Source organism: Glutamicibacter soli (genome assembly GCF_003309065.1).
Lineage (GTDB): Bacteria > Actinomycetota > Actinomycetes > Actinomycetales > Micrococcaceae > Glutamicibacter > Glutamicibacter soli.
The window spans coordinates 287193-343637 of the sequence record NZ_POAF01000002.1 but is presented as its reverse complement, the minus strand read 5'-3'; the positions used below and the strand labels follow the sequence as shown (position 1 = coordinate 343637).

At 64.2% G+C, this 56445-nt stretch carries 55 protein-coding genes (2 of these 55 running past the window's edge); 35 read left to right on the top strand and 20 right to left on the bottom strand.

Annotated features, from left to right (window positions below; translation table 11 throughout):
• The 4 genes from C1H84_RS05170 to C1H84_RS05155 all read right to left on the bottom strand — a co-directional run.
• A protein-coding gene (locus tag C1H84_RS05170; protein ID WP_113606740.1) for an MMPL family transporter crosses the window boundary here: on the bottom strand, positions 1–153 show its 5' portion. Its footprint begins 3318 nt before the window's first position; only the first 153 of its 3471 coding nucleotides appear in the window; its start codon is at positions 151–153; its stop codon lies off the left edge, out of view.
• Positions 154–157: 4 nt separating this feature from the next.
• The gene (locus tag C1H84_RS05165) at positions 158–829 is read right to left on the bottom strand and encodes a TetR family transcriptional regulator (RefSeq protein WP_052772276.1); all 672 of its coding nucleotides are present in this window, start codon (positions 827–829) and stop codon (positions 158–160) included.
• 77 nt (positions 830–906) lie between these two features.
• Complete coding sequence (locus C1H84_RS05160; protein ID WP_146955888.1) at positions 907–2475, bottom strand: heparan-alpha-glucosaminide N-acetyltransferase domain-containing protein; 1569 nt, start codon at positions 2473–2475, stop codon at positions 907–909.
• A 21-nt stretch (positions 2476–2496) separates the two neighbouring features.
• Positions 2497–3825, bottom strand: coding sequence for a dicarboxylate/amino acid:cation symporter (locus C1H84_RS05155; protein ID WP_244910810.1), 1329 nt, complete (start codon positions 3823–3825; stop codon positions 2497–2499).
• A 350-nt stretch (positions 3826–4175) separates the two neighbouring features.
• Here C1H84_RS05155 and C1H84_RS05150 point away from each other — a divergent pair, with 350 nt between their 5' ends.
• Complete coding sequence (locus C1H84_RS05150; RefSeq protein ID WP_053797552.1) at positions 4176–4472, top strand: ArsR/SmtB family transcription factor; 297 nt, start codon at positions 4176–4178, stop codon at positions 4470–4472.
• Complete coding sequence (locus C1H84_RS05145; protein ID WP_053797553.1) at positions 4469–4858, top strand: VOC family protein; 390 nt, start codon at positions 4469–4471, stop codon at positions 4856–4858. Before C1H84_RS05150 ends, C1H84_RS05145 begins: the two co-directional genes overlap by 4 nt.
• 91 nt (positions 4859–4949) lie before the next feature.
• On the opposite strand, the gene C1H84_RS05140 is transcribed toward C1H84_RS05145, so the two are convergent.
• Positions 4950–6620, bottom strand: coding sequence for a DUF885 domain-containing protein (locus C1H84_RS05140; protein ID WP_113606737.1), 1671 nt, complete (start codon positions 6618–6620; stop codon positions 4950–4952).
• 182 nt (positions 6621–6802) lie between these two features.
• Between C1H84_RS05140 and C1H84_RS05135 the strand changes: the two genes are divergently transcribed.
• Together C1H84_RS05135 and C1H84_RS05130 are read left to right on the top strand one after the other, a co-directional pair.
• Positions 6803–8023, top strand: coding sequence for a multidrug effflux MFS transporter (locus C1H84_RS05135; RefSeq protein ID WP_113606736.1), 1221 nt, complete (start codon positions 6803–6805; stop codon positions 8021–8023).
• 39 nt (positions 8024–8062) lie between these two features.
• Positions 8063–8635: a TetR/AcrR family transcriptional regulator gene (locus tag C1H84_RS05130; RefSeq protein ID WP_113606735.1), complete on the top strand. Its 573-nt coding sequence runs from the start codon at positions 8063–8065 to the stop codon at positions 8633–8635.
• A gap of 101 nt (positions 8636–8736) precedes the next feature.
• On the opposite strand, the gene C1H84_RS05125 is transcribed toward C1H84_RS05130, so the two are convergent.
• Positions 8737–8958, bottom strand: a complete 222-nt coding sequence (locus C1H84_RS05125) for an acyl-CoA carboxylase subunit epsilon (protein WP_113606734.1) — start codon at positions 8956–8958, stop codon at positions 8737–8739.
• A gap of 49 nt (positions 8959–9007) precedes the next feature.
• Complete coding sequence (locus C1H84_RS05120) at positions 9008–10618, bottom strand: acyl-CoA carboxylase subunit beta (RefSeq protein WP_113606733.1); 1611 nt, start codon at positions 10616–10618, stop codon at positions 9008–9010.
• A 195-nt stretch (positions 10619–10813) separates the two neighbouring features.
• Here C1H84_RS05120 and C1H84_RS05115 point away from each other — a divergent pair, with 195 nt between their 5' ends.
• The 7 genes from C1H84_RS05115 to C1H84_RS05085 all read left to right on the top strand — a co-directional run bounded on the left by C1H84_RS05115 (position 10814) and on the right by C1H84_RS05085 (position 18656).
• Positions 10814–11671 carry an SDR family oxidoreductase gene (locus tag C1H84_RS05115; RefSeq protein ID WP_113606732.1) on the top strand — a complete coding sequence of 286 codons (858 nt, stop codon included), beginning with the start codon at positions 10814–10816 and terminating at the stop codon, positions 11669–11671.
• 42 nt (positions 11672–11713) lie between these two features.
• Positions 11714–12580: a biotin--[acetyl-CoA-carboxylase] ligase gene (locus C1H84_RS05110; protein WP_113606731.1), complete on the top strand. Its 867-nt coding sequence runs from the start codon at positions 11714–11716 to the stop codon at positions 12578–12580.
• A 147-nt stretch (positions 12581–12727) separates the two neighbouring features.
• Positions 12728–13216, top strand: a complete 489-nt coding sequence (locus C1H84_RS05105; RefSeq protein ID WP_146955887.1) for a hypothetical protein — start codon at positions 12728–12730, stop codon at positions 13214–13216.
• The gene (locus C1H84_RS05100; protein WP_047118516.1) at positions 13213–14421 is read left to right on the top strand and encodes an adenylate/guanylate cyclase domain-containing protein; all 1209 of its coding nucleotides are present in this window, start codon (positions 13213–13215) and stop codon (positions 14419–14421) included. The genes C1H84_RS05105 and C1H84_RS05100 overlap by 4 nt, the downstream gene beginning before the upstream one ends.
• On the top strand, positions 14421–15380 hold the full coding sequence (locus C1H84_RS05095; RefSeq protein ID WP_047118517.1) for a PP2C family protein-serine/threonine phosphatase: 960 nt from the start codon (positions 14421–14423) through the stop codon (positions 15378–15380). The genes C1H84_RS05100 and C1H84_RS05095 overlap by 1 nt, the downstream gene beginning before the upstream one ends.
• A gap of 203 nt (positions 15381–15583) precedes the next feature.
• The gene (gene ligA, locus C1H84_RS05090; RefSeq protein ID WP_244910809.1) at positions 15584–17854 is read left to right on the top strand and encodes an NAD-dependent DNA ligase LigA; all 2271 of its coding nucleotides are present in this window, start codon (positions 15584–15586) and stop codon (positions 17852–17854) included.
• A gap of 4 nt (positions 17855–17858) precedes the next feature.
• Positions 17859–18656, top strand: coding sequence for an inositol monophosphatase family protein (locus C1H84_RS05085; protein ID WP_047118519.1), 798 nt, complete (start codon positions 17859–17861; stop codon positions 18654–18656).
• A gap of 28 nt (positions 18657–18684) precedes the next feature.
• Here the strand turns inward: C1H84_RS05085 and C1H84_RS05080 are convergent, their stop codons facing one another.
• Entirely contained in the window at positions 18685–19251 is a 567-nt protein-coding gene (locus C1H84_RS05080) for a hypothetical protein (protein WP_146955885.1), read from the bottom strand.
• A 334-nt stretch (positions 19252–19585) separates the two neighbouring features.
• Here C1H84_RS05080 and C1H84_RS05075 point away from each other — a divergent pair, with 334 nt between their 5' ends.
• Positions 19586–19903, top strand: coding sequence for a hypothetical protein (locus C1H84_RS05075; RefSeq protein WP_113606729.1), 318 nt, complete (start codon positions 19586–19588; stop codon positions 19901–19903).
• Here C1H84_RS05075 and C1H84_RS05070 read toward each other — a convergent pair whose 3' ends face one another.
• The 3 genes from C1H84_RS05070 to C1H84_RS05060 form a co-directional block, all read right to left on the bottom strand.
• On the bottom strand, positions 19904–20353 hold the full coding sequence (locus C1H84_RS05070; protein ID WP_113606728.1) for an SRPBCC family protein: 450 nt from the start codon (positions 20351–20353) through the stop codon (positions 19904–19906). It lies immediately after the preceding gene.
• A gap of 9 nt (positions 20354–20362) precedes the next feature.
• Positions 20363–21169, bottom strand: a complete 807-nt coding sequence (locus C1H84_RS05065; RefSeq protein WP_113606727.1) for a glucosamine-6-phosphate deaminase — start codon at positions 21167–21169, stop codon at positions 20363–20365.
• A 114-nt stretch (positions 21170–21283) separates the two neighbouring features.
• Complete coding sequence (locus tag C1H84_RS05060; RefSeq protein ID WP_113606726.1) at positions 21284–22594, bottom strand: glycoside hydrolase family 3 protein; 1311 nt, start codon at positions 22592–22594, stop codon at positions 21284–21286.
• A 38-nt stretch (positions 22595–22632) separates the two neighbouring features.
• On the opposite strand from C1H84_RS05060, the gene C1H84_RS05055 reads away from it, so the two are divergent.
• A complete protein-coding gene (locus C1H84_RS05055) occupies positions 22633–23166 on the top strand; it encodes a GNAT family N-acetyltransferase (protein WP_113606725.1) in 534 nt (177 codons plus the stop codon).
• A gap of 47 nt (positions 23167–23213) precedes the next feature.
• A complete protein-coding gene (locus C1H84_RS05050; protein ID WP_113606724.1) occupies positions 23214–25124 on the top strand; it encodes a penicillin-binding transpeptidase domain-containing protein in 1911 nt (636 codons plus the stop codon).
• 56 nt (positions 25125–25180) lie between these two features.
• On the opposite strand, the gene C1H84_RS17930 is transcribed toward C1H84_RS05050, so the two are convergent.
• Positions 25181–25771, bottom strand: coding sequence for a hypothetical protein (locus C1H84_RS17930; RefSeq protein WP_146955883.1), 591 nt, complete (start codon positions 25769–25771; stop codon positions 25181–25183).
• Between the two features lie 407 nt (positions 25772–26178).
• A complete protein-coding gene (locus C1H84_RS05040; RefSeq protein WP_146955881.1) occupies positions 26179–26520 on the bottom strand; it encodes a GNAT family N-acetyltransferase in 342 nt (113 codons plus the stop codon).
• Between the two features lie 111 nt (positions 26521–26631).
• Between C1H84_RS05040 and C1H84_RS05035 the strand changes: the two genes are divergently transcribed.
• The 4 genes from C1H84_RS05035 (at position 26632) to gatB (ending at position 30600) form a co-directional block, all read left to right on the top strand.
• A complete protein-coding gene (locus C1H84_RS05035) occupies positions 26632–27159 on the top strand; it encodes a maltokinase N-terminal cap-like domain-containing protein (RefSeq protein ID WP_146955878.1) in 528 nt (175 codons plus the stop codon).
• Between the two features lie 85 nt (positions 27160–27244).
• Positions 27245–27541 carry an Asp-tRNA(Asn)/Glu-tRNA(Gln) amidotransferase subunit GatC gene (gene gatC, locus C1H84_RS05030; RefSeq protein WP_047118529.1) on the top strand — a complete coding sequence of 99 codons (297 nt, stop codon included), beginning with the start codon at positions 27245–27247 and terminating at the stop codon, positions 27539–27541.
• A 5-nt stretch (positions 27542–27546) separates the two neighbouring features.
• The gene (gene gatA, locus C1H84_RS05025; protein WP_424572527.1) at positions 27547–29085 is read left to right on the top strand and encodes an Asp-tRNA(Asn)/Glu-tRNA(Gln) amidotransferase subunit GatA; all 1539 of its coding nucleotides are present in this window, start codon (positions 27547–27549) and stop codon (positions 29083–29085) included.
• Positions 29086–29091: 6 nt separating this feature from the next.
• Positions 29092–30600 carry an Asp-tRNA(Asn)/Glu-tRNA(Gln) amidotransferase subunit GatB gene (gene gatB / locus C1H84_RS05020; protein WP_047118531.1) on the top strand — a complete coding sequence of 503 codons (1509 nt, stop codon included), beginning with the start codon at positions 29092–29094 and terminating at the stop codon, positions 30598–30600.
• Positions 30601–30674: 74 nt separating this feature from the next.
• Here gatB and C1H84_RS05015 read toward each other — a convergent pair whose 3' ends face one another.
• Positions 30675–31781 (bottom strand): hypothetical protein, encoded by a 1107-nt coding sequence (locus C1H84_RS05015; RefSeq protein ID WP_146955876.1) that lies wholly within the window; start codon positions 31779–31781, stop codon positions 30675–30677.
• Complete coding sequence (locus C1H84_RS05010; protein WP_113606720.1) at positions 31771–32310, bottom strand: RNA polymerase sigma factor; 540 nt, start codon at positions 32308–32310, stop codon at positions 31771–31773. The genes C1H84_RS05015 and C1H84_RS05010 overlap by 11 nt, the downstream gene beginning before the upstream one ends.
• A gap of 292 nt (positions 32311–32602) precedes the next feature.
• Between C1H84_RS05010 and C1H84_RS17925 the strand changes: the two genes are divergently transcribed.
• The 9 genes from C1H84_RS17925 (at position 32603) to C1H84_RS04965 (ending at position 42247) form a co-directional block, all read left to right on the top strand.
• Positions 32603–33094 carry a hypothetical protein gene (locus C1H84_RS17925; protein WP_146955874.1) on the top strand — a complete coding sequence of 164 codons (492 nt, stop codon included), beginning with the start codon at positions 32603–32605 and terminating at the stop codon, positions 33092–33094.
• Between the two features lie 68 nt (positions 33095–33162).
• Positions 33163–34071 (top strand): aminoglycoside phosphotransferase family protein, encoded by a 909-nt coding sequence (locus C1H84_RS05000; RefSeq protein WP_052772281.1) that lies wholly within the window; start codon positions 33163–33165, stop codon positions 34069–34071.
• A 101-nt stretch (positions 34072–34172) separates the two neighbouring features.
• Positions 34173–35360 (top strand): ROK family protein, encoded by a 1188-nt coding sequence (locus C1H84_RS04995; RefSeq protein WP_082123823.1) that lies wholly within the window; start codon positions 34173–34175, stop codon positions 35358–35360.
• A 123-nt stretch (positions 35361–35483) separates the two neighbouring features.
• On the top strand, positions 35484–37082 hold the full coding sequence (locus tag C1H84_RS04990) for a peptide ABC transporter substrate-binding protein (RefSeq protein WP_047118534.1): 1599 nt from the start codon (positions 35484–35486) through the stop codon (positions 37080–37082).
• 85 nt (positions 37083–37167) lie between these two features.
• The gene (locus C1H84_RS04985) at positions 37168–38091 is read left to right on the top strand and encodes an ABC transporter permease (protein ID WP_047118535.1); all 924 of its coding nucleotides are present in this window, start codon (positions 37168–37170) and stop codon (positions 38089–38091) included.
• The gene (locus tag C1H84_RS04980) at positions 38088–38993 is read left to right on the top strand and encodes an ABC transporter permease (RefSeq protein ID WP_052772282.1); all 906 of its coding nucleotides are present in this window, start codon (positions 38088–38090) and stop codon (positions 38991–38993) included. The genes C1H84_RS04985 and C1H84_RS04980 overlap by 4 nt, the downstream gene beginning before the upstream one ends.
• Positions 38993–39997 carry an ABC transporter ATP-binding protein gene (locus tag C1H84_RS04975; RefSeq protein ID WP_113606718.1) on the top strand — a complete coding sequence of 335 codons (1005 nt, stop codon included), beginning with the start codon at positions 38993–38995 and terminating at the stop codon, positions 39995–39997. Before C1H84_RS04980 ends, C1H84_RS04975 begins: the two co-directional genes overlap by 1 nt.
• Positions 39990–41027, top strand: a complete 1038-nt coding sequence (locus C1H84_RS04970; RefSeq protein WP_113606717.1) for an ABC transporter ATP-binding protein — start codon at positions 39990–39992, stop codon at positions 41025–41027. Before C1H84_RS04975 ends, C1H84_RS04970 begins: the two co-directional genes overlap by 8 nt.
• A gap of 38 nt (positions 41028–41065) precedes the next feature.
• On the top strand, positions 41066–42247 hold the full coding sequence (locus tag C1H84_RS04965; protein ID WP_047118539.1) for a Gfo/Idh/MocA family protein: 1182 nt from the start codon (positions 41066–41068) through the stop codon (positions 42245–42247).
• A 73-nt stretch (positions 42248–42320) separates the two neighbouring features.
• Here the strand turns inward: C1H84_RS04965 and C1H84_RS04960 are convergent, their stop codons facing one another.
• The 4 genes from C1H84_RS04960 to C1H84_RS04945 all read right to left on the bottom strand — a co-directional run bounded on the left by C1H84_RS04960 (position 42321) and on the right by C1H84_RS04945 (position 46224).
• Entirely contained in the window at positions 42321–42998 is a 678-nt protein-coding gene (locus tag C1H84_RS04960) for an HAD family hydrolase (RefSeq protein WP_047118540.1), read from the bottom strand.
• Positions 42999–43201: 203 nt separating this feature from the next.
• Positions 43202–43810, bottom strand: a complete 609-nt coding sequence (locus C1H84_RS04955; RefSeq protein ID WP_047118541.1) for a GNAT family N-acetyltransferase — start codon at positions 43808–43810, stop codon at positions 43202–43204.
• 91 nt (positions 43811–43901) lie between these two features.
• On the bottom strand, positions 43902–45089 hold the full coding sequence (locus C1H84_RS04950; protein WP_113606909.1) for an MFS transporter: 1188 nt from the start codon (positions 45087–45089) through the stop codon (positions 43902–43904).
• A 229-nt stretch (positions 45090–45318) separates the two neighbouring features.
• Positions 45319–46224 (bottom strand): LysR family transcriptional regulator, encoded by a 906-nt coding sequence (locus tag C1H84_RS04945; RefSeq protein WP_053797580.1) that lies wholly within the window; start codon positions 46222–46224, stop codon positions 45319–45321.
• Between the two features lie 134 nt (positions 46225–46358).
• Here C1H84_RS04945 and tdh point away from each other — a divergent pair, with 134 nt between their 5' ends.
• The 6 genes from tdh to C1H84_RS04915 all read left to right on the top strand — a co-directional run bounded on the left by tdh (position 46359) and on the right by C1H84_RS04915 (position 53375).
• Entirely contained in the window at positions 46359–47411 is a 1053-nt protein-coding gene (gene tdh / locus C1H84_RS04940) for an L-threonine 3-dehydrogenase (RefSeq protein WP_053797581.1), read from the top strand.
• 32 nt (positions 47412–47443) lie between these two features.
• Positions 47444–48643 (top strand): glycine C-acetyltransferase, encoded by a 1200-nt coding sequence (locus tag C1H84_RS04935; protein WP_113606716.1) that lies wholly within the window; start codon positions 47444–47446, stop codon positions 48641–48643.
• A 70-nt stretch (positions 48644–48713) separates the two neighbouring features.
• On the top strand, positions 48714–49730 hold the full coding sequence (locus C1H84_RS04930) for a LacI family DNA-binding transcriptional regulator (protein ID WP_047118545.1): 1017 nt from the start codon (positions 48714–48716) through the stop codon (positions 49728–49730).
• 134 nt (positions 49731–49864) lie between these two features.
• Positions 49865–51223, top strand: coding sequence for an ABC transporter substrate-binding protein (locus C1H84_RS04925; RefSeq protein WP_047118546.1), 1359 nt, complete (start codon positions 49865–49867; stop codon positions 51221–51223).
• A gap of 68 nt (positions 51224–51291) precedes the next feature.
• Positions 51292–52431: a carbohydrate ABC transporter permease gene (locus C1H84_RS04920; protein WP_047118547.1), complete on the top strand. Its 1140-nt coding sequence runs from the start codon at positions 51292–51294 to the stop codon at positions 52429–52431.
• Positions 52428–53375, top strand: a complete 948-nt coding sequence (locus tag C1H84_RS04915) for a carbohydrate ABC transporter permease (protein WP_053797584.1) — start codon at positions 52428–52430, stop codon at positions 53373–53375. The genes C1H84_RS04920 and C1H84_RS04915 overlap by 4 nt, the downstream gene beginning before the upstream one ends.
• An 858-nt stretch (positions 53376–54233) precedes the next feature.
• On the opposite strand, the gene C1H84_RS04910 is transcribed toward C1H84_RS04915, so the two are convergent.
• On the bottom strand, positions 54234–54851 hold the full coding sequence (locus tag C1H84_RS04910; RefSeq protein WP_082123826.1) for a HutD/Ves family protein: 618 nt from the start codon (positions 54849–54851) through the stop codon (positions 54234–54236).
• A gap of 203 nt (positions 54852–55054) precedes the next feature.
• Here C1H84_RS04910 and C1H84_RS04905 point away from each other — a divergent pair, with 203 nt between their 5' ends.
• Together C1H84_RS04905 and hutU are read left to right on the top strand one after the other, a co-directional pair.
• A complete protein-coding gene (locus C1H84_RS04905; protein ID WP_047118549.1) occupies positions 55055–55894 on the top strand; it encodes an IclR family transcriptional regulator in 840 nt (279 codons plus the stop codon).
• Between the two features lie 212 nt (positions 55895–56106).
• Positions 56107–56445, top strand: partial view of a urocanate hydratase gene (gene hutU, locus C1H84_RS04900; RefSeq protein WP_113606715.1) — the 5' end (the start) only. The gene runs 1341 nt beyond the window's last position; only the first 339 of its 1680 coding nucleotides appear in the window; the start codon lies at positions 56107–56109; its stop codon lies off the right edge, out of view.

Genomic DNA, 56445 nt, shown 5'->3' with positions numbered 1-56445 from the left:
TTCGGTGCCCGGGATGGTGAAGGTGTTGGACAGCTGCCCCATGAAGAGGCTGGCGGAAACGCCGATGAAAATGAATGCGGCCAGCCACATCGCGATGACGCGGTAGTGGTGCCGATGAGCCCACCGGGCGAGGCGGTAGAGCATTGAAGCCATGGGATCAGTCTTCCTGGAGTGGTAGCGCGGCGGTGGTGGGCAGGGCGGCGAATCCCTCGTCGAGGGTTTTCATCGCCTGGGTGATCAGGTGGTGGAACTCGGCGACCAGCTCGTCGGAGAGTTCCATGGGGGATCCGTTGGGGCTCGGGAGCCGTTCGATCCATTCATCGAAGGCTGCCTGTCCGGCGCCCAGGATGGCGTGGGTGAACACGCGGATGGAGAAGCTGTCGGCCTGCGGATAACGGCGGGCGACCCGCTGGATGACATCCGTGGTAGCGATCTGCCATTCGTCCATGTTGGCCGGGTAGCAGCCGGTCGGGGAATCTGTCTTGAGATAGGCGCCGAACAAGGCGACCTGGCCCAGGAGCTTGGCGACCTCGTCGGATTTCAGCGCCAGCACGATGGCCTCGATCAGCGGCATCGTGTCGGTCAGCTCGTTGATCGACTCGACCATGGTTTCCAGCACCGCATGCAGCGGGTAGGACAGGATCGCGTCCACCGTGGGGAAGTAGTTGAACAGCGTGCGCCGGGAAATGCCGGCGGCCTCCGCGATCTGCGTGGCGGTGATGCCGGCGCCGTGCCCCTCGTGAAGGAGATCCGATGCGGCGGCGACGATCGCCTGCAGGGTGGCTTGCTTGTTTTTTTCGCGGCGATTGCCGACGCTGAGGGAAGTCACATACTTACACTACGTGCAAAGTTGCACTCTGTGCAAAAAAATGAGTGCAACGTGCATTGCGGCACTGATGATTTCGGCTATTCCGTGGTGCGGTTGCCGGTCTGAACTGGATTGGGGGCTCCAGCCATAGCACGGGCTGACAAGCCGGCCAGCCGTTCCAGCGGACCGCGTCCCAGGAAAATGGCCCAGAGGGTGCTTCCGATCAACAGCGCCATCACGGTGAGGGGCAAGGCCGTATCCGACATGAGCATGCCCCCGGGCCCGGCAGCAATAAAATAGCTGACCAGATGGGCGCAGTAGGCGGTCAGCGGCATCGAGCCCATGGCGGCCACGGGCAGAGCTATCCAGCGCAGCGGCGCAGCAACCAGAAGACACAGGCCGAGAACGATGAGGGCGAACCCGCCCGAGCCGATAATTTCCGCAGTGGCACCGGAGTGCGGTTCTGCGCTGAAAAACGCCAGCCATGCGGAGGCCCCGATTTCTTCGGGGCTGATTGTCTGCGCAAGCTCTGCCCAGCCTATGCCGGAGAAATACGAAGCATCGTAGGAGGAGCTATCGGGCCATTGGTCTGAAGAAAGCCCCGGCTCATCCATGCTTTGCCGCTCGGGGACCTCCTCCGGCGGCACGCAGCTCACGTAGGAACCGGGCTCGCCTTCACAGTACATCCCGCCCAGATCGAGTTTCTCTGCCGGCACATACTCGGGCATTGGCATGCTGGAATCACCGATCAGCTCCTCACCGTCAAAGCTTTCTTCCAAGAATGGCGTGACGGATCCCGGCGCGGGGATGAGGGCTGCACCATAGCCGATGAATGCCAGCACCATTCCCGCGGCCAGGAGCTTGCCGGCCGTGGCTGCTGAGGCAAGTCGGAATTGTCCAATGGCCATCCCCGCAAAGATCAGCGCCAGCCAGGCGGCGGCCGAGTAGATGCCGAAGAACGTCAGCATGACTCCGGGGGCGGAGGGTTCCAAGAGGACGGTCTTCAACACTGCTAGTGTGGCGGGGCCCAGTACAGCGCAAATAACCGACAACACCAATAGTTTGCCTGCGCTCCAACGTAGAAAGGGTATTGCCGCTACGTAAAGCACTCCGTAGATCGTCAAGATCACCGCGATGGGAGTGTTCAGCAATTCTAGAACCAAGCCAATGGCAAAGATGAAGGCGCCTCGACCCAACATGGCAAGCCTGATATGGGGGAGCTCAGCAGCCGAGGGGCGCGACCTGCCTCTTGTCATGAGGCTGATGGAGATGCCCGCCAGCAGGGCGAAAAGGAGAGAAGACCGGCCGTTGGCCAACGCGCCCCAGGTGCCCGGTGCGAACAAGTCGACTTCTTCGGGCATATCAAGGTGCGCGACGACCATTCCCAGAATTGCCAAGCCGCGAGCCAGGTCCAATCCCATGACACGTGGGGGCCGTCCAAAATTCTGCAGCCGGGTTCGGAAGCTTGCCTGGGAATGCGCGGGAGCTACCGGATCTTCGCTCTGTTCGATGGTCGTCACAAGCTGAATCTTATAGTCGATTTCGTGTGTGACCTGTAACAATTTGGATACTTTTATTGCCTTGACATCGCTTTGCCATTTCCCGGCAAGAGCTCTGGGGGGGCTTAACCGAAGTGACCACCAAACCCCGAAGGGTTTGGTGGTCAAACGACGGCGAATATTCGGTAGCTAGGCCTTGGCTCGCTCCAGTTCCTCGGACAGGTTGTCCTCGGCGAACGGATTCCCGTTGCGCGGCGCGTTGTAGAGGTCCAGATCCAGGATGCCTTCGCGCTTGGCGACGATGGTCGGGACCAGCGCCTGCCCGGCGACGTTGACCGCGGTGCGGCCCATGTCCACGATCGGATCCACGGCCAGCAGCAGACCGACGCCGGCCAGCGGCAGGCCCAGGGTTGACAGCGTCAGGGTCAGCATCACGATGGCGCCGGTGGTGCCAGCAGTGGCCGCCGAGCCCAGAACCGAAACCAGGGCGATCAGCAGGTAGTCGGCCAGCGTCAGGTCGATCTGGAAGAACTGGGCCACGAAGATCGCGGAGATCGCCGGGTAGATCGCGGCGCAGCCGTCCATCTTGGTGGTGGCGCCCAGCGGCACGGCGAAGGAAGCGTAGCCCGAGGGCACGCCGAGGTTGCGCTCGGTCACGCGCTGGGTCAGCGGCAGGGTGCCGATCGAGGAGCGTGAGACGAAGCCCAGCTGGACCGCCGGCCAGACGCCGGAGAAGTACTGCTTGATGGACAGGCCGTGCAGGCGGACCAGGACCGGGTAGAGCGCGAAGAGCACCAGGGCCAGGCCGACGTAGATCGCCAGGGTGAACTTGCCCAGGGCGCCGATGGTGTCCCAGCCGTAGGTGGCGACGGCGTTGCCGATCAGGCCCACGGTGCCGATTGGCGCGAGACGGATGATCCACCACAGCACCTTCTGGATGATGGCCAGGATCGATGCGGAGAAGTTCAGGAACGGCTCGGCGGCCTTGCCGACCTTCAGCGCCGCCACGCCCACGGCGATGGCGATCACCAGGATCTGCAGCACGTTGAAGCTGACCGAGGTGCTGGCGACGCCGTCCTCCATCCGGGTGCTGGCGCCCAGGCCCAGGAAGTTCGACGGGATCAACCCAGTGAGGAAGCCCAGCCAGTCGCCGGTCTTGCCGGTGTACTCTTCCGGGGTTCCTTGCCCGGTGTTGGCTCCCGGCTGGAAGACCAGTCCGAGGGCCATGCCGATGGTCACGGAGATCAGCGCGGTGATGCCGAACCACAGCAGGGTCTGCCAGGCCAGTCGGGCCGCGTTGGTGACCTTGGAGAGGTTTGCAATCGAGGCGACCACAGCGAAGAAGATCAGCGGTATGACCGCCGTGCGCAGAAGGGCCACGTAGCTTGAGCCAATGATCTGCAGTGCTTCACCCAGACCGTTGGGCTGTTCGGCAGTGCTGCCGGTGTACTTGGCGGCCAGGCCGAGCAGCAGGCCGACAATGAGAGCCGCGATGATCTGCGGCCCAAAGCTTGTCATCCAACGTGGTAGTCGGGAAGAAGGTGCGGTTTTTGACATGTCACACACCGTAGGCCTTAAATTCCCGGGGCGCGCAGTTTCTGTTACGCAACATGACGAATGCGGATTTCCTGTGATTTGTAACGCCCATGGAAAGCGGGATTGAGCCGCGGATCACTGCCAAGTGGGGAATTTCCTGCCGGGATTTCGAAATATGACGGCTGGATTAGACGGCATGAAACGTGAGCGCTACACGCTAAACGCGGGTGGTGGTTGACAACGCGGCGCTCCGGCCAACAGGTCTCCGCTAAGCGGGAAAAGCCTCGCCGCGAACATTGACAGGCAAGTGGATGCTTGCCTATTCTCGTTGCATGGCGGATCTATTCAAGGCTCTGGCAGACAGCACGCGGCGCATCATCATGGACGAACTCGCACAGCGCGATGGCCAGACCCTGTTCGAAATCTGCGGGCGGCTGGCCATGATCCACGAGCTGGCCATGAGCCGGCAGGCCGTCTCGCAGCATCTGGCGGTGCTGGAAGAAGCCGGTCTGGTCATCTCGCGCCGGGAGGGCCGCTATAAGTTGCACCACCTGGATACCGCTCCGCTGCGGGAGATCGCCGAACGGTGGCCGCAAACCCATACCAACGACCAAGGGACGAACCAATGAAGATCTATATCACCAGCGTCTTTGTCGACGACCAAGCCAAGGCGCGCGAGTTCTATACCAAGGTGCTGGGTTTCGTGGTCAAGCACGACATCCCGGTGGGGGAGGACAGCTGGCTGACGCTGACCTCGCCGGATGCGCTCGCCGGTCCCGAGCTGCTGCTGGAGCCCTCCGGCCACCCGGCGGTGGCTCCGTTCCGCGAAGCACTGGTCAGCGACGGCATCCCGTTCACGTCCTTTGCCGTGGAGGATGTCAACGCCGAATACGAGCGGATGCTTGCCCTGGGTGTCGTCTTCACCCAGCCGCCCACGGAAATGGGTCCGGTCACCACCGCGGTCTTCGATGACACCTGCGGCAACCTAATCCAGCTGTCCAACTACAAGGACTGAATTCGCGGCAGTCCGCAAACGGCGACAGGGTTCCCTCGACCGCGTGGTCGAGGGAACCCTGTCGCATTCATATAAGTTTTCCGGCGGTTTCTCAGCCGTCCAGCAGTGCGCGCTTGAGCGTGTCCAGGCCGACGGAACCCAGCTTCAGCGCCCGGGTGTGGAAGGCCCGCACATCGAAGTTTTCGCCCTCGCGGGCGGCCAGCTCATCGCGGATCTGCTCCCACAGGCGCTGCCCGACCTTGTAGCTCGGAGCCTGCCCCGGCCAGCCCAGGTAGCGCGTGAATTCGAAGTCCAGCTGTCCGGGGGAATCGTCGAAGTTGGCGCGCAGGAAGTCGTAGCCCTTCTCCGGAGTCCAGATTCCTTCGCCCCATGCGGCGGGGATCTCCAGCTCGAGATGCACACCGATGTCGAAGACCACGCGGGCCGCGCGCATCCGCTGCGCGCCGAGCATTCCCATGTAGTCTCCAGGGTCGTCCAGGTAGCCCAGCTGCTGCATCAGCCGCTCCGAGTACAGGGCCCAGCCTTCGCCGTGTCCGGAAACCCAGCACAGGTTGCGGCGCCACTTGTTCAGCGTGTCCGCCTGCAGTTGCGCGGTGCCGATCTGCAGGTGGTGGCCCGGAACGCCCTCGTGGTACACCGTGGTGAGTTCGGACCAGGTGGTGAACTCGTCCTCGCCCGGCGGAATGGACCACCACATGCGTCCGGGGCGGGAGAAGTCCTCGGACGGGCCGGTGTAGTAGATGCCGCCGTCCTCGGTCGGGGCGATCATGCACTCGATGCGGTCCATCGGCGCCGGGATGTCGAAGTGTGTTCCGGCCAGGTCCCGGACCGCGGCGTCCGCCTTGGACTGCATCCATTCGCGCAGCGCGTCCTTACCGGCCAGCTTGCGCTCCGGATCCGCGTTCAGGATCTCCTTGGCCTCCGCGATGGAGGCACCGGGCTTGATCTGCTGCGCCACGCGTTCCTGCTCGGCGATGATCCTGCCCAGCTCCTCGACGCCCCAGGCGTAGGTCTCCTCGAGATCGACTTCGGCGCCCAGGAAATCGCGCGAGGCGAGGGCATACTGCTCGCGTCCCACGGCGTCCTTGGCCGGGGCCGCGGGCAGTAGCTCCTCTTCCAGGACCGAGGCTAGTTTGCGGTAGGCAGCCTTGGATGCGTCGGCGCCGGAGGCCAGGGCTTCGCTCAGCGAGGCATCCAGCTTGGCCCCGTCAGCCGCCAGCTCGTCGAAGAAACCGCCGTCCTTGGCGTAGTCCGTCGACTGCTCCATGACGATCTTCACCTGGCGGCGTGCGGCGACCAGCCCCTTGGAAGCAGAGTCGCGCAGGGACTCGATGTAGCCGTCCATGGCGGCCGGCAGATTCGCCAGTCGCCGGGCGATATGCCCGAAGTCCTCGGCCGAGTCCTGCGGCATGAGGTCGAAGATTGCGCGGATCTCCTGGGCCGGGCAGGCGATGTTGTTCAGTTCGGTGCGGCCGGTGGCAATGATCTCCAACTCCAGCCCCAGGCGTTCCTGCATGGCATCGAGGGTGACCTTGTCGACGTCGTCCACGGGCTGCAGCTCTCCGAGCTTGGCCAATGTGTTGCGGGCGGCCTCGGCGTAGCGCCGGGTTCCCTCGGGAGAGTAGTCGCCGTACAGGCTTTCGTATCCGGGCAGTCCGAGTTCCGCCCCGAGGTCCGGGTAGATCCGCAGGGTGTGCTCGAAGTGTTGATCTGCTACGGCGTCGATGGCCGTGGCGGCGCGAGGGGATGTCTCGTTGTTCATGCGGCAAGCCTAGTTGATCTGAAACAGATGTTGAAGAGATGAAGTGAAAATGAATCGACGGTGCCCACCGGCGTCTGAATGGCGCCTCGGAGGAAACGGAGCTATGGTGGTTAACTATTGCCTACCTATCGGTAGGTAGGAATCGAGAATCACCTCGCGTCAACCTTTTTGAGGAGAAGCAGATGCCCACAACCCAGACCGCCGCCAAGGTCGGTGCCTGGTTCGCCATCTCGCTGGCTCTGGTCACCATCCTGGGGCCAGCCGGCACCGATATGTACCTTGCGTCCCTTCCCGACATCGTCGCGGACCTGAAGGGCACCGAATCCATGGGCCAACTGACCTTGACGGTCTACCTGCTCGCCATGGGTGTCGGGCAGCTGGTCTTCGGCCCGCTCACCGATGCCTTTGGCCGGCGCAAGCCGTTGCTGGCGGCGCTGGTGGCTTTCCTTGCAGCTTCCTTGTGGGCGGCCGGCAGCCCGAGCCTAGAGGTTCTGCTCGGAGCTCGTGCCCTGCAGGGGCTGGCCGCGGCGCTCACCTTGGTGGTGGCGCTGAGCATGGTGCGCGACGCAGCCCAAGGGGTGCGGGCGGCGCAGTTGTTCGCCCTGCTGATGACCATCGAGGGTTTGGTGCCGGTTCTGGCACCGACCGCCGGCGGATTCATCGACCAGCACTTCGGCTGGCGCATGGTGTTTTTGGTTCTGGCCGGCCTGACCGCCATCGCCACCGTGAACACCACCTTCACCATGCCCGAAACCCTTCCCAAGTCCTCGCGGATCCAGCTTCGCCCGAGGGAAATCCTGCGCACCTACGCGCGCATCGCCAAGGACCCTGCCTTCCTGCTGCCCACGCTCGGGCTGTCCTTGGTCTTCTTTTTCCTGTTCGGCTACATCGGCGGCGCGCCGTTCGTCTACCAGGGCGAGTTCGGCCTGGACGCAGGGCAGTTCGGGCTGCTCTTCGGCTGCACCGGGCTGGCAGTGATGCTCGGCGCCATTGTCACCGGGCGGATGGTTTCCCGCTGGGGCGCGGCCAAGCTCGCGTTCATCGGCACCGCGCTGGTGCTGGGCGGGGCGGTGCTGGCCTTCGCCCTGCATGCGGCCGGGCTGGGGCTGGGCGGCATCGTGGCTGGCATGTTCCTCTCCCTGTTCGGCTTGGGGGTTGCCGAGTCGACGCTGATGGCGTTGGCCATGGGCTCGCAGGACGTTTCGCTGGGTTCAACCGCCGCCCTGCTCGGCGCGCTGCAGCTGACCATTTCCTCGGCGGCCACCCCGCTGTCCGGCCTCGCGGTCGAAGCCGGGGTTCCTGCCTGGCTGGGATTCCTGATGGCGGGCGCGGCGGCGGCTCTTGTTATTGTGGGTATCAGCGCCAAGCGGGCGCCGGTGCTGACCGATTTGGAAAGCCACTAGGAACCACGAGCACGGATCAAGCGGAGCACTCAGCGCACCATGTCACTTTCCCCCTCGGCCCAGAAGATCTGCGACGTCGCGGTCAAGCACTTCGCCCAGTTCGGCTACGACGCCTCGTCCCTGGCAGCCATCGCCGAGGGGGCGGGCATGCGCAAGCCCTCGCTGTATGCGCACTTCGCCGGCAAGGACGCGTTGTTCCTGCAGGTGCTGGAAACCGCGCTGGACGAGGAGAAAGTGGTGGCCCGCGCGGCCCTGGCCGCAGGGGGCGGGTCTTCGGAGGTTCCGGGAGACGGCTATATCTCCGGGCTCCAGGAGCGCTATGACGGTTCGCCGCACTTCCAATTCCTGCTGCGGACCGTCTACGCGCCGCCGGTGGCCCTGCGCGAGCAGGTCATCGAGAAGTACCGCGGCTACGAGTCCGAGCTTCGGGCGGCCTTTATGGAAGGCCTTGACTCGAACCTCGCGGAGGACCGGGCGATTCTGCTGGCCGAGGCGTTTCTCGGAGTGGTCGACAGCCTGCAGGTCGAGTTGATCTACAACTCCCCGCAGACCTTCGAGGTGCGGCGCGATGCCATGCGCCGGATGCTGGGGACGTTCGCCGCGGCGCTGTGACGCAATATTGCCACCGGCACCAAGCGGCCATGCAGTCATAGTGCAGACAAGAATGCCGGAGCATCCAAAAAGGTGCTCCCGCATTCTTGTCGCTGGCGTGCTTAGCGGCGTCCCAGGTTCCAGGACAGGCGCGGGGTGCTCAGCGCATTCCGCTTGCGCAAGCGCGTCACGCGCTTGGCCGCCGGCACGGCGCGTGCGGTCTGCTGCTCCTGGCAGTCCAGCGCCATCAGCAACGCGGTCACCGCGGCCAGCTCTTCGGGCGTCGGGTTGCCGCGGGTGACGGTCAGCTGCGCGGCAGCGGAGGCGTGGGCCTGCTGATCCATGGGAGAACTCCTTGTGCGTCGTGGAAGAAGGGTGTGTGCCGTTGGGTCCTTACAGCGGGATGTTGCCGTGCTTCTTCGGAGGCAGGGTGGCGTGCTTCTCGCGCAACGCGCGCAGCCCGCGCACCAGCTGCAGGCGGGTCTCGCTCGGTGCGATGACCGCGTCCACGTAGCCAAGCTCGGCGGCCTGGTAGGGGTTGAGCAGCTCGGCCTCGTAGTCGTCGATGATCTGCTTGCGGCGCGCCTCGACGTCTCCGCCCTCGGCCTCCACCGCCGCCAGGTCGCGGCGGTACAGGATGTTGACAGCGCCCTGCGCGCCCATCACGCCGATCTGCGCGGTAGGCCAGGCAAGGTTCAGATCCGCGCCCAGCTTCTTGGAGCCCATCACGATGTACGCTCCGCCGTAGGCCTTGCGGGTGATCACGGTCAGCTTCGGCACGGTGGCCTCGGCGTAGGCGAAGAGCAGCTTGGCGCCGCGGCGGATGATGCCCTGGAATTCCTGGTCCTTGCCGGGCAGGAAGCCCGGCACGTCCACCAGGGTCACGATCGGGATGTTGAAGGCGTCGCAGTGGCGCACGAAGCGCGCCGCCTTCTCCGAGGCGTTGATGTCCAGGGTGCCGGCGAACTGCATCGGCTGGTTGGCCACCAGGCCTACGGTGCGGCCCTCGATGCGGGCGTAGCCGATCAGCACGTTGGGCGCGTACAGCGCTTGCATCTCGAAGAACTGCCCGTCGTCCACCACGGACTCGATGACGGTGCGCATGTCGTAGGGCTGGTTGGCCGAGTCCGGGATCAGGGTGTCCAGTTCCAGGTCGTCCTCGGTGACTTCCAGCTCTTCGTCGAATTCGGCGATCAGCGCATCGGAGAGGTTGGAGGAGGGCAGGTAGTCCAGCAGGTCCTTGCAGAACTCGATGGCGTCTTCCTCATCGGCGGCCAGATAGGTGGCGGTGCCGGTGTTGGCGTTGTGCTGGCGCGCGCCGCCCAGGGTCTCCATATCGATTTCCTCGCCGGTGACGGTCTTGATGACGTCAGGTCCGGTGATGAACATGTGGCTGGTCTTGTCGACCATGATCACGTAGTCGGTCAGCGCGGGGGAGTAGGCGGCGCCGCCGGCGCTCGGGCCCATGATCAGCGAGATCTGCGGGACCACCCCGGAGGCGTGCACGTTGTTGCGGAAGATGTCCGCGAACATGGCCAGGGAGGCCACGCCTTCCTGAATGCGGGCGCCGCCGCCGTCCAGGATGCCGATGACCGGGCAGGAATTGCGCAGCGCGAATTCCTGGACCTTGACGATCTTCTCGCCGTTGACCTGCGAGAGGGAACCACCGTAGACGGTGAAGTCCTGCGAGTAGACGGCGACCTGGCGGCCGTCCACGGTGCCGTAGCCGGAGACCAGGCCGTCGCCCATCGGCTTCTTCTTCTCCATGCCGAAGGCGGTCGAGCGGTGGACTGCCAAGGCATCGAATTCTACGAAGGAACCCTCGTCCAGCAGCATCTCAATGCGCTCGCGGGCGGTGTGCTTGCCGCGCGCATGCTGCTTCTCGACGGCTGCCTGTCCACTGGGTGCTTCGGAGAGCTTTTGGCGGCGGCGGAACTCAGCGAGCTTGCCGGCGGTGGTGGACAGGTCGATTGCTTCGTCTGCCTCGGTACGGCCCTGCGTCATGCCCTGGTCTCCCTCGGATCGGTCTCAATGTGTAGGAATGGCACAAGAAAATTGCCAACCAAGCCAGTCTAACTGGGAAAACAGCCAGTTTGTTTGTAGGAATCTTACAAATTGGGGCAATCCTGAGCATGACCCACCCCAGAATAAGTTACTCAACAGTAGCTTGCGCGCCCCATCTGCCGTAACCTAGATCACATGACTATTGAATCGCGAACCCTCATCGCCCCCGAGCATTCCCGGCTGATCGGACGCACCATCCTGATGAGCGGCGGCAGCCGCGGCATCGGCCTGGCCATCGCGACCGCCGCTGGCCGGGCGGGTGCCAATGTGGTGCTGCTGTCCAAAACCGACACGCCGCACCCAAGCCTGGAAGGCACCATCCATACCGCCGTGCAGCAGATCAACGACGCCGGTGGCAAAGGACTGGCCGTGGTGGGCGACGTGCGGGTGGACGAGGACGTGCAGCGCGCGGTGCAGCAAGCCATCGATGCCTTCGGCGGCATCGACATCGTGGTGAACAATGCCTCGGCGATCAACCTGGCCAAAACCGACCAGCTGGACATGAAACGCTACGACCTCATGCAGGACATCAACGTGCGCGGCACCTTCCTGCTGTCCAAGACCGCGCTGCCGCACCTGCGCGAGTCCGCTCACGCCCACATCCTGACGCTCTCCCCGCCGCTGAACCTGGATCCCAAGTGGGCAGGGATGCACCTGGGCTACACCATGGCCAAGTACGGCATGTCGCTGACCACGCTGGGCCTGGCCGAAGAGCTCAAGGACGCCGGCATCGCGGTGAACTCCCTGTGGCCGGAGACGCTGATCGACACCGCCGCGATCCGCAACCTGCCAGGCGGCCAGCAGATGGTCCACGGCGCGCGCAGCGCGGACATCGTTGCGGACGCCGCCATGACGATCCTCTCCAGCGATCCTGCCGGAGTCAGCGGCAATTTCTTCACCGACGGCCAGGTGCTGAAGCTGGCCGGGGTCGACGACTTGAGCGGCTATGCGCTGGATCCCGAGGTTCCGCTGGTGGAAGACATCTTCCTGTAAAGCCAGCTGCCGCACAGGCCCGCGTGGCTTAGGGTGGTTTTCATGAGCATTGAGAAGCAATGTGCCCGCGCCGCGCTGGATCCGGCCGTCTTCGACGCCCTCGCCGGCGAGCTGGGACTGGGCCTGGTCAGCATCCGTGAAACGTCCGGCTCGACCAACACCGAGCTGGCGGACCTGGCCGCCTCCGGGCAGGCCGGGAACCTGAGCGTGTACTTCACCGAGCACCAGCAGCAGGGCAAGGGGCGGCTGGGCCGCGACTGGGTCACCCCGGCCGGGTCCTCCCTCACCGTCAGCGTGCTCGCGGTGCCTGGAGAAAGCATGCCCACCGACTCGCTGTCCTGGTACACCATGCTCGCGGCCCTGGCCTGGTGCCAGGTCGTTGAAGAACTCACCGGGGTGGCAGCCCGCATCAAGTGGCCCAACGACGTGCTGGCCGGGGACAAGAAGATCTGCGGCATCCTGGCCCAGCTGGTCTCCACGCCGAAGGGCTTCGGCGTGGTGGTCGGCACCGGCATGAACGTGGACCAGGACGCCACCGAGCTGCCGGTCCCCACCGCCACCTCGCTGCGCCTGGCCAGCGGATCGCCGGTGTCGCGCAGCGCCCTGCTAACCGGCTATCTGCGCCGCTTCGCCGCCCTGGATATCGCCTTCCGCGAAGTCCGCGGCAATGCCGCGGCCGGGATGAATGGCTTCTCCGGGGCCAGCCTGGCTGGCATGGTCGCCGCGAAGCTGGCTACGCTCGGACACGACGTCCGTGTTGAATTCCCAGATGGGAGCCTGCTTGAAGGCCAAGCGGTGGACCTTGAACCCGACGGCGCGCTGCTGGTGCGCGACTGCGCCGCACGCACCCACCGGGTGCTGGCCGGGGACGTCCACCATGTGCGGCGCGCCGATGGAAAGTACGCCTAACCTGCTAGTGCAACTGTACCGGGACTAGTATTAGTAGAACTGAGGCTTCAAGGACCAACCAGGGCAGGAGGGACGAGGATACTGACGATGAAGGTGCCGCTGCATGAGAGGGAACGCGTGATCATCAAGACGCGTGAACATTCCAAAGTGCTGAGACAACCAATTGTCGTTTTCCTGCTGCTGACCGTGGTCTGCACGTTCCTGCTCGGCTACCTCAGCCGCACCGACCTTTCGCCCTGGCTGGCGGAGAACGCCGGACTGTGGGTCGTGGTGACGCTGGTCCTCTGGGCGGCGCTGACGCTGATCTGGTGCGTGGCCCCGTGGGTGCGCTGGCTGCGCAGCCGGATCGTGCTGACCACCGAGCGGATCCTGTTCCGCTCGTCCTTCACCTCCGGCAAGCTGCAGTCGGTGGGTTTGTATACGGTGCGCGACCTGATTGCCCACACCAAGAAGCAGAACGCCATGACCCGCGCCGGCACCTTGGATATCGTGCTGGGCCATGGCTACGTCAGGATTGCCCACGTTCCCTCCGTCCCGTACTTCAGGTCCCTGGCCATCGACGCGATAACCAACCTGCGCAACAACCAGTCCCCGGTGCAGACCGAGGCATCCAAGAGTGAGGGCATGGCTCCATGAGCACCGAGCACAGCAATACGCCACGGGCCGACACTCCGCAGTCCGCCTCCGTCGCGGCCCACCAGGCCCGCGAACACGCCCCGGTGGAGACCGCCCCCGAAGCGGATCCGATCCTGGAACTCGCCCAGGCCATGGAGAAACCGCTGCAGGTCCCGGCCCACACCCCCGACGCCATCCGCGACACCGTCGCGGCTTTGGAACGCCAGCTGATCGGCGGGCAACGCGAGCTGCGCCGCCGCGAGGTGGCGGCCGACGCCGGCATCTCCTTGCATTCGGCCCGCAAGCTCTGGCGCGCGATCGGCTTCCCGGAACTCAGCGACGACGACGTTTTCTTCACCAAGCGTGACGAGGAAGCGCTGGCCACGATGGTCGGCATGGTGCGCGAAGGGCAGCTGACCGAGGAAACCGCCATCTCCCTGATGCGTTCGGTGGGCCAGATGACCGACCGCATGGTGGTCTGGCAGATCGAGGCGCTCGTGGAGGACATGATCGCCAACCAGAACATGTCCGACCGCCAGGCCAGGCGCCAGCTGTTCGACATGCTGCCGGACCTGATCCCGCAGATCGAGAACCTGCTGCTCTACTCGTGGCGCCGCCAGCTGAACTCCGCGGTGCACCGCATGGCGCTGCGCGCCGAGGCCGGCGTGGCCGCCTACAACCAGGGCGGGGGCGGGGACGACGACACCCCGCTGCCATTGGCCCGCGCGGTGGGTTTCGCGGACCTGGTCTCCTACACCTCGCTGTCACGGCGCATGAACGAACGCACGCTGGCCAAGATGGTGCAGCGCTTCGAATCCAAGAGCGCGGAGATCATCTCCGTGGGCGGCGGCCGGCTGGTCAAGACCATCGGCGACGAAGTGCTGTACGTGGCCGAAACCCCGCAGGCAGGCGCCCGGATCGCGCTGGCGCTGTCGCAGGAGTTCGAAGCCGATGAAATGCTGCCGCAGACCCGCGGCGCGGTGGTCTGGGGACGCATCCTCTCCCGGCTGGGAGACATCTACGGACCGACGGTGAACATGGCCGCCCGGCTGACCTCGCTGGCTGAACCCGGCACGGTGCTCACCGACGCGCTGACCGCCAATACGCTGAAAAACGATCCGCGGTTCGTGCTCACCGCCCAGGAAATCACCGCGGTGCGCGGCTTCGGGGAGATCCAGCCCTTTGAACTGTCCCATGGCGAGGGCACCGGATTGGTGGTGGACTGATGCACGCAGAAGCCCAGTCCGTCCCCTTCGTCCTCGCCGCGGCCGGGCGCACCGACGTGGGCCGGCGGCGCACCGAGAACCAGGACCGCATCCTGCTGGGCCAGGTGGCCTATGCGGTGGCGGACGGCATGGGCGGCCACGAGGCCGGCGAAGTAGCCAGCCAGCTGGCCGTGGAGACCATGGAAGAGCTGTGCACCCGCGCGGCCAAGACCTCCGTGCCGAGCCTGCCCACCGTGCAGCAGGTCCAGCGGCAGGTGCAGCTGGCCGATGACCGCATCCGCGAGGCGCTGGAGTCCCGCGGCGGCACCACGCTGTGCGCGCTGGTGCTGATCAAGGCCTCCGGGCAGGGCCGCGACTCGGTCACCGCGCCGGTGGCCATCCCTCCGTGGACCCAGGGCTTCGCGGCCCAGGGCACCACCGACGTCATTTCGAAGATCACCCCGGAAATGCTTGAGGCCCACCGCCGCGGACAGGACCCGGCCACCGCCGCGATGCCTGTTATCGAGGAAGTGCCGAACCTGGCGCTGGTCAACGTGGGCGACTCGCGCGGCTACCGTCTGCGCGACGGGGCCCTGCAGCAGCTGACCCGCGACCACTCTGCCGTGCAGGAAATGGTTGATGCCGGCCAGATCACCGAGCTGGAGGCGCGGAACCACCCGCACCGCAACCTGATCACCCGCGCGCTGGGCGCCGGGGCCGAAAGCCATCCGGACATCACCGTGCTGCAGCCGCGCATCGGGGACCGCTATCTGCTGTGCTCGGACGGGCTGAGCGGCGAGCTGACCGAGGACCTGCTGCAGAGCCTGCTGGTCAGCTACAAGGACCGCGAAGTTGCCGCCGAGGTGCTGACCGGTGCCGCGCTGGAAGCCGGAGGGCGGGACAACATCGCTGTGATTGTCATCGACGTGCTGGCGCCCCCCGTGCCGCCTGGAACCGCAACCCAGGCTCCGGCGCTGTAGGCCCGCCGGCGTCGTGGCGGCTCCTGGGCCAGGGGCGCACGCTGCCGCTGGTTCAGGGCATTGGATTCCTGCCGCCGTTCCCGGGCGCGCCCTCCGCCGCTGATCCAGTCGCCGCAAGCCCACGTCGGCGGGCCGGGGAGGGCTTCTGGCAATGTGGTGTGGGCGTGGTGAATCCGTCGGCTCCCTGGGGCACAATTGGATACGTGAGTGAAAATGACGTAACGCCAGTTGAGACCACGAACGCCCCGCCTGCACCGGCGCGTGAACGACACGACGAGCTTGTCGAGGCAATCCGGACGCATCGGGAAGCCTACTACCAGCAGGATGCCCCGCTGGTCTCGGACTCCGAATACGACGCGTTGTTCCAGGAGCTGGAACTGCTCGAAGCCCAATACCCCATCCTGGCGGGCCAGGATTCACCCACCCAGGAGGTCGGCGGCGAGGTGTCCGCGGCCTTCGCCCCGGTGACCCACGCCAGCCGCATGTACTCGCTGGAAGACGTGTTCTCCCTGGGGGAATTGGATGCCTGGCTGGAACGCGCCGGCGCCAACGCCAACCGCCTGCACCCGCAGATTCCCGTGCGCTGGTTGTGCGAGGTGAAAATCGACGGCCTGGCCCTGAACCTCACCTACCGCGACGGCAAGCTGGTCCGCGCCGCCACCCGCGGCGACGGCACTACCGGCGAAGACGTCACCCACAACGCCATGACCATCAGCGACATCCCGCAGCAGCTCTCCGGTTCGGGCTGGCCAGCGGAATTCGAGGTCCGCGGCGAGGTCTTCATCGCCACCGACGACTTCAACGCCTACAACGAGGCGCTGATCGAGCAGGGCAAGGCGCCGCTGGCCAACCCGCGCAACGCCGCGGCCGGCTCGCTGCGCCAGAAGGACCCGGAACAGACCGCCAAGCGCCCGCTGCGCATGTTCGTGCACGGGCTGGGGCGCAGCCGCGACTTCCCGATCACCGAGCAGTCCCAGGCCTACGAGCTGATGCGCGAGTGGGGACTGCCGGTGTCCCCGTACGGCCGCGTGGTCGAGTCGCTGGCCCAGGTGAGGGAGTTCATTGCCGAGCACGGCGAGAAGCGCCATGAACTGATCCACGACATCGACGGCATCGTGGTGAAGGTCGACGACCTCTCCACCCAGGAGCAGCTGGGCTACACCTCGCGCGTGCCGCGCTGGGCCGTGGCCTACAAGTACCCGCCGGAAGAAGTGCACACCAAGCTGCTGGACATCCAGGTCCAGGTCGGGCGCACCGGCAGGGTGACCCCCTTCGGCGTGATGGAACCGGTGCTGGTGGCAGGGTCCACCGTGGCCCGCGCGACCCTGCACAACCAGGAGGTCGTCAAGGCCAAGAACGTGAAGATCGGGGACACCGTCATCCTGCGCAAAGCGGGAGACGTGATCCCGGAGATCGTCGGCCCGGTGCTCGCGCTGCGCGACGGCGCCGAAGTCGACTTCATCATGCCCACCGAATGCCCCTCCTGCGGCCAGCCGCTGGCCCCGGCCAAGGAAGGCGACGTGGACATCCGCTGCCTGAACGCGGAATCCTGCCCGGTGCAGCTCACCGAACGCGTCGCCTACCTGGGCGGACGCAGCGCCCTGGACATCGAGGCGCTGGGCTACGAGGCCGCCGCCGCGCTGACCAGCGGGCCGGGCGAGGACCCGGCCACCCAGGGCGGGTTGATCCTGCCGGCGGGCCCGGGCCCGCTGCGCAACGAAGCCGAGCTCTTCGACCTGAAGGACAAGCTGGATCAGCTGGCCGAGGTCAAGGTCTGGCGCGAAAAGCGGGTCAAGGGGGAGGGAACGGGCAGGTTCGATCTGGTGCCCTACTTCTTCACCAAGGCCACCGCGAAGAAGCCCTCGGTGCCGACCAAGAGCACCGAGAAGCTGTTCGACGAGCTGGAGAAGGCCAAGGGCAATCCGCTGTGGCGGGTGCTGGTGGCGCTGTCCATCCGCCATGTCGGACCCAACGCCTCCCGCGCCATCGCCACCCGCTACGGTTCCATGGACGCGCTGCTTGAGGTCATCGATGCCGGCAACGCGGTGGAGGAGCTGAGCCAGATCGACTCGGTGGGCTCCATCATCGCCGAGGCCCTGGTCGATTGGTTCAAGGTCGACTGGCACCGCGAGATCGTCAGCGCCTGGCAGGCGGCCGGGGTGAAGATGGTCGACGAGCGCGACGCGAACATCACCAAGAACCTCGAAGGCCTGGCCATCGTGGTCACCGGGACGCTGGAGAACTACTCGCGCGACACCGCCAAGGAAGCGATCATCGTACGCGGCGGCAAGGCCACCGGCAGCGTCTCGAAGAAAACCGATTTCCTGGTGGCCGGCGAGGCCGCCGGATCCAAGCTGGACAAGGCCCAGTCGCTGGGGGTGCCGGTGCTCGATGAAGCCGGTTTCGGCATCCTGCTCGAACAGGGGCCGGATGCAGCCCGCGAAGCGGCGCTGTCCGCACCGGAAGGAGCATAAAGCCATGGATCGAGCCATTTCCCACGATCCGCTGGTGCTGCTGGCGCGCAGGGCGGCAGCAGCCGGCGCCGAGGTCCTTGCCCGCCGTGACGAGTCGAAGTTCAACACCAATGAGAAGTCCGCAGCGGGGGACTGGGTCACCGACTTCGACCGCGCCGCGGAAGAAGCCATCCGGGCGACCATCGTGACCACAAGGCCGAATGACGAGCTGACCGGGGAGGAATACCCCAGCGACCGGCCGGCCAATCCCAGCGGCCTGCGCTGGAGCATCGATCCGCTGGACGGCACCACGAACTTCGTGCGCAATATCGCCTACTACTGCTCATCGGTGGCGGCCTGCGAGAAGACCGAGGACGGGATCGAGCGCTGGGTGGCCGCTGCCATTGTGGCCCCGGCGCTGCACGTCGAATACTTCGCCGGACGCGGGCTGGGCGCTTGGAAGCAGGACCTGCACACCGGCAAGATCACCCAGCTGCACGGACCGGCCGACACCGAGGCCCGAATCCTCGCTACCGGTTTCGGCTACGACCCCGAACGCCGGGAATTCCAGGCATCGGTGCTGCAAGAGGTCATCGGGGACTACGTGAACGTGCGCCGACTGGGCTCTGCGGCGCTGGACTTGTGCCTGGTGGCCGAGGGCGCGCTGGATGCCTACGCCGAATTCGGCACCCGGGAATACGACTGGGCCGCCGGCGCGCTGATCGCCGAGGAAGCCGGAACCCTGGTCGGGCGGCCCGTGGGTTATCCGGGATGGCAGTACGCGGGACTGGTGGACTCTTCCAAGCTGCCGATGCCCGAGTGAGCGCAAGCGCCGTGAACGTCCCAGCCGCCTAATTCAATACCGTGCCGAGCAGATTGCTCGCATAGTGGATCGCCACGCCGACCAGCACACCGCCGCACACCTGTGAGGCGGTGTGCTCTCCGCTGCGGATCCGCGCCCAGGACAGCACCGCGATGCCGGCGACGACCACAGGCATGTACCCGCCCATGCCGTCGGCGGCCTGCAATGCCACATAGGTTCCCACCGACAGGTGCACGGAGACCTTCCACCACAAATTGACCACCGACACGACAAGCAGGCCAAGCAAGATCGCCAGAACTTCGCGGAACATCGCTGCGCCGGCATTCATGACCTGAAGCAGCAGCAGGCCGCCGAGGATGGACCCGGCAGCCAGCGCGTACAGCCGGTGCCGCTGCCGCCGCTGCGTCACGTGCATGTCGGTGACCATGCCGCGCAGCTTCGCCGCCAGCAGCACCAGCCACGGGATGATCGTGGTGAACAAGGCGGCGACCAGCGCGTCGGACCAGCCCATCTGCGCGCGGCGCAGCGGCGTTGAGAGCCGCAGCAAGGTCGCCAAGGCCGCCGGTGAAAGCACATGCGAAAAAACGAGTGCCAACTGTCGGACTTTCTGGGCAGCGGGAGCATCCCCGGTGAGCTGCATGGAGTAGTACCTCGCAAGTTGTCGTCTTTGGTATGCTCCCAAGCCTAGTGCGGACCGGGGTTTTCGCTCCGGCGCGGCAGTTTGCGGAGGCATCCCGTCTCCACCGGGCAGGCCACGCGTGGCAGAAGATGCGGGAGGGACAGCATGCTCAAGATAGCCAGTTGGGTAACACGAACGGCCTTGATCCTGGCCGGGCGGGTGGGAGTTGCCGCAACTGGAATCGTGGCCTCAATGCTCCTACCCGATACAGGAAAAGATGAATCCTGCGAACTGAATACGCCGTATCTGGTTGGCGGCAAGGGCGCTGCAGGGGGAAGACCTCGAAGTGGTGGTGGATCCTGCTGGATGCGACCTGGACCTGCGCGATGGGCAGCTGATCTATCTTGAATTCTCGGTGACGGATGCCCCAGTACCGCAAGAGGGCCAGAGCCAGGCGCAGATGCCGGCGGACGGCTCCATGCACGCGATGCTGCCGGTGGATCCGCGGAACACGAGCGGCCAGCTGGTGGTGACGGTCCACGGCGGCGTTCCGGGCTGCGACGAAGACTACGCCGCGTGTGCCGCATGGATCCATGAACTGGATACTCGCATTGAAGTCTTGAAATAGTCAGCCTACGGTTCCCAGAAGGAAACTATTCCGGCTGCGGATCAGCCGTGGCATGTACCAGCTCAGCACGAGTCTTTCCGCCAGCCAGCCCAGCGGGCCCCACGGGGCGGCGAAGCTGATCTTGTCGATCATCACGGTTTCATGGCCGCAGTCGATGAACTCGTGGACGTGCCGGAAGTGCTTGAACGGGCCACGCAGCTGCTCGTCCGTGAATGATGTGTGCTTCTCCAGCGCGGTGATCCGTGAGGTCATGCGCATCGGAACGCCAAAGTGCGTCGCCCGCCAAGTCACCTGCTCGCCGAGGCCGATCATTCCAGTGGTGACACCGGCGACGGCCCGCTCTGCGGAATCCTTCATGGATTCCGTGTGAGCGTCGATATTCAGGGATTTATCCCACAGCGCCTGGACGCTCTGGGACGTGCGGGAGACGCACTCGAAGTAGACGGCCATAAGGCCAGACTAGACGACGACCAGATTCTCTTCGGAAATTCCGGCTGCCGCATCGTCGTAGTATTCGCGCTGGGTCAGCTTGGACGCAGCTGCCTCGTCCAGCACCACAACGGCGTCGCGGTGCAGCTGCAGCACTGAGCCGGGGCATGCTGCGGACAGCGGGCCTTCGACCGCGGCGGCAATGGCGTCGGCCTTGCCGGCGCCGGTGGCCACGAGAACCAGGCGGCCGGCATCCAGGATGGTGCCAAGGCCCTGGGTGACGCAGTGGGTCGGCACGTGCTCGATGCCTGCGAAGAAGCGGGCGTTGTCCTCGCGCGTCTTGGATGCCAGTCGCTTGATGCGGGTGCGGCTGGTCAGCGCGCTGCCTGGCTCGTTGAAGCCCAGGTGGCCATTGGCGCCGATGCCCAGGATCTGCACCTGGACGCCGCCGGCTGCCTTGATTGCGGCATCGTAGGCATCCGCTGCTGCCTGGACCGCGATTACCGAGTCGCCGGTGCCCTGCGGCACGCAGAGGTTCTCCGGGCGCAGGCCGATGACGTGGCAAACCTCGTTGACCAGGGTCTGGCGGTAGGACTGCTCGTGGGTGTCCGGGATGCCGATGTACTCGTCCAGCGCGAAACCGAGCGTGTCAGAGAAGTCCGCGCGTGATTCGGAGACCGCTTTGCCCAGTTCGCGGTACAGCCCCAACGGGGATGAACCGGTAGCCAAGCCCAGCACCTGCCGCTTGCCGTTCCCGTGCTCGGCCAGGCCGGCCAGGACGTTGTCAGCGGCGATACGAGCTACCTGGTCGGCGCTCGAACCAATCAGTACGCGCATAGAAGGAGGATCCAATCTTCAAATAACGGGGTGCGCCGGGCGGCGCCGCGGCCAGCCGGAGTCAGGGCAAGGGCAGGACCGTGAAATTACTATTCTTGCAGGTTTCCTGCGTCGCTAGCACTTTTGCGCCGCAGGAATCTGCAACATCTCGATCACGGTGCGCGCCAGCACCGGTGAGGCGCCGTAGGTGGTGATGTCGGCGCGCGGGGCGGGCCAACCGAAGTTGACCACCAGTACGCGGTGTCCGTCCTGGCGCAGCTGGGCGGCGAGCTCATGCACGGCATGGGTCCCGGACAGGGCACGGGCCGCGAGCAGCACCTTGGCGCCGGGACGCAGGTCCTCCGGGGCCTGGGTCGGAGCGACGCTCGACAGGCCCCACGGCACGTGTCCCACGGCCATGTTGCTGTCGGTGTCCACCTGGACCAGCTGCACTTCGGCAGGATCCGCGATCCAGCCTTCGACCTCGGAGGAGGTTTCGAAGGCCTTGGACCAATCGCCGGTCACCAGCTCGCATGGTTCGCAGGCCTCGTCCTGCACCCGGTAGTGGGTGGCCAAGGCGGTGTTGCGGGCCGCCGCATCGCGCAGGCGCTGGGGATCCAAGGCGCCTTCGTGCACCGCGTGGAGGATGGCGTTGACAACCTGTTCGTAGTCTTCGCGTTTCATGTCGGTGCCCAGGCACAGCAGGTCGGCCCCGGCGCGCAGCGCACGCACGGCGGCCACAGGGATTCCGGTTTCCGCGCTGGCGCCGGCCATGTCCAAGGCGTCGGTGACGATCACGCCGGTGAACCCCAGTTCATCGCGCAGCAACTTGCCCAAGATGGCACTGGAGAAGGTGGCGGGGTTCTCCGCGTCCAGCGCCGGGACCATGATGTGGCTGGTCATGATGGCGGCGATGCCGGTCTGGATCGCCGCGGTGAACGGGGCCAGCTCGCGTTCGGCCAGGGTGAAGGGATCCACCGCGACCACCGGCAGCGACAGGTGCGAGTCCGTGGAGGTGTCACCGTGGCCGGGGAAGTGCTTGGCGCACGCGGCGACCATTTCCCCCTGCAGCCCCACGGTGAACGCGGCCGTGTGCATTGCCACCTTGCGCGGGCTGATCCCGAAGGAGCGCACCCCGATGACCGGATTCTGCGCGTTGGTGTTCACGTCCGCGTCGGGCGCCAGGTTCAGGTTGAAACCGTAGGCGCGCATCTCCCTGGCGATGGCCCGGGCGCTGGCGCGGGTCAGCTGCGGGTCGTCGAGTCGGCCCAGCACCGCGTTGCCCGGCTGATTGGAGCCGTCGCGGTAGTGCAGCCGGGTGACGTCTCCGCCCTCTTCATCCAGTGCCCGAATGGCGTTGGGGGACGCCTGGCGGATCTGGGTCATGAGGGCGGAGAGCTGTTGGGTGTCCTGGATATTGCCGCCGTAGATGCACAGCGACCCCATGGGATCCGGTAGTCGAACGGTGGCACTATTAACGAACCATGTCTTTGATTGATAAATTTCGCGTGACCTGCGACGGACTGGTTATCGAACCAGCCGCGCCAGCCGACTTTGAGCGAGTCGGCAACCTTACCGTTGACGCCTACTTGGCGGCCGGGCACTTCGACGACCCCCAGCACGAGTACATGCAGTTCGTCCGCAGGGTCGCGGACCGCGCGGCCAAGGCGGAAGTCTACGTGGCCCGTCGCGAGGGCGCGGTCATTGCCTCCATGACCCTGGTTCCCTTCGGCAGCGAATATGCCGACATCGCCCGCGCAGGCGAATTGGAGATCCGCATGCTCAGCGTGGATCCCGCGGCGCAGCGTTCGGGTGCAGGGAAGGCCATGGTGCTTGCCGCGATCGAGCGCGCACGGCAGCTTCCGGAGGTGCACGCGGTCTCGCTGACCACCGGAGGAAACTGGACCGCGGCCCGGGCCTTTTACGAATCCCTGGGATTTGCGCACTGCGCGCAGCGCGACTGGTACGTGCCCAATACCGAGATCCTGCTGGTCGTTTACACCATGGATCTCCGTTAACGGTCATGTCATTGTTGGTTCTCAGCGCCGGGCCATAGAATGGCGCCATGAGTGCACTTCGCCGAAAAGTCATTGCCCTGTCAGTTGCGAGCCTTGTTGCAGGCACCCTGAGCGCCTGCAGTTCAGCCCCCGCAGACCCGGCTCCGTCGGCAGATGCGCTGGCCGCCGCGCTGAATTCCGGCGACTTCTCCGGCATTGCATTCAGCAACTCTGATGCGGCCGCGGCCGCGGCGACGCTGGACACGGCATTCGGCAAACTAGATGACATCAAGCGCACCAGCACCGTCAATTCGGTGGCCACGGATGAGCAGAAGCAGGACGGGGTCACCACCGCTACCGCTACCATCCAGACCGTCTGGGATGTGGATGAGACCGAGACGGATCTGAGCTACCAGACCCAGGCCGTCTGGCAATACGACGACGAAGGCAAGAGCTGGCAGCTGCGCTTCGACCCCTCGATCCTCGCGCCGGACATGGCCGAAGGCGACTTCCTGGCGGCCAGATTCGAGCCAGGCCAGCGCGGCAACATCACTGACGGGGAAGACAAGAACATCGTCACCGAGCGTCCCGTGATCAATGTCGGCATCGACAAGACCCGTGCGACCAGCGATGAATGGGCATCCTCGGCGAAGGCGCTGGCCAAGCTCGTGGACATCGACGAAGACGCCTTCGCGGCCAAGGTCAAGGCCGCCGGCGAGAAAGCCTGGGTGCAGGCCATCGTCCTGCGCGATGACGCAACCCGCGAGGTCACCGACGAGCAGATCGCCAAGATCCCGGGAGCCGTCGGGCAGGCCGACCAGATCCCGCTCGCTCCGACCCGCTCCTTCGCCCGGCCGCTGCTCGGCTCGGTCGGCGAAGCCACCGCGGAAATCGTCGAGAAGTCCGAGGGCAAGATCCATGCAGGGGACCAGGTAGGCCTCTCCGGCTTGCAGGCAACCTACAACGACACCCTCTCGGGCACCTCAGGGGTAACCATCTCACGCTACAACGCGGCCAAGGAAGCCCAGTCAGAGCTGTTCTCCAGCAACCCGGTGGACGGCAAGGACGTGCAGCTGACGCTGGACCAGGACCTGCAGAAAGAAGCCGACGATCTGCTGCAGGAGGCCGAATCCAACTCGGCCATCGTGGTCATCCGGCCGTCCGACGGCGCGGTGCTTGCCGCATCCTCCGGCCCGGTGTCCTCGGGACTGAACACCTCAATGCAGGGGAAATATGCCCCGGGCTCATCCTTCAAGGTCATCAGCGCCCTGGCAATGCTCCGTGACGGCGCGAGCGCCAGCACCAAATTCGACTGCAAGGCCACCACCGTGATTGACGGCAAGACCTTCAAGAACTTCGACGGCTACCCGGCCTCGGCACTGGGCAAAATCCCGCTGTCCGAAGCCATCGCCCAGTCCTGCAACACGGTCTTCGTCGACGAAGGCGAAAAGATCGGCGGAACCAAGCTGGCCGAGGCCGCGGCAGCCCTGGGGCTGACCGGTGAGGACGGCACCGGCGCCGGCGCGGTCCTCGGTTCGGTGCCCACCGATTCCACCGGAACCGAGCAGGCGGCGAACATGATCGGCCAGGGCGTGGTGGAAGCCTCGCCGCTGGGCATGGCAACTGTCGCAGCCTCCGTCCAGGCCAAACAAACCGTGTCGCCCAAGCTGGTGATCTCACCGGAACCCAAGGCGCCTGAAACCGCGAAGTCCAAGCTCACCGAGGAGGAAGCCAGCGAGCTGGCCACGATGATGGCCGCCGTAGTCGACCACGGAACGCTCAAGGACCTGAAGGGCACCGGCACCGGGAAGATCATCGGCAAGAGCGGCACCGCCGAATACGACAGCGAGCGCAACGCCCACGCCTGGGCCATTGCCGCCCAGGGCGACATCGCTATTGCCGCCTTCGTCGAGGACGGCAACGGCGGAGCGCAGACCGCAGGTCCGCTGGTGAAGGACATGCTCAAGGCTGCACAGTAGGCATCAGGTTCGCGCTGCCCTCCAGGAATTTCTGGAGGGCAGTTTCTGATTGCGGCTTACGCCTCTTGGCAGTAGGCCCCGTACGCCTTGCGCGCCGCATCCGGAGCTTTCGCATCCAGCGTCAAGGAGCAGTCCAGAACTCCCGAGTCGGGATCGATCCACGTGGAGAATTCCAGCTTGTACCGGTTTTCCGGCTCATTCTGGCATTGGACGCTGAATTCATGGGTCAGCGGCGTCGCGGCGAGGTACACCAAATTGCCGGCAGATCGATCGGAATTGGCGAGCAGCGAATCAAATTCGCCGGCGCGGGGGAAGGGCAGTTCTTCGAGCCGGTCAGGAGATACGGCATTCACTGCAGTGACAACCGCATCAAGGTTGTCCCATGCGGGCAGCGGGGTCCACGCGACGGAAGATGCAACTTCCTGATCGAGCACTGTTTTGCCCAGATCCTGATCGTAGAACCTGTCAACCCGGATGAATTGGGGTTTTCCTTCGGACTGCCCCGCACTGACCACATATGGTCGATCGCAAGAAGTGGTGGGTGTTGGCGTCGGGATTTCCTCCCCTTGCGGCAGACCAGGGCTCGTACAGGAGACAAGTCCCAAGGACAGGCAAGCTGCCAACGCTGCGATGCGGCCTTGCTTCATCTATTTTCTCCTTGTCGGTCTACCGCTTGACTGCGGCTTTGGCCGCCGGTGAGTATGAATGATACTTCAAGTCAGACTGCAGATATCCTTGTGCAGCCACGGACAGCTTCGGTTGCTTGCCGGTAGCCTATCTGTGCACCTTCGAACTGTACAACCGGCCAAGAATACGGTGTCAGCTGGCGAAGTAGCCGCAGTCCACGATTCCCACGATGAGCTCGTCATGGAAATGCGAATCCCGTTCACTGCCCTCGATATTGAAACCAGCCTTTTCCCAGGCTCGGATGGCCCGGGGTTATAGGAAGCCACGCGCAGGCTGACGGGGTGCAGGCCCAATGCCTTGAAACCATAACTGCACATGAGTTTCATCGCGCGGGTGACCAATCCCTTGTCCACGTATTTCGGGCCGGTCATGATCGACAGGTCGGCAATGCGACGGGGAGCGTGCCGCCGTACAACGTCGCATGCCCCACCAGGGGAGCGGTGGTTTCCTCGAAAATGCTGAAGCCTGCATCGCCGCCCTCCGACCGATTGCGGCACCAGGACGCGAACCGGTCCGCCGGATGCTGGGAAAGCTGGGGCTTGGCAACCTTTTGCTGCGCCCCGGCCCACCGCGGATCGTTCAACGACAGAGATAGCACCGCGAAGTCCTCCGGCTCGGACTCTCGCAGCACAACTGCATCGACTTCAAACAGCGTTGTCCCGTAGGCCTGGGTTTGCTCCCCGGTGGTCCACTCGCAGTTAGTTTCCATGCCGTCTATGCTAGGCATAAACGACCTGGCTCCTGATCATTTGGTGCAGTGCTTGTGCCAAAACAACCCACCTGAAAGTCGATGCGCATGGGAATCATCTACAACACGACGATGAAGCCGAGCAAAAACGAGCTGGTTGAAGACTGGCTGGTCCGCCAGGATTTCTTCACCGGCAAGAAGAAGCCGCAGCTCATCCACGTCGGGGGGTTCCGGCTGGAAGACCCTGCCGGGGAGGTCGGCATCGAGTTCCGTCTTTATGCGGATAACGCCGATCTGAGCGACGTCATCTACCACGTACCGCTGACCTACCGGGACGCGCCGTTGCCCGGGGCCCAGAAGTATCTGCTGGGTACCAGCGAGCATGGCATCCTCGGCACCCGCTACATCTACGACGCCGAAGGAGACCCGGTCTTCACCGCGCAGCTGCAGGCGTTCGCCGACGGCAAGGCCGTCCCGCAGCACCACACCGAATCCTTTATGGACGAACCGCGGGTCGCCCTGACCAAGGACGCCGCCGGAAAGAAGCTGCAGATCATCCGCCGTCCGGTGCGCTTGGCCGGAGCCCAGTCCGGGGTCGTGGGATATTGGGAGAACGCCTTGGGGCAGGACCTGGCCGGTTTGGTATTGCGCACAGCGTAGCTGATGCGCCACATTACGGCCTGATGGCAGTCCGGCACGGGATAGACTTGTCTATGAAACCCATCCGCCCATTCTAGGGAGATATATGTCTGCCATCAGCCGTGAGGACCTTGTGCACCTGGCACAGTTGGCCCACATCGAGATGAGCGACGCAGAGCTGGACAAGATGACCGGTGAACTCGACGCTATCGTCGGTGCCATCGCGTCTGTCAGCGAAGTCGCCTCCTCCGACATTCCAGCAACCAGCCACCCGATCCCGCTGACCAACGTCCTGCGCGAGGACGTGGTGGGCCAGACGCTGAGCATCGACGACGTGCTGCTCAACGCGCCGGATTCGGACTCGGATCGCTTCAAGGTCCCGGCAATTTTGGATGGTGAATAATCCACGTGAACGAACTGATTAAGCTCTCCGCCGCCGAACTGGCAGCCAAGCTGCGCGCCGGCGAAACCACCTCCGTGGAAGCCGTCCAGGCGCACCTAGACCGCATCGCCGAGGTCGACGGCACCCTGAACGCCTTCCTGCACGTTAACGCCGAGGAAGCGCTCGCCGTGGCCGCGGAGGTGGACGCCATCCGCGCCGCCGGCGGCGCCGAAGCCGAAGCGCTGCACCCGCTGGCCGGCGTGCCGATCGCCATCAAGGACCTGATCGTCACCAAGGGCCAGCCGACCACCGCCGCATCCAAGATGCTCGAGGGCTGGATGAGCCCATACGACGCGACGGTGATTGAGAAGATCCGCGCCGCGAAGCTCCCGATGCTGGGCAAGACCAACCTCGACGAGTTCGCGATGGGTTCCTCCACCGAGCACTCGGCCTACGGCGTGACCCGCAACCCGTGGGACCTGGGCCGCATCCCGGGCGGCTCCGGCGGCGGCTCGGCAGCAGCCGTGGCGGCCTTCGAAGCCCCGCTGGCCCTGGGTACCGACACCGGCGGCTCCATCCGCCAGCCTGGCGCCGTCACCGGTACCGTGGGCGTGAAGCCGACCTACGGCGCGGTCTCGCGCTACGGCGCCATCGCCATGGCCTCCTCGCTGGACCAGATCGGCCCGGTGTCCCGCACCGTGCTGGACTCGGCGCTGCTGCAGGAACTGATCGGCGGGCACGACCCGAAGGACTCCACCTCGCTGCCGCAGGACCTCGAAGGCCTGGTGGCCGCCGCGCAGACCGGCGCCGCCGGCGACCTGTCCGGTGTGCGTGTTGGCGTCATCAAGGAATTGCAGGGCGAGGGCTACCAGAAGGGCGTGCAGGCGCGCTTCAACGAGTCCCTTGAGCTGCTCAAGAACGCCGGCGCGGAAATCGTTGAGGTTTCCTGCCCGAACTTCAAGTACGCGCTGGGCGCCTACTACCTGATCATGCCTTCCGAGGTCTCCTCGAACCTCGCCAAGTTCGACGGCGTGCGCTTCGGCCAGCGTGTGCTGCCGACCGAGGGTCCGCTCACCATTGAGCGCGTCATGGGCGCCACCCGCGCCGCCGGCTTCGGCGACGAGGTCAAGCGCCGCATCATCCTGGGCACCTACGCCCTGAGCGCCGGCTACTACGACGCCTACTACGGTTCGGCCCAGAAGGTCCGCACCCTGATCCAGCGCGACTTCGACGCCGCGTTCGAGCAGGCCGACGTGCTGATCTCCCCGACCGCTCCGACCGTGGCTTTCGAGCTCGGCGCGAACGACAACGACCCGGTTGCCATGTACCTCAACGACGTGGCCACCATCCCGGCAAACCTCGCCGGCGTCCCGGGCATCACCGTGCCCGGCGGCCTGTCCGAGGGCCTGCCGGTGGGCATCCAGTTCCTGGCTCCGGCCTACGAGGATGCCCGCCTGTACCGCGCCGGTGCCGCACTGGAGACCCTGCTGGAAAAGCAGTGGGGCCACACCCTCATCTCGCAGGCACCAGCCATTGACACCGCTTCGATCGCGCAGGAGGCCTAGGGAATCATGAGCAACTACACCGATGAACTAGTCGATTTCGACGAGGCCCTGGATCGCTATGATCCGGTGCTGGGCTTCGAAGTCCACGTGGAGCTGAACACCAAAACCAAGATGTTCTCCGACGCCCCGAACGCCTTCGGCGACGCCCCGAACACCAACGTCACCCCGGTGGACCTGGGCCTGCCAGGCGTGCTGCCGGTGGTCAACAAGACCGCCGTGGAGTACTCCATCCTGATCGGCCTGGCGCTGAACTGCCAGATCGCCGAAAAGTGCGGTTTCGCCCGAAAGAACTATTTCTACCCGGACACCCCGAAGAACTTCCAGACCTCCCAGTACGATGACCCGATCGCCCATGACGGCTGGCTGGACATCGAGCTGGAGGACGGCGAGGTCTTCCGCGTGGAGATCGAGCGCGCCCACATGGAGGAGGACGCCGGCAAGCTGACCCACATGGGCGGCGCCGCAGGCCGCATCCAGGGCGCCGACTACTCGCTGGTCGACTACAACCGCGCCGGCGTGCCGCTGGTGGAGATCGTGACCAAGCCGATCGTGGGCGCCGGCAAGCGCGCCCCGGAGCTGGCCCGCGCCTACGTGGCAGCGATCCGCGAGATCGTGAAGAACCTGGGTGTCTCGGACGCGAAGATGGAACGCGGCAACGTGCGCTGCGATGCCAACGTTTCGCTGATGCCGAAGGACGCCGAGAAGTTCGGCACCCGAACCGAGACCAAGAACGTGAACTCGCTGCGCGCGGTGGAGCACGCCGTGCGTTTCGAGATCGAGCGCCACGCGGCAGTGCTGGATTCCGGGAACAAGATCGTCCAGGAAACCCGCCACTGGCATGAGGACACCCGCTCCACCACCTCGGGCCGTCCGAAGTCGGATGCGGATGACTACCGCTACTTCCCGGAGCCGGACCTGGTGCCGATCGTCACCACCGCCGAATGGGTCGAGGAGCTGCGCTCCCGCCTGCCGGAGCCCCCGGCAGACCGCCGCAAGCGGCTGAAGGCCGAGTGGGGCTACGCGGACAAGGAGTTCCGCGACGTCGTGAACGCCGGCGTGCTGGACGAGATTGAGGCGACCATCGCCGCCGGTACCTCCGCCGCCGTGGCCCGCAAGTGGTGGATGGGCGAGATCGCCCGTCTGGCCAAGGCCGCCGAGAAGGAGATCGCGGATCTGGGTGTCACGCCGCAGACCATCGTTGAGCTGAACTCGCTGATCGAAGCGAAGAAGATCAATGACAAGATCGCCCGCCAGGTCCTGGAATTCGTGCTGGCAGGGGAGGGCTCCCCGGCGGAGATCGTCGAGAAGCGCTCGCTGGCAGTCGTGAACGACGACGACGCGCTGGGCAAGGCCGTGGATGACGCCATCGCGGCCATGCCTGACGTGGTCGAGAAGATCAAGGGCGGCAAGATGCAGGCCATCGGTGCGCTGATGGGCCCGGTCATGAAGGCCACCCGCGGCCAGGCCGACGCCGGTCGCGTCCGCGAGATCGTGATGGAGAAGCTGGGCCTCTAAGGTTCGCTGCTCAAACAACTGAGGCTCCCGTTTCCGTCGCTGACGGAAATGGGAGCCTCGTTTGTTGAATCGGATCAGAGGGGCGCGACAGTAATGCTGTTGAGCGTTCCGCCCTGGACGAATCCGTCGACATTGGCCGCGACCTCTTCGAAGGCGTTCAAATGGCCAGTCGTTGAATCGAAAATGAACGAATACCGGTAGGTCAGAATATCGGTCGGGATATAACCCGGGACATAGTCTTGGTTCAAGGAAAACACGAGACCGGTCCGACCTAGCCGATCGGTAGTTTCACCGTCGAAGGTGATATCGGTTCGGCCCTGAAGCAATTCAAGGACCGCCGCGCTCTGCGCCTGACTGGGATTCCAATCGACCATATGAAATCCAAGCACCTCGAAGAGCGCCGTCTCCGGGTTGCCCGTGAACATGGCCATGCCGTTTGCGGAAGTGCTTCGCACTTTGGCATCTAAGTCCTTGGCGTTGTCAGGAATGTGGAAGCGCTCCCATACCGAATTCGTTTTCTCGAATTCGGTCAATTCGGCTTCGGTCAAACTCAGTTCCCGGGTGGTTCTTCCAAGCGGAATTCTCTTGCCGGTATCCATATCCTGGTCGGGAATTCGCTCGCCGGTTCGCGCGGAAACGATTCCCAAACTTGTTGAATAGCGTTCAAGCAGGCCGTCCGGTCGGCGTACGCTCACGTAGTCGTATTCGCTTACAGGACTGAAGGCTTCGTTTTCTTCAATCGTCGAAACCCGCTTGGGCACTGAAGTCTCACGCAGGCTCTTCATTTGGTACGTTTGCTCGTCGAAGCCCTGAGGGTCCTTTGTCGCTCGGGCCTTCTTCAGGAGACTTTCGAGCGCTTCGTCACGGTCCTGTCCGGTGGGCGTCGTAATCAGTGCGGGTACCAATCCCGCGGTCGCCTGCGGTGTGTTGAACCACGTCAACCCCATGGCAAGAATTCCGACAATTAGTGCCGCGGCAGCACTCCAAGCAACACGCGGACGGAGAACCCTCCGAGATGAACGGGCGCTGGATAGTGGGACGACATTGCCTGGGGCTTCTGGCTCCTGGAATTTGATGTCAGTTGACAAGATTTGGGCCAGCACTTCGGCCCCGTTCGATGAGATCGGCAAGTTGTGGGCAGGATCTGCACCGCGTAGCCGCGATTCCAAATTAGTTTCCATGACGGTTGCCTTTCAGGATCTTGGCTAGCTTGCGTCTCGACCTGCTGGCCTGCGTCCACACTGCTTGTTCGGTGCGGTTGGTGACGGCTGCGACCTGCGCTGCAGTCAGCCCGTCCCAATAGAGCAGCCTGATGATTTCGGAGCCCGGCTCGCCCAAGCTGTTGACGGCCTCTCGAAGGCGCTCCGCGTCGTCCTTCGCCGTTTCACGGGTGCTGCTGAATTCATGATGCTGCCTGGCTCGGGACTCTGCGTCGAATCGCCGCAGTTGGTCCCGGTACACATGCTGCACAAGATGCCAGCAGGTTTTGTAGAGAAAAGGGATTGCGGATTCATCAAGCACTTCGCATTTCTGCCAAACAATCCTCATGGCATCCGCGGCGACTTCTCGTGCATCGCTATCTGAGAGACCGCGGCGAATACCGTACCTAATTGCCGGGTCATGGTGCTGGCGGAAGAACTTTTCGAAAAGTTCTTGGCGGTTATGAGAACTCCGGTCCACTTCTGGCGGATCCTCGGTCTGTATGGTCATTTTGTCCTTTGGTGCGAGTGCCTTTACTTGTTTATTCCCACTCGCGGACGAATCCTGACACCAGAACAGAAATAGTTTTCACTATTTCCTAGACTAGCCTCCGGGGCTCGAACGCCTGAGTATTCTGCAGCCTCGCGGAGACTAATGGTGGTAGTACTTTGTGCTGGTCAAAGCACGGTAGTTGTGTCAGAAGAAAACGGGGGCTGTCGTGCCAAGAAAGTACGTCGCGAACAGGATGAAAAGGCCGGGCCTTCCACCTTGCACAGCACACAATCCGGGATAGGATTCCGATATGTCAGGCATCCTGAAGCAACTCAGAATCAACGGCACGGCACTAACTGTTGTGCTTGGTCTTGGTGTGGCAAGTGCATTGGCCGGCTGCTCTGCTAAGGGACCGACTGCCGTAGATGACGGTCCGTGCATGCCGCCGGAATACTCCGTGTCGCCCGCTGTTGCCAGACCGGGATCTGAAGTGGTCGTTTCCGCTCCGGCCGCCACCTGCAATCCGCGGTATGGCGAGAACGCCCGGATCCAGGTCACTGTGACCGGCGCGGAAGGGAACGTCGTGCTCGATACCAAGGGACCCATGGATGACGACGGCGCTTTTGAGTTCACCTTCGCTATCCCGCAAGATATGCCCCCGGGCACCTCGGAAGTCACCGCAATTCCGGCCGACGTGGACTGGTGCGATGACACTGGGACGAGCAATCGGCTGAAAACCACGGATGATCTTGACCGTACATCCTGCGTCATCCCGATCAAGCTGCTGCAAATCACCCGGTAAGCCCGTCCGCTCCGACCATTTGGCCCCAGCGGATCGGGTCATCACCAGGTCTGCATTAGGATTGCTGGATGACCACCGCCCAACCACTTTCGGGTTTTCCCGAGGCTGAAACGTCCATCGATCTGGCCCTCGTGGAGCGGCTGGTCGCTAGCCAGGCGCCGAAGCAGTGGGTGCGGCTTCCCATCTCCTACCTGGCCACGGGATGGGACAATGAGGTCTATCGGCTGGGGGAGCGGCTGCTGGTGCGCGTGCCCCGCCGGGCCTTGGCCGCGCAGCTGGCCGAACGCGAACGGCTATGGTTGGACCGGGCCGCGGCCGACAGCGGACTGGATCTGAGTGCGCCGCTGTTTTCCGGGATGCCGACCGCGGAATATCCCTGGAGCTTCTCCATCTGCCGTTATGTTCCCGGAGTGAGTGCAGCCGGCATTTCCCGTGTTCAACGTGACCACTATGCGCGGCAATTTACGGGATACCTGCGCTCCCTGCACGCAGTGGCCCCGCCAGAGGCGCCGCGCAGCGCCTTCCGCGGAAGGCCGTTGCGGGAGCTGGACGATGCAACCCGCGGACGCATTGAGCTGCTGCCCACCGCGCAACGGCCAGCAGCCCAGTCCATCTGGGAAGCCGGGCTGAAGGCCGCCGAATACAACGGACCGGCACACTGGCTCCACGGTGATCCGCACCCGCACAACACCATCGTCCAGAACGGGCCGGACGGTTTCGAACTAGCTGCGCTGGTGGACTTCGGCGATCTGTGCGCGGGCGATCCCTCGTCGGATCTGGGCATGCTGTGGCTGCACTTCAGCGCGGATAGCCGCGACAGCGCGCTGGCCGAGTACGGGGTCCTCAAAGGCAGTGACACGTGGCTGCGGTCCCGGGCTTGGGCCCTGCGCTACGCCATGCTCACCTCACCGCTGGGACCCGATGACCCGCTGGGAAGAATCGGCCTGGAAACTCTGCGGGGGCTGCTTCGACACTAACTAGTCGCCCGGCGCATTGCGAAAGAAAGCATCGCAGATGACAGAATGATGAGAGTCTTCCTTTGCCAGAGTGCGAGGTCAGAGAGAAAGGTGCCCTTGCCATGACCCGCAGGTCAGATCCGGCTCGTGCCAGGAATTTCGCGTCGGTGCTCCAGGAAATCTTCGCGGAGCCCGGGCGCTCGCGCAAGGACATCGCGAATGCCATCGGCATCAGCGCCGCCTCGGTGACCAGCATTGCCGCCAGCCTTCTGGAACATCGGCTGATCAGCGAATCTGCCCCGGTCGCCGCGGGGCAGGGCCGTCCGAGGGTTCCGCTGAGCGTTGACACCGACTCGAACCTGGTTATGGGGATCCACCTCGGTCCGCGAGTCACGGGTATCGTGCTGACCGGGCTGGACGGAGTTGCCAAAGCCTCCGTGCTCGTCCCGCACTCGGGGATGACCGCAGCAGAGGCCTTTGAACTGGTGATCGCCCAGGCAGAGACACTGGTCGCGGACCATGCCGACGGACGGCCGGTCTTGGGCACCGGGGTGGCTACCGGAGGCATCGTAGATCGGGAGCAAGGGCTGATCGTCGAGAACGCCGGAGCCGGATGGTCGCAGGTTCCTGCGCAGCGGATGCTCGAAGCCCTTCCCCAACCGCTGGTCCTGGATAACAACGCCCGCGCCGCAGCCCAGTCCGAGTTGTTCTACGGGCAAGGCGCCAAGGAATCCGACTTCCTGCTGATGGTGATTACCTCCGACCTCGGGGCCGTACTGGTCAGCGACGGCCAGATCCGGGCCGGGCGTTCCCAGCATGCGGGAAACATCGCCCACATCCAGGTTGACGCAGCTGGCTATCCCTGCGCCTGCGGCCGGCGAGGCTGCCTGCAGGTCATGGCCACTGATGAAGCGACCGTGCGCCGTGCCCATGATCTCAATCGCACCGACGTCATTAACTACGGAGACATCGACCGGCTTTATGATGCCGGGGATGCCCAGATTCGGCAGCTCGTGGCACAGCGCGACGGCTATGTCGCCACGGCCGCCGCCCTGCTGTTCGACCTGCTGGACCCGGGGCTGCTGGTGATCGCGGGAACGCCTGCCGAGCGGCCGGAAACCCTGGCGCACGTGCAGCGGACTGTTACCGAGAAGTCCGTGCAGCAAGGAGTTGCCGGGCAGCGTGTGGTGTACTCCAGCGACCACGAGCTTTCGCTGTCGATTTTTGCCGCGAGCATTATGGTCAACGAGGTGTTGAGCAGTCCTTTGGCGTTCATCGAGAACCTGCAGCAGCTGGTTAGCGCTAAGTAATTTTTTTCCTGTTCTTGACATCACACCCCTGTCATGTTTACTTTATTTCATAAAATAAATAAATGTGACGGCAGCAACACCTCGGCGAACAGGCCTGGAATGCCGCATGTAGGAGGAAACAGGATGAAGCAATCCAGGAAATTGGCGCTTGTCGCCGGCGCCGCATCGCTGATGCTCGCCGCGACCGCCTGCTCGGGCTCCGGCAGCCAGGCCGCGTCTGGCAACGGCTCGGACATCGCGACCTTGTCGTTCATGACCAGCGAGCCGAAGAGCATCGTTCCGCAGAAGGATCCGGGAAGCCAGATCGGCATGGCGCTGTGCGCCAACCTGATGGAAGTCAATGTCGAGAGCCAGGAGCTCGAACCGCTGGCCGCCAAGTCCGTGTCCAGCGATGACGCCAAGGTCTGGGACATCGAACTGCAGGACGGGTGGACCTTCCATGACGGAACGCCGGTCACCGCGAACTCCTTCGCCGACGCCTGGAACGCCACCGCCACCGGCGCTAACGCCTGGCAGGGCAACGGAACCTTCGTCTCCTTCGCGGGCTATGACGAGCTGAACCCGCTGGACGGCTCCACGGCGAAGGCCACCGAACTGTCCGGCGTGAAGGTCGTGGACGACACCCACCTGACAGTGACCCTCAAGGCCCCGAACCGTGATTTCCCGGCAATCCTGAGCACCAACCCGACCTGCCCGATGCCTGAAAGCGCCTTCGACGACGAGGCAGCCTACGATGAGGCGCCGGTTTCCAACGGCCCGTACAAGTTCGTTTCCTGGGACCACAACCAGCAGGTCGTCATGGAGAAGTGGGACGGATTCAAGGGCGCTGCCGGCTTCTCCGGCGGCGCGCAGCAGCTGGTCGGAAAAATCTACACCTCGATCGACCCCGCCTACACCGACATGACCGCCGGCAACCTGGACATGATCCGCAACGTGCCTGCCACCATGGTCGACAAGGCCAAGAGCCAGCTGGGCGAGGAATCGCTGTTCGAGGTCAAGATCGGCTCCAAGCAACAGACCCTGCAGATCCCGGCCTATGTCGACGAGCTGTCCTCGAAGGCGCTGCGCGACGCCGTGTCGATGTCCATCGACCGGGAGGCCATCGCGACCTCGCTGCTCAAGGGCCATGCCCAGCCATCGGATTCGCTGGTGCCTCCGGCGCTGGACTCCTACGTTGAAGGCTCCTGCGACGCCTGCACCTTCGATCCTGAGAAGGCCAAGAAGATCCTGGCCGATGACGGCGGATTCGACGGCACCCTGGTCATCGAAAGCAACTCCGCTTCGGACCAGCAGCTGGTCCAGGCCATCGCCAAACAGATCCAGGACAACCTGGGCATCAGCGTGCAGATGAAGCCGATGCTCGGCACCGAGCTCTCGGAGCGCCGCAACAGCCAGAAGCTCGAAGGCGCCGCCTTCGGTTTGTGGGGCTGGTCCTACAAGTCTTCGGACCAGTACCTGAGCCAGTATGAAACCGGCGGCGACGGAAACCTCGCCACCGCCTACTCCAACCCGAAGGTCGACAAGCTGCTCCAGGCAGCCCGCGCCGAAATGGACGACGCCAAGTCGGCCGAGCTGTTCAAACAGGCCGAAGCGATCATCATCAAGGACCTGCCGGCCATCCCGCTGTTCATCCCTACCGACTACGGACTGCAGTCCAAGTGCGCCGTGCTCAACGACGTCCAGGGCGACCTACAGTACTACCGCGCCGGCTACGGCTGCTAGCACGAACCGTGACAGGAAGCCGGGCGCCGGAAATGATTTTCCGGCGCCCGGCTTGCCGGAAACACACAGACAAAAGGGGTAACCAATGCTGGGTTATACCGTACGGCGCATCCTGCAGATGATCCCGGTGCTGCTGGGCGCCACCTTCATCATCTACGCACTGACATTCTTGATGCCCGGCGATCCGATTTCCGCGCTGACCGGCGAGCGCCCGCTGCCGGAGGCCACGGTGGCGCAGATCCGCCAGGCCTACCACCTGGATGACCCGTTCATCATCCAGTACGGAAACTACATCCTGGGCGTCTTCCGCGGAGACTTCGGCATCGACTTCTTCGGCCGTCCGGTGCTCGACCTGATCCTCGAACGCCTCCCCGCGACCTTCGCCTTGGCCATGACCGCCTGGGTGCTCAAGCTGTTCGTCGGCCTGATCATCGGAGTCTACGGCGGACTGCGCCGCGGCCAGGCAGGAGACCATTTCGCTTTGGTATTCACGGTGCTGTTCATGGGTGTTCCCGGGTTCGTGATCGCCCTGGGCGCGCAGACCTACTTCGGGGTGCACCTTGGCTGGGTGGATCCGGCCGGCATCCGCGCGGGCTGGCCCATGGCCTTCATCCTGCCGGCGCTGGTCATGGCCCTGGAAGCGGCCGCCGGCCTGGCCCGGCTCACGCGCACCTCGCTGGTGGACGTGCTGCGGGCCGAATACCTGCGCACCGCCAAGGCCAAGGGCCTTTCGCCCAAGCGCATCATCTGGGGCCATGCCCTGCGCAACGCGATGATCCCGGTGGTCACCTACCTGGGCTTGAGCCTGGCCGGAATGCTCGGCGGCGCGGTGATCATCGAGGCGATCTTCAACATCCCGGGCATCGGGGGACTGATGGTCAGTTCCATCAACAACAAGGAAGGCACCATCGTGGTCGGCATCGCCACCCTGCTGGTGCTGGTGTACCTGGTCTTCAACCTGCTGGTTGACCTGACCTACGGCTTGATCGACCCACGGGTGAGAATATGAGCACGACAACAACGGTTAATCCCCTCGACGGCGCCAAGGCAGTGGACCGCGCCCCGGACAAGGTGCGCGGCGCCCACCGACGCTGGTGGCTGAAACCGCGCTTCGTCATTTCGGGCGCCATCGTGCTGCTGATGATCGTGATGGCCGCGTTCCCTCAGCTGTTCACCGGATTCGGTCCGGGTCCAACCGAGAACTGCGACATCCTCAAGTCCAACCAGCCACCCAGTGCCGAGCACCTGTTCGGCATAGACATCCAGGGCTGCGACTACTACACCAACGTCATCTACGGCGCCCGCGCCTCGATCCTGGTGGGCATCGTGGTCTCGGCCATCGCCTTCGGCATCGCCGCCCTCGTTGGCGCCCTGGCCGGCTACTTCGGCGGCTGGGTGGATGCGGTGATTTCCCGCATCTGCGACATGGCCTTCGGCCTGCCCTTCATCCTCGCCGCCATCGTGGTGCTGCAGCTGTTCGGCGAACGCAATGTCTGGACCGTGATTTTCGCGCTTGCCCTGTTCAGCTGGCCCGGCGGCGTGCGCTTCATGCGCTCTTCCGTGCTGGAGGTGCGCAACCGCGAATACGTGCAGGCCGCCCGCCTGCTCGGCGCCGGCAACGGCCGTATCCTGCGCAAGCACATTGTGCCCAACGCGATCACCCCGCTGCTGGTGTTGCAGACCCTTGGTGTGGGCGGCATGATTTCCGCCGAGGCCGGTCTGACCTTCATCGGCATCGGCCTGACCCCGCCGGCGGTCTCCTGGGGCCTGCAGCTGGCGGCAGCCCGTGAGTATATCGATGCGGCGCCGCACCTGCTGATGTTCCCGGCGATCTTCCTGACCATTACCGTGCTCGGTTTCGTCCTCTTCGGCGAGGCCATGCGCGATGAATTCGACCCGAAGGGCAAGTGATGAACAAGCCGCATGAAGCAGCACCGTCATTGCTGGAGATCAAGGACCTCCGGGTGGAATTCGCAACCCGCCAGGGGGTGGCGACCGCGATCAACGGGGTCAACCTCTCGCTGCAGCGCGGGCGCTCGCTGGGAATCCTGGGCGAGTCGGGTTCCGGCAAGTCGGTGACCGCCCGAACCATCATGGGCCTGCTGGATACTCCTCCGGCGCGGGTGACCCATGGGCAGATCCTGCTCAACGGGGAAGACCTGTTGGCGGTCAACGCCAAGCGCCGGCGCAGCCTGAACGGCGCCAGCGTGGCCATGGTGTTCCAGGATGCGCTCAGCGCGCTGAACCCGGTGCATCCGGTGGGACGCCAGATCGGCGAGCTGTACCGGGTGCATCGTGGCTACAGCCGGGCGGCGGCCAAGCGGGCGGCCATCGAGATGATGGACCGCGTGCGCATCCCGGCCGCGGCCAAGCGCGTGAACGACTATCCGCACCAGTTCTCCGGCGGCATGCGCCAGCGCATCGTGATCGCCATGGCCTTGGCCCTGGATCCGGAACTGCTGATCGCCGACGAGCCGACCACCGCGCTGGACGTCACGGTCCAGGCACAGATCCTTGAACTGCTCAAGGAACAGCAATCGGAAAACAACATGGGGCTGATCCTGATCACCCACGACATTTCGGTGGTCCGCGAGGTGACCGACGAGGTGGCAGTCATGTATGCAGGACGCATCATCGAGCGTGGCCCGACCGCCGAGCTGCTGGCGCATCCGGCGCACCCCTACACCCGGGGCCTGGCCGCGTCCATCGCTAGCGAAGAGCTCAAGGGGCAGCAGCTGCCTGCCATCCCGGGCAGCCCGCCGGATCTGCTGCGCCTTCCGCAGGGCTGCTCCTTCGCCGCCCGCTGTCCGCTGGCCGACCAGGCATGCACGGCCACGATTCCCGTCCTGCAGCCAGTTGCGCTGCAGCGCGACACCGCGTGCTTCAAATCCGAGGAGGTGCTTGTCCATGCTTAATACCCAGCTTGAACAACAGCCGAAGGATTCAGTCCAAGGCCCGCTCATGGAGATTCGCGGCGTCAAGATGCACTACCCGGTGGCCCGGGCGATGCCCTTCGGCCCGCGCAAGACCGTCAAGGCCCTGGACGGGGTGGACCTGGAAATCCGGCAGGGCGAAACCCTTGGCATCATCGGGGAAAGCGGCTGCGGCAAGTCCACGCTGGCCCGCGTGCTGAGTGGACTGGAGAAGCCCACCGAGGGACAGGTCCTGTTCGAAGGCCAGGACATCAACACCCTGCACGGAGCTGAACGGGCGCAGATGCGCCGGAACATCCAGCTGATCTTCCAGGACCCCTACGCCTCGCTCAATCCGCGCATGACGATCGAGCAGATCCTCATGGAACCCTTCGAAATCCACCCCGACGCCGTGCCGCGGTCCGGGAGGCGGGCCAAGATCGCCGAACTGATGGCACTGGTGGGGCTGAATCCTGACCATCTGGAACGCTATCCGCACAACTTTTCCGGCGGGCAGCAGCAACGCATCGGCATCGCCCGCGGCATCGCGCTGAATCCCAAGGTGCTCATCTGCGACGAGGCGGTCTCCGCCCTGGACGTTTCGGTGCGCGCGCAGGTGGTGAACCTGCTGGCCTCGCTGCAGCAGGAACTGGGGTTGAGCTACGTGTTCATCGCCCATGACCTGCAGATCGTGCGGCATATTTCCGACACGGTGGCCGCCATGTACCTGGGACGCGTCATTGAAACCGGCACCTACGACCAGGTCTACGACCGCAGCGCGCACCCCTACACGCAGGCGCTGCTGTCCGCCGCGCCGGAGCTTCGCCAGGAGCCAGGCAAGTCCCGGCAGCTGATCATGCTGCAGGGCGACCCGCCGTCTCCGATCGATCCGCCCAGCGGCTGCCGTTTCCACACCCGCTGCCCCGTGGCCCGCCCATCCTGCGCCACCGCCGAGCCGGGCCTCGACCCGGTGGGCGAGGGCCATGCGGCACGGTGCTTTTTCCCCGGGCCTATTGGCCCGACCAACAATTAGTCAGAGCGCACCGACAGGTGACGACAAGGAGAATTCCCATGGATCTTAAAGTTGGAATCGTAGGCTTCGGCCTGCGTGCTTCCCTGCACCGCTATCTGCAGCGCCCCGGCGAGGGCAGCGTGGTGAGCATGGTGTGCGACATCAGCGAACGCGGCCGTGCCGATGCCGCGCAGGCCCTGCCCGAGGCGCTGATCACCGCCGAGCTGGACGAGCTGCTGGCAGCTGACCTCGACGCGGTCCTGGTGCTCACCCCTGATTTCACGCACCGCGAGGTGGCGGTCCGCACCCTGGAGGCGGGCATCCCCACCTTCGTGGAAAAGCCGCTGGACATCACGTTGGAGGCGGCAGATGACATCCTGGCCACCGCGCAGCGCACCGGAACCCGGTTGTACGTGGGCCACAACATGCGCCACATGCCCGTGATCTGGCAGATGAAGCAGCTGATCGACTCGGGTGCCATCGGCGAGGTCAAGGCCGTGTGGTGCCGGCACTTCGTGGGCAACGGCGGGGACTACTACTTCAAGGACTGGCACGCCGAACGCCGCTACGCCAACACCCTGCTGCTGCAGAAGGGCGCCCATGACATCGACGTGATCCACTGGCTGGCCGGGGGCTACAGCACCCAGGTCTCCGGAGTCGGGGCACTTGCCGTCTACGGCGGGGTACAGGACCGCCGAGACAATGCCGACCGGCGCATGCGCGACTGGTTCTCCCTGGAGAACTGGCCTCCTGCCGAACAGCGCGACCTGAACCCGAACCTGGACGTTGAAGACCTATCCATGGTGCAAATGAAGCTGGACAACGGAGTGCTCGCCTCCTACCAGCAGTGCCACTTCACCCCCGACTACTGGCGCAACTACACGGTGATCGGCACCGAGGGGCGGCTGGAGAATTTCGGCGACGGACCGGGAGACTTCATCCATGTCTGGAACACCCGCACCACCCACGGTTTCGCCGAACCGGATGTGAAGGTGGAAATTCACGGCGACGAGGAAGGGCACGGCGGCGCGGACCCGAACCTGATCGCCGAATTCCTGCGTTTCGCCCGTGAAGGGGGAGCCACCGAGACCTCACCGCTGGCGGCCCGCGCAGCGGTGGCCGTGGGGGACCTGGGCGCCCGCTCGCTGCGCGATCAGGGGCAGACGCTGCAGATCCCTTCCCCGGGCCAGGCCGTGGTGCGCTACTTCGAAGCCGGCCAGCAGGCCGAAGCAGTCAAATAGCCGGAAAATGACCGCAGGGCTCGGTGAACCGGACGGTTCACCGAGCCCTGCGTTGTCGTTTTGGCCCGTCGTGCTACTCGACCTCTATGGCCAGTTCCGCCAGCTGGTCCATGTGGGTGAAGATCCTGCTGGCACCGGCCTGGCGCAGTGACTCGGGGTCGGTGCTGGTCGGACCGCCGGAGGAATATCCGTAGACCGTCGCCCCGGCGCCGACTCCGGCAGTCACGCCCGTGGCGGTGTCCTCGATGACCAGCGCCTCTCGGGGATCTATGCCCAGCGCTGTGGCGGCCGCGAGGTACACGTCCGGGGCCGGCTTGCTGCGCGGGAACTCCATGCCGCTGAACACCCGGTCGCCGAAATACTGGTCGAGCCCGGTCAGTTCCAGCTGCATTTCCACCTTGGCGCGGTCCGCGCCGGTGACGCAGGCGATCTTCGAGCCGTAGACGCTGGCGACCGCCGCCACGGCCTGGGCGGACCCTTCCACCGGGCGCAGCTGCGTGCGCAGCGCCTGGTCGCGCCGGGCCCGGAACTGCGCCAGCCAGGCATCGTCGATGCGTACCCCTGTGTGCTGGTAGATCGGTTCCCACTGGTCCTTCAGCGCCTTGCCGATGAAGATCTTGATGCTCTCTTCCATGCTGATCTCCCAGCAGTTTTCCCGCAGGATGTCCCGCAGGACGGAGTTGGTGATGAGCTCGGAGTCCACCAGGACCCCGTCGCAGTCGAAGAGGACGGCGGAGAATTTCTGCTGCAAGGCGTGGGATTCCCATTCGATTAGAAGACGTGGAGAGTGTTTGACCGCGGATTGCAGGAGCAACACTGGGGCAGCGGGCATTCGCCGCCGCCTAGAACAAGATTAGTTTGTTCCCGGGCACCACGCTGTTCCATCAGCGCCAGCCCACTTGCCTCCGCTCCGGCCGCTGTTTTGTTCCGGCCTGCGATGGATGGAGCGGAACCTTACGAATAGGCGGCGATTCGGCGGTCCAGTTCGTTGCGCACCTGCGGCCACTCCGTCTTCAAGATCGAGAAGACCACGGTGTCGCGCAGCGATCCGTCCGGCATCCGACAATGGGCCCGCAGCACTCCGTCCTGCTTGGCGCCCAAGCGGCTGATGGCCATGCGCGACTGGAAATTCATCCAGTGCGTGCAGAACACCACGACTTCGCAGCCCAGCGTTTCAAAGGCGTAGCCCAGCAACAGGCGCTTGCTCTCGGCATTGGCCCCTGAACCGTGGGTGCTGGCGGCGTTCCAGGTGTAGCCGATCTCCACGCGGGGCAGTCCGAGGTCGATGCCGCAGTAGGTGGTCATGCCTATAATCCTGCCGGGCAATCCGGTAGCGGGATCATTGAGTCGGGTGGTGAAGGCCAGCATTGAGCCTTCCGACTGCCTCGCCAGGCGCTTGCGGATTTCTTCGCGCATGTCTCCGGGACGCGGTACCGAGGTATACCAGAGGTTCCACAGTTCGCCGTCGCTGGCTGCCTGTACCAGATCGTCATGGTGGTCCATGGACAGCGGCTCGAGGGTGACATGGGTGCCGCGCAGGGTGACGGGGTCAAGGATTTTCATGCGAATACTGTACGTGCTGAGAAATCTCTGCGGCACCCCTGCGCGTCTACGTTCTCCCGGGCGGAAGGCAAACGCCGGACCGGGGACCGGTTCATTCGGTGCCCTTCGGATGATCCGCAGACGAAGCCGGTGCGCGCATCATTATTGCCCCGCCTGCCGCCGCCACCGCGCAGGCGACTGCTAGTGCGCCCAGGCCCAAGGGCAGCGTCGCCGCCCCGGCCACCAGCCCCACGAGGATCGGGCCCCCGGCATCTCCGACCTCCCGCCCGAGCTCGGCGCTGCCCATGGTGCGCCCCATGCGTTCTGGCGGCGTGGTTGCGGCGAGTCGGGCAAATCCTAGTGGCGTAATCAGCCCGACCCCGAGGCCGATTGCCGCGGCGCCAAGCAGAATCACCGGCAGGGACGGGACCACCGCGAGCAGAGCTACTGCGGCAAGCAGCAGTGCTGCGCCGGCGGATATCAGGGTATTGACCCGTTGCGGGGCAGAATCGTGGATCCGTCCGGTCAGAGGTTGCACGAGGGCAGATATGACGGCGAGGATGCTGACAGCGCCCATGCCGATGATCGGGTCAGCACCGAGTCGGGCTGCTAGCAACGGGATGAAACCCACCGCGACGCCCAAAACCGCGGTGGCAACGGCCAACAGGAGTACTGGTCCGAGGAATGCCGGCGCCGTGGATTGTTTCACAATATCTGCCAGCGTGGAACAGTGTTTCGGCAGGACCGGCACGGAAGGCATTGAGATGGCCGTCCACAGGGCTGCGACCAGTGAGAGCCCAGCCAGCACCAGGAACAGTGCCGGCAAGCCCGACCACGTGATGAGGGCCGCTCCGAGCAACGGGCCGCCGGCATACCCGAGCCCCTTCCACGAACCGTATTTGCCAAAGTAGCGTCCAGCGAGAGAAGGCCCCACCAGCCGGGCAACGGCCGAGGAAGAAGCGGGGGAGAAGCCTGCGGCGGCCGCACCTTGGGCCAGCCTCGCTAGGGCGAGCAGCAACGGTGATGCGGCGAAGACGCCGAGCAGCGAGGCCGCCGCGAAAACCAGCAGTCCTCCCACGATTACCGGCTTCACGCCGACCCGGTCGCTTAGCGTGCCGAAGACGGGTTTCAGGATCACCTCGGCGATGTCATATGTCGCCAGGATCAAGCCGAGCGTGGCAAAGGCCAGCCCGAGATTCTCCGTTTCGGTGCCCAGCGCAGCAGCAACGCCGTGGGCGCCGAATGCCGTCGTGAATCCCGCCAAGTACAGCGGACCCAATCCGCCCTTCTGATCAACCACGCACCCAGCGTAACCGTGGTGGATTGGCGTGGACGAGAGGAAACGGATGAATTCTTGGCACGTTACGCGAAGGAAATCGGCGTGGCACGGGCCATCGGCGGCGTTCGCCAAGCAGGTCCGTCGCAGTGGTTTTCCTCAGAGCCCCCGGCGCGCGCTGAATTCGTCGAATCCAGAGCGCGAGGAGCTCTTGAACATGTGCATTCACCTCGGGGTGCATGTACGCGTGAAGCTATCCTCCGACAAGCTCTTGGATGGTCTGCCGGATCGCTTCAACGACAGCCACGACGGGCTCTCGATAAAGATGCTCCGCGCGGATCAAGACGTCGATTTGTCGACCTGCTGAAAGGCCTTTGATTGGTCGTAAAGTCACCGTGTCGTCCAGGGATTTCCGCGCGGTATAGCGAGGCAGGATCCCGAGGCAGCCGCTGGCCTCGATCAGCGACCCTGCGGTGGCGTAGTCGTTGACCCGATGCTCGACCGTCGGTGCACGGCCGGCCAGGGCGGCAATCGTTTCCAAGACGTCGGCAGGGGAGTAGCCGGATCTCGACACAACCCAGCGCTCGCCGATCACCTGTTCCGGAGAGAGCTCTTCGAACGCTGCCAGCGGGTGATCCCGGTGCAGCGCGATATCCAAGGGCTCGAAGGCCAGCGGGATGACTGCCACATGGTTTTGCGGCCACGGCGCGGTGTGGGGCATGCGGTGCGCCAGCACCAGGTCGTAGGCGGATGTCAGCGCAGGGAAGTCCTGTTGCGAGACATCTTCGTCGGAAAACCTCAGGGGTGGCAGCGAGCGCTCCGTCCACGTCAGCAGCGGGGCGAAGATCGTCTGGCCGATGGAATGGAATCCTGCGACCTTGACGGGGGTCTGCCGGTCCTGATCCTGCGCCTGGATCTTCGCCGAAGCCTCGGCCAGGGTCGAGGCGACCTGCGCCGCGGCCGAAGCCAGCAGCCTGCCTTCGGCGGTCAGAACCAGGCGCCGGCCGTCCTTCATGGTCAATGGTGCCGCGAAATTGCGCTGGAGCTGGGCCAGATGCTGGGAAACGGCCGAGGGGGAGACGTAGAGTGCCTTGGCTACGGCGTTGACGCTTCCCAGGTCCTCCAATTCGCGCAGGATTCTCAGCTGATGTAATTCCATGAAGTAAATACTAAATCGTCAGATCAGTATTTCGATGATCAACTAAGGTGTCATCCGTGCTTGGTCGGTGCGACACTTGAACTGATCCCACCATTCGTGCTCATGACGCAGCTTCTTGATCAAAGGAATCCCTGATGAAAGCCTTGTACAAGTCCGGACCACACGCCGGTTTGGAACTCGTTGAACGTCCGGAGCCGGAAGTAGGCGTCCACGACGTCAAGATCCGCGTCATGACCACCGGCATCTGCGGCACCGACCTGCACATCGAAGCCTACGACGAGGCCGCCAAGGCCATGATCAACACCCCTCTGGTTCCAGGCCACGAATTCTACGGCGAGGTCGTCGAGGTCGGGGACTTCGTTCACAACGTCAAGGTCGGCGACCGCGTCTCCGGCGAAGGCCACGTGGTGTGCGGGCTGTGCCGCAACTGCCGGGCCGGACGCAAGCAGATGTGCATCAATGTCAGCTCCGTTGGCGTGCAGCGCGACGGAGCCTTCGCCGAGTTCGTCTCCATCCCGGAGAGCAACGTCTACGTGCATCGCGACGAGCGCATCACCCCTCTGCTGGGCGCCATCTTCGACCCCTTCGGGAACGCCGTGCATACCGCCCTGCAGTTCCCAATGGTCGGTGAGGACGTGCTGATCACCGGCGCCGGGCCTATCGGCCTGATGGCCGCCGCTGTGGCCCGCCACATCGGCGCCCGCAAGATCGCCATCACCGACATCTCCGAGCAGCGCCTGGACCTGGCCAAGACCATGGGCGTGGATCTGGCCGTGAACGTCGCCAAGCAGCGCATCAAGGACGCCCAGGGCGAGCTGGGCATGATCGAGGGCTTCGACTACGGCATGGAGATGTCCGGACACAAGACCGCGCTGCCGGAAATGATCGAGAACATGAACCACGGCGGCAAGATCTGCATGCTCGGCCTGCCCAGCGAGTCCATCGACATCAACTGGGGCAAGGTCGTGACCCACATGCTGACCCTGCGCGGCATCTACGGCCGTGAAATGTTCGAAACCTGGTATGCCATGAGCGCCATGCTCACCAGCTCCGAGCTGATGCGCGAGCGCATCTCCTCGGTCGTCACCGATTTCCTGCCGGCCAGCGAATGGCAGCAGGGCTTCGAGGCAGCCCGTGGCGGCCACGGAGGCAAGGTCGTGCTGGACTGGACAGTCTTCAGCAGCTAAGAATCGCTCGGATCAACAAGGAGTAATTGGGAATGTATACCGACCTCAAGGAACAGCTTGCCGGGGAACTGGATGAGCTGCGCACCGCGGGCCTGTTCAAGTCCGAACGCCACATCGACTCGGCGCAGTCCGCGTCCATCCTGGCCGGCTCGCTGGGCCAGGACGCCCGCAAGGTGCTGAACTTCTGCGCCAACAACTACCTGGGGCTGGCCGACGACCCGCGCATCATCGAGGCCGCCAAGCAGGCCATGGACGAGCGCGGCTTCGGCATGGCTTCAGTCCGTTTCATCTGCGGCACCCAGGACCTGCACCTGGAACTGGAGTCCGCCGTCTCCAAGTTCCTGGGCACCGAGGACACCATCTTGTTCTCCAGCTGCTTCGACGCCAACGGCGGCGTCTTCGAGTCGCTGTTCGGCCCGGAAGACGCGATCATCTCCGATGCGCTGAACCACGCCTCGATCATCGACGGAATCCGCCTGTCCAAGGCCGCGCGCTTCCGCTACGCCAACCAGGACACGACAGACCTGGAAGTCCAGCTGAAGGCCGCGGCCGCCATGAACGACGGGGCCGGGGCACGGCGCACCATCATCGTCACCGACGGCATCTTCTCCATGGACGGCTACATCGCCCCGCTGGAAGCCATCTGCGACTTGGCCGAGCAGTACAACGCGCTGGTCATGGTGGACGACTCGCACGCCGTGGGCTTCATGGGCGCCACCGGCGCCGGCACCCCGGAGCATGCCGGGGTTTCGGACCGCGTGGACATCTACACAGGCACCTTCGGCAAGGCGCTGGGCGGCGCCTCGGGCGGCTACGTGTCCGGCCGCGGCGAAATCGTTGCGATGCTGCGCCAGAAGGCCCGCCCGTACCTGTTCTCCAACTCGCTGGCCCCGGCCATCGTGGCGGCGACGTTGAAGGCGCTGGAGCTCGTGGAGGGCTCCGGCGAGCTGCGCGAGAAGCTCTTCGCCAACGCAGCGCTCTTCCGCCGCCGCATGAGCGAGGAAGGCTTCGACCTGCTGGACGGGGAGCACGCCATCGTCCCGGTCATGTTCGGGGATGCGGTCAAGGCCGCAGAGGTGGCAGGCAAGATGCTGGAGCACGGCGTCTACGTGACCGCCTTCAGCTTCCCGGTGGTTCCGAAGGGCGCAGCGCGCATCCGCGTGCAGCTCTCCGCCGCCCACTCGGCCGAGGACATCGAGGCTTGCGTGCAGGCCTTCGTCGCCAGCCGCTGACCAGCTCGGTTGGCCCGGCGCCGTGTTTCAATAGGGATGACGAGTTGGCATAACCAAAGGCGGAGGGCTCATGGCTACCAGGGATGAGGTGGCGCGCTTGGCCGGCGTATCTCCCAGTACCGTGTCCTACGTGATCAGCGGCCGGCGCACCATTTCCGAGGCGACCAAGGCCAGGGTCCTGGCGGCCATGCGGGAGCTGAGCTACACCCCGGATGCCTTTGCCCAGGGCCTGGCCGGGTCGCGCCGGGGGATCCTTGCCCTGCACTTTCCTACCAGCGTGGACGGCTATTCTTCCACCGAGTTCGAATACGTCACCGCCGCCATGGAGCGTGCCCGCGCGCTGGGCTACCACATGCTGTTGTGGTCCAATCCGATGACCGATGTCATGGGATTGGAAAGCTTGGTCGGGCAGAAGCTGGTGGCCGGGGTGCTGCTCATGGAAGTGTCGATCAATGACCCGCGCTTCGATGTCTTGCGGCGCGCGGGCATACCTTTCGCTTCCATTGGCCGGCCCGATGACAGCGCTGACCTGTCCTATGTCGATAATGATTTTGCCGAGGCCGGGCGCATGGCGGTGGACTACCTGGCAGGCCTCGGCCACCAATCCATCATGTACATCAACGTCTCCGTGGAAGACCAGGACGCCGGCAACGGCCCGGCCATCCGCACGGCCCGTGCCATCTCGGATGCCGTGCGCGTCCAAGGCATGTCGATGCGGGAGGTGCCGGTGGAAAACAACGCGCGCGGCGGCCGCGCGGCGCTGGACGCCTATCTGGACCTGCACCCGCGCCCTACTGCGGTGCTGGCGCTCAAGGAATTCGCCACCGCTGGATTCGTCAACGCCGCGGGCATGGCATCGTTGCGCATCCCCGAAAACCTCTCGGTGATTGCACTGGGTGTCGGTGATCGATCGGCCGAAATGGTTGCCCCGGCACTGACCACGGTGGCACCGCCGGGGGAGGTCGTTTCCCATGCGGCGGTCGACGCACTGGTGCAGAAAATCGAAGGCAGTTCCCAAGGCGCCGTGCAACAGCTCATCGCGCCGCTGATGACGGTCCGCGACAGCACCGGCCCGGCACCGCGCTGACAGTTCCACGCCAAATTCTCCACGCTGTTCCCGCATAGGTGTTGACGCGCGTCGATGACCTGCGTCACTATTGAGGGGATCATTCGTGCCAGGCCGCTTCACTCGGCAAGGTACTAGTCAACGTGGAGGGCATCATGAAGAAAGCACAACGCAGGCTGAAGCTCGCGCCGGTTATCTCGATGGCAGCCATCGGCATGCTCCTGGCCGGTTGCTCGGGCGGAGCGGACCCCAATGACCCCAACGCCTCCGGCGGCGCGGCCGCCCAGGTGGGCCAAGCCGACGGGGTCGTCGACATCTATGGTCCGGTCACCGGCCTTGAAGCGGAATTGCTGGAAAAGTCGTGGGCCAAGTGGTCCGAGGAGAACGGCATCAAGATCCGCTACACCGGCGACAAGAACTTCGAATCCCAGATCGGGATCAAGGTCCAAGGCGGCGACACCCCGGATTTGGCAGTCTTCCCGCAGCCCGGCCTGCTGCAGGCCACCGTGGCCCAGGGCAAGGTGCAGCAGCTGCCCGAAGCAGTGCAGTCCCAGCTGCAGAACAACTGGTCCGAGGATTGGCAGAACTACGGCAAGGTCGATGGTGTGCAGTACGGCGTGCCGCTGATGGCCAGCGTCAAGGGCTACATCTGGTACTCGCCCAAGCAGTTCGAGCAGTGGGGTGTGAGCGTGCCTCAGACCTGGGATGAGATGACCGCACTGGGCGCCGAAATCTCAAAGAAGACCGATGAGCCGGCCTGGTGCGCCGGATTCGCTTCGGGCGAGGCATCGGGATGGCCGGGCACCGACTGGATTGAAGACGCGGTGCTGCGCCAGTCCGGACCCGAGGCCTATGACAAGTGGGTAGCCGGCGAGCTGGAATTCACCTCGCCAGAAATTGCCAGCGCCTTCGATTCCGTTGGAAAGATCCTGCTTGACCCCGAGCAGGTCAACGCCGGATATGGCGATGTGAAGTCGATCAACGCCACCGCCTTCGGCGATGTCGGTACTGCAGTGGCCAAGGGAACCTGCCCGCTGACCCACCAGGCCTCCTTCCTGGAAGGATATGTACTGGATTCCAAGAACGCCGATGGCGAGAAGGCCACCGTGGCACCTGACGGAGATGTCTGGGCCTTCGTCGCCCCGCCAGTCAAGGCCGATGACCCGGTATCCATCGTCGGCGGCGGCGAATTCGTGGCAGCCTTCTCCAACGATGAAGAGACCGCCAAGGTCCAGGAATACTTGGCCAGCGCGGATTGGGCCAATAGCCGAGTCTCACTCGGCGGCGTGATCTCCGCCAACTCCGGACTTGATCCAGCGAACGCCAGCAGCGACCTGCTGCGCTCCGCCGTTGAACTGCTACAGGATCCGAACACCACCTTCCGCTTCGACGGTTCTGATCTGATGCCCAAGAGCGTCGGCTCCGACTCCTTCTGGAAGGGCCTGGTGGACTGGATCGACGGCAAACCGACCAAGGAAGTGCTTGAAAACATCCAGTCCGGTTATGACTCCTAGTCACCACCTTGCCAGCCGCCAACGGCCGGGAACCCCGGCCGTTGGCGAGATTACAGGAGCCTGAGGCCATGTCCGAATTCTTCCAATGGCTTGCCGGCGTCCCGCCGCTGATCCAGGTGCCGGTGGTGCTGCTTGCCTTCGCGATCCTGATCGGGGCGATCCTCGGCTTTGTCGAGGTAGCGACCAATGGCGGACGAGCATTTACCGTGGTGCGTTTTCTCGCCGCGGTCGTGGTTCCTGTGGCGATCCTGCTGGTACTGGGCCTGTACAACTCGGTGATGTGGGTGGCCGCGCTTGCCGCGGTGCTCGGCGCGGTGCTGTTCTTCGTGGACCGGCGCTCGCGATCCGGAGCCGGCTCGCTGCTGCAGCTGTCCGGCTTCCTGGCTCCGGCCATGCTGCTGCTCGCGATCGGATTGATCTACCCCACGATCCGCACCGCCATCAGCGCCTTCATGGCCAATGACGGGTCGGGCTTCGTGGGCCTGGGCAATTTCCGCTGGGTGTTCACCAGCCCCGATGGCCTGACCGCACTGCTCAACACCCTGATCTGGGTTCTGGTGGCGCCCGTGGTCTCCACCATCATCGGATTGGCCTATGCGGTCTTCATCGACAAGAGCCGCGGCGAGAAGTACTTCAAGCTTCTGGTATTCATGCCCATGGCGATTTCCTTCGTGGGCGCTTCGATTATCTTCAAATTCTTCTACGACGTTCGCCAGGGCGATCAAATCGGCGTGCTCAACGCGATCATCACGGCATTCGGCGCCAAGCCGGTCGACTGGCTCGGGCTTGAACCGTGGAACACGTTGTTCCTGGTGGTCATCCTGATTTGGACACAGGCGGGATTCGCCATGGTCATCCTGTCCGCGGCCATCAAGGGCGTGCCGGCTGAGCAATTGGAAGCAGCGGCCCTGGACGGAGCCAGCCCATGGCAGCGCTTCGCCAATGTCACCCTGCCGGGGATTCGTTCCACGGTTATCGTCGTCTTGACCACCATTTCCATTGCGTCGCTCAAGGTCTTCGACATCGTCTCATCGATGACCGGCGGCCGCTCGGATACGACGGTCCTGGCCTACGAAATGGTGCGCCAGTTCCAGCTCGGGGCACGCACCGGATACAGCTCGGCCCTGGCCGTCATCCTCTTCATCCTGGTACTGCCGATCATCATCTACAACGTCCGACAGCATAAGAAGCAAGGGGTAATGCGATGAGCACCGTGGGTGAATCCTCTCGGCGCCTGATGGCGGCCACCGAGAGAACCAGCGGGAAACTGCGCAAAGCCACCACCTCCCGCGGAGCCACGATTGCGGCGTTCATCATTGCCGCAGTGTGGACCATTCCCACCTTCGGGCTGTTCGTCTCCTCCTTCCGGCAGGCTGACGACATCAAGACCTCGGGCTGGTGGACGGCCCTGTCCAACCCGTCGTTCACGCTGGATAACTACGCGCAGGCCTTTGCCTCCGGCGACAGCCTTCCGCTGTCCAAGGCCTTCCTGAATTCGCTGGTCATCACCATCCCGGCGGCCGTTGTGCCGATCCTGATCGCCAGCTTGGCAGCCTACGCTTTCGCCTGGATCAACTTCAAGGGACGCAATACGCTCTTCGTGCTGGTTTTCGCACTGCAGATCGTCCCAATCCAGATGGCGCTGGTTCCGCTGCTCCAGCTCTTCTCGGACGGCGTGAAAATTGGCGGGCTATACATCCTGCCCGGTTTGGGAGTCAACGGATTGGACGGCGCCTACGCCAAGGTCTGGATCGCCCACACGATCTTCGCCTTGCCGTTGGCGATCTTCATGTTGCACAACTTCATTTCGGAGATCCCGGATGAGGTCATAGAGGCCGCGCGCGTTGACGGTGCCGGGCACGGGAAGATCTTCTCGAAAATCGTCCTGCCCTTGACAATGCCGGCCATTGCTTCCTTCGGAATTTTCCAGTTCCTCTGGGTATGGAATGACCTGCTGGTGGCAACGGTCTTCACTTCGGGTGGAGAATTGCCGATTACGAAGGCGCTCCAGGACCTCTCGGGTACGTACGGGCAATCCTGGGAACTGCTCACCGCAGGTGCTTTCATCTCGATGATCATTCCGCTGGCCGTTTTTTTCGCGCTGCAGCGGTTCTTCGTGCGCGGATTGTTGGCTGGCGCCACCAAGGGTTGAGACAACGTGGATTGCATCAGCGCACTTGGCCCTCGGCTCCCCGATGCATTTGGCATTTGCCCGGGGAGCTAGGCATTGGTCAATTAGCCGGATGCTGGCAAGCTGCGTCTGGAATCCCAGAGCGCAGCAGGATCTGACAATGGATGCGCTTTCCGAATAACGCGTAGCTTCTGATTGACGACGCAATCGGAACTGTTCTGGGAAACTGCGTGATTCCAGTGCCGACTCGCCTCACCACATTGCCCGATTCTTGCTAGCGTCTGGCACTCGGTGAGGATCACGCCGCGGAAGCCGCGAGGCGTTTGTCCGGAAAGTACTACGGGACTGGTGGCCTTGCATTGACCCGATCGAAAACCAGCTAGCTCGGTAACGGTGAACTTCGCATTCTGATTTGTCAGTGGGCATGGGTCTGCCCGGAACCGCAGGGATCAGAAGGCAAAACCCATGAAGTCTCCTGCGGCTGCAATGGCCAGGTTTCCCCGGGCGATTTCGCGAATGAACATACGTGAAGATTCGAGGACCGGTGGGATCCTTCGCGGCAGTCCCGAGTTTTGTGCAGCTTCGCCAATGCCCGGGCTTTGACCCTAGCTAGGGCCTCGTCGCGGGTCGGGGCTCCAAAGATGGCCATGGGACCGGCTTCGATTCCAAGCCGTTCACCCCGGGCGGAGTGCCGGGGTCTCTGCCAAGTCATCTCGTCTACCCGGTTTGTTCCCTCATCGGTTTGTTTTCACGGTGCTCGTTCCAACTTTGGGGGACAAATCAGACCGGTGCTCTTTTTTTGATCCAAGCTTTAAAAGGCCCCGCGACCAGATTTTTGTTCTGCTCAAGGGGCTTTGCTCAGGTCCGGGGTATGAGGACTTATTCATCTGTGAGATCCAGTGAGATGACCGCCATGAAGCCGCGGCCGCTGATGCGCGGCGAATCCTCTTCGCCGCCGATCACGGTGTCGCGAAGCTCCAGCGCCGACTCGGAGTTCTCGCGCAGGACGCTGGCCTTGCCCTGCAGCAGCACCCCGAACTGGGAGCCGAACAGGTGCTGTTCACGTTTCTTCGACAGCTCCACGATGCGCACGTTGCCGCGTACCTTGCCGTTGCGGGTGATGAGGTTCAGCGCCAGGATCTCCCCGGTGGGCAGCGCCGCGGAGGTGGCCGCCGCGCCGGGGAACTTGAAGGGACGGTAGATCTCCAGCGCCTGCGAGGCGTCGTCGACGGTGAGTTCAAGCAGCTCCCCGGCGATGACCGTGAGGGTGCGTTCGCAACCGTCGTAGGGCGTGAAGTCCCCGGCTTTCTCGATGGATGCGACCGAAATCCGCCAGTCCCAACCGCCTTCCGGAGCAGTGGCCAGTGATCCGTCATCGGCCAGGATGCCCTTGGCGATTTCCCGGATCTGCCCCTGGGCTGCTCCCCACGGTTTCTTGGGGCTTGAAGAAAGCTGGATCTGAGTTCCGGTGGACAGCGAGGCATTGCTTTGGCTCATGGTTCGAGCCTAATCGTCCGGACTCGTGAATGCGGGCCCTGACACTTATTGAGCTAGCTACAATTTGCCGTGTACGGGAGCAACACCGTGCGCTGCCGCCGCTGGAACCAACTGGAACAACCAATGGGACGCCGAGCCGCTCGCCGGTGGGCCCCAATGCCAGGGGAGGCGCGGAGCCCCTTCTATGCGCATAGGATCAGCGCATGGGGAAAAACAACCATCCGCAGGTGCCGGCCGCAAAAAATGTTCTCTCGGTGCTGCGTTATATCGCGGCACAGGCGGGCCCTGTCGGCGCGGGCACGATCATCAGGGATGTCGGATTGCCCCGGTCGACGACCTACCACCTGCTGGCCGCATTAATCGATGACGGATTTGTAGTCCACCTGCCCGAGGAACGCAAATACGCGCTGGGTGTGACCGCCCATGAACTGGGTACGGGGTATTCCAGGCAAGCACCATTGCAACGGATCGCGCGGTTCCCGATGCAGCGGCTTGTTGAACGGACCAAGCGCACGGCGCACCTGGCCATCATGCACGGCCGCGACGTCATCTACGTCATTGAGGAGCGTGCCAAAAGACAAGCTGAACTTGTCACCAACCCCGGGGTGAGGCTGCCGGCCCATCTCACCGCCAGCGGGCGAGCCATGCTGGCGACATTTTCTGCGGATCAGCTGGCGGCCCTGTACCCGGGCCCGGAAGCCTTTCCCACGAGATACGAGACCGGAGTTCATTCCGTCGAAGCGCTCAAAGAACTTCTGGCCCAAATTCGCGAGGTGGGTTACTCCTGGGAACAGGACGAAGTGACCGAAGGGTTCTCGTCCATCGCCGTCCCCGTAAAGGACCACGCGGGGCACGCAGTTGCCAGCGTGACTCTGACCATCGCCAACAGGGCGAAAGCCGGCAAAGCGGTTTCGGCCCGCAGCGCATCGCCCGGGCTCGCGGCAGAGAGAACGGTGCACTTGGAAGACCTGGTGTCCCAGTGGCTTCCCGAGGTGACCAGAACAGCAACCGAAATTTCCCGCCGCCTACGTCCGGCCGGTTAAGACGAACTTGTCAGCGGTGACGCCCCGCGCAAGGACCGCCCCGTCCGGCAAATCAGAAGATTCCTGCCCACATCGCATCAAAGTCTCGTATCCCAGACTGATTAGTGTGCCTCAGGGCACATTTCCGCTCGTATGAATGCTTGGATGGAAATCAAGCAACGGGCCGCAGAACACCAACCTGCGTCTTCATTATTACGAGCGAAGGAATTTCGATGAGCTTCACCCAGCACGACCCGTCACGGGTCATCCGCGCACCTCGCGGAACCACCCTCACCGCCAAGTCCTGGGCCACCGAAGCCCCGCTGCGCATGCTGATGAACAACCTCGACCCGGAGGTCGCCGAGCGTCCCGAAGACCTAGTGGTCTACGGCGGCACCGGCCGCGCCGCCCGCTCCTGGGAAGCCTACGACGCCATTATCAAGACCCTGACCGATCTTGAAGAGGATGAGACCCTGCTGGTCCAGTCCGGCAAGCCGGTCGGCGTGTTCAAGACCAACAAGTGGGCGCCGCGCGTGCTGATCGCCAACTCGAACCTGGTGGGCGACTGGGCC

Excerpts from the sequence above, each read along its gene's own strand:
- C1H84_RS05155 (WP_244910810.1), bottom strand. The coding sequence starts at position 3,825 with ATGACAAGCTTTGGGCCGCAGATCATCGCGGCTCTCATTGTCGGCCTG.
- C1H84_RS05150 (WP_053797552.1), top strand. The coding sequence starts at position 4,176 with ATGGCGGATCTATTCAAGGCTCTGGCAGACAGCACGCGGCGCATCATC.
- C1H84_RS05145 (WP_053797553.1), top strand. The coding sequence starts at position 4,469 with ATGAAGATCTATATCACCAGCGTCTTTGTCGACGACCAAGCCAAGGCG.
- C1H84_RS05140 (WP_113606737.1), bottom strand. The coding sequence starts at position 6,620 with ATGAACAACGAGACATCCCCTCGCGCCGCCACGGCCATCGACGCCGTA.
- C1H84_RS05135 (WP_113606736.1), top strand. The coding sequence starts at position 6,803 with ATGCCCACAACCCAGACCGCCGCCAAGGTCGGTGCCTGGTTCGCCATC.
- C1H84_RS05130 (WP_113606735.1), top strand. The coding sequence starts at position 8,063 with ATGTCACTTTCCCCCTCGGCCCAGAAGATCTGCGACGTCGCGGTCAAG.
- C1H84_RS05125 (WP_113606734.1), bottom strand. The coding sequence starts at position 8,958 with ATGGATCAGCAGGCCCACGCCTCCGCTGCCGCGCAGCTGACCGTCACC.
- C1H84_RS05120 (WP_113606733.1), bottom strand. The coding sequence starts at position 10,618 with ATGACGCAGGGCCGTACCGAGGCAGACGAAGCAATCGACCTGTCCACC.
- C1H84_RS05115 (WP_113606732.1), top strand. The coding sequence starts at position 10,814 with ATGACTATTGAATCGCGAACCCTCATCGCCCCCGAGCATTCCCGGCTG.
- C1H84_RS05110 (WP_113606731.1), top strand. The coding sequence starts at position 11,714 with ATGAGCATTGAGAAGCAATGTGCCCGCGCCGCGCTGGATCCGGCCGTC.
- C1H84_RS05100 (WP_047118516.1), top strand. The coding sequence starts at position 13,213 with ATGAGCACCGAGCACAGCAATACGCCACGGGCCGACACTCCGCAGTCC.
- C1H84_RS05095 (WP_047118517.1), top strand. The coding sequence starts at position 14,421 with ATGCACGCAGAAGCCCAGTCCGTCCCCTTCGTCCTCGCCGCGGCCGGG.
- C1H84_RS05085 (WP_047118519.1), top strand. The coding sequence starts at position 17,859 with ATGGATCGAGCCATTTCCCACGATCCGCTGGTGCTGCTGGCGCGCAGG.
- C1H84_RS05070 (WP_113606728.1), bottom strand. The coding sequence starts at position 20,353 with ATGGCCGTCTACTTCGAGTGCGTCTCCCGCACGTCCCAGAGCGTCCAG.
- C1H84_RS05065 (WP_113606727.1), bottom strand. The coding sequence starts at position 21,169 with ATGCGCGTACTGATTGGTTCGAGCGCCGACCAGGTAGCTCGTATCGCC.
- C1H84_RS05060 (WP_113606726.1), bottom strand. The coding sequence starts at position 22,594 with ATGGGGTCGCTGTGCATCTACGGCGGCAATATCCAGGACACCCAACAG.
- C1H84_RS05055 (WP_113606725.1), top strand. The coding sequence starts at position 22,633 with ATGTCTTTGATTGATAAATTTCGCGTGACCTGCGACGGACTGGTTATC.
- C1H84_RS05050 (WP_113606724.1), top strand. The coding sequence starts at position 23,214 with ATGAGTGCACTTCGCCGAAAAGTCATTGCCCTGTCAGTTGCGAGCCTT.
- C1H84_RS17930 (WP_146955883.1), bottom strand. The coding sequence starts at position 25,771 with ATGAAGCAAGGCCGCATCGCAGCGTTGGCAGCTTGCCTGTCCTTGGGA.
- C1H84_RS05040 (WP_146955881.1), bottom strand. The coding sequence starts at position 26,520 with ATGGAAACTAACTGCGAGTGGACCACCGGGGAGCAAACCCAGGCCTAC.
- C1H84_RS05035 (WP_146955878.1), top strand. The coding sequence starts at position 26,632 with ATGAAGCCGAGCAAAAACGAGCTGGTTGAAGACTGGCTGGTCCGCCAG.
- gatC (WP_047118529.1), top strand. The coding sequence starts at position 27,245 with ATGTCTGCCATCAGCCGTGAGGACCTTGTGCACCTGGCACAGTTGGCC.
- gatB (WP_047118531.1), top strand. The coding sequence starts at position 29,092 with ATGAGCAACTACACCGATGAACTAGTCGATTTCGACGAGGCCCTGGAT.
- C1H84_RS05015 (WP_146955876.1), bottom strand. The coding sequence starts at position 31,781 with ATGGAAACTAATTTGGAATCGCGGCTACGCGGTGCAGATCCTGCCCAC.
- C1H84_RS05010 (WP_113606720.1), bottom strand. The coding sequence starts at position 32,310 with ATGACCATACAGACCGAGGATCCGCCAGAAGTGGACCGGAGTTCTCAT.
- C1H84_RS17925 (WP_146955874.1), top strand. The coding sequence starts at position 32,603 with ATGTCAGGCATCCTGAAGCAACTCAGAATCAACGGCACGGCACTAACT.
- C1H84_RS05000 (WP_052772281.1), top strand. The coding sequence starts at position 33,163 with ATGACCACCGCCCAACCACTTTCGGGTTTTCCCGAGGCTGAAACGTCC.
- C1H84_RS04995 (WP_082123823.1), top strand. The coding sequence starts at position 34,173 with ATGACCCGCAGGTCAGATCCGGCTCGTGCCAGGAATTTCGCGTCGGTG.
- C1H84_RS04990 (WP_047118534.1), top strand. The coding sequence starts at position 35,484 with ATGAAGCAATCCAGGAAATTGGCGCTTGTCGCCGGCGCCGCATCGCTG.
- C1H84_RS04985 (WP_047118535.1), top strand. The coding sequence starts at position 37,168 with ATGCTGGGTTATACCGTACGGCGCATCCTGCAGATGATCCCGGTGCTG.
- C1H84_RS04980 (WP_052772282.1), top strand. The coding sequence starts at position 38,088 with ATGAGCACGACAACAACGGTTAATCCCCTCGACGGCGCCAAGGCAGTG.
- C1H84_RS04975 (WP_113606718.1), top strand. The coding sequence starts at position 38,993 with ATGAACAAGCCGCATGAAGCAGCACCGTCATTGCTGGAGATCAAGGAC.
- C1H84_RS04970 (WP_113606717.1), top strand. The coding sequence starts at position 39,990 with ATGCTTAATACCCAGCTTGAACAACAGCCGAAGGATTCAGTCCAAGGC.
- C1H84_RS04965 (WP_047118539.1), top strand. The coding sequence starts at position 41,066 with ATGGATCTTAAAGTTGGAATCGTAGGCTTCGGCCTGCGTGCTTCCCTG.
- C1H84_RS04955 (WP_047118541.1), bottom strand. The coding sequence starts at position 43,810 with ATGAAAATCCTTGACCCCGTCACCCTGCGCGGCACCCATGTCACCCTC.
- C1H84_RS04945 (WP_053797580.1), bottom strand. The coding sequence starts at position 46,224 with ATGGAATTACATCAGCTGAGAATCCTGCGCGAATTGGAGGACCTGGGA.
- tdh (WP_053797581.1), top strand. The coding sequence starts at position 46,359 with ATGAAAGCCTTGTACAAGTCCGGACCACACGCCGGTTTGGAACTCGTT.
- C1H84_RS04935 (WP_113606716.1), top strand. The coding sequence starts at position 47,444 with ATGTATACCGACCTCAAGGAACAGCTTGCCGGGGAACTGGATGAGCTG.
- C1H84_RS04930 (WP_047118545.1), top strand. The coding sequence starts at position 48,714 with ATGGCTACCAGGGATGAGGTGGCGCGCTTGGCCGGCGTATCTCCCAGT.
- C1H84_RS04925 (WP_047118546.1), top strand. The coding sequence starts at position 49,865 with ATGAAGAAAGCACAACGCAGGCTGAAGCTCGCGCCGGTTATCTCGATG.
- C1H84_RS04920 (WP_047118547.1), top strand. The coding sequence starts at position 51,292 with ATGTCCGAATTCTTCCAATGGCTTGCCGGCGTCCCGCCGCTGATCCAG.
- C1H84_RS04915 (WP_053797584.1), top strand. The coding sequence starts at position 52,428 with ATGAGCACCGTGGGTGAATCCTCTCGGCGCCTGATGGCGGCCACCGAG.
- C1H84_RS04910 (WP_082123826.1), bottom strand. The coding sequence starts at position 54,851 with ATGAGCCAAAGCAATGCCTCGCTGTCCACCGGAACTCAGATCCAGCTT.
- C1H84_RS04905 (WP_047118549.1), top strand. The coding sequence starts at position 55,055 with ATGGGGAAAAACAACCATCCGCAGGTGCCGGCCGCAAAAAATGTTCTC.